The organism is Rothia sp. SD9660Na (assembly GCF_030064065.1).
In the GTDB taxonomy this organism is placed as follows: Bacteria; Actinomycetota; Actinomycetes; order Actinomycetales; family Micrococcaceae; genus Rothia.
In genome coordinates this window covers 1,949,106-2,006,776 of sequence record NZ_CP125946.1, presented here as the reverse complement: position 1 = coordinate 2,006,776, position 57,671 = coordinate 1,949,106, and the positions used below count along the sequence as shown (strand labels likewise).

Here is a 57,671-nt window from a genome sequence, read left to right as displayed (position 1 = left end):
TAAGTCTGCCCGTTCCTTCCTGGCGCGTCCCCTGGCCTACTATTACTCCACCGGACTGGCTTATTTTTCTCATGGAATACTCCAAAGCCTGGGTCCCTCTCGTTATCGGAATAGTTGCTGCAATTCTGGCTGTACGAAATGGGAAAAAATCTAAGCGTAGGAGGGCCGAGCTCGAAACTAACAGCAAAGAAGCCCAGAGATAGCACAGGGAAAACGTAAAACGTAAACACCGCACGAAATATAACCAAGCTGACCATTATCACCGGTAAAGTTATCTAGCACACACTATATGTGCGAAGGATGTGATTCCCTATGTCTCAGCCGCCCGCTGACCCTAAAAAGAAAAATATGGGTCTGATTGTTGGGGGAATGCTGGCTATCGGTATTGCCATAGCTATCTTGTCGGGGCTTTTGATCTTCGGCGGCTAGAGAGCACCTTCTGTAGGTTCTAGAACGTAGTGCGTTGCCCCTTGGCTGCACCGGGGCTCAACACCACCTTGCCGAGTTGGCACCTCCTTGTTGCGGGGTGCCGACTTTTTATGTTCACTTTCAGGCTTTTAAAAGGTGCGGACGCCGCTGCCCGCCTTGCCCTGTAAAGGCGGGGCGGGCGTCCGTCCGCTCCCCACAAGCCTAAACTCTGCTTGCGCAAAAAAGTTGAGTCTTTTTGGCTCAACTCTGTTGACTTCTGCTCAAAACATGGCAAACTAGATACCAAGACAAACGAATTGAGCCTTCAAGACTCAACTTGTTTGAAAGATGTACAGATAACCAAACCATAAGGAGTAAACATGTCACGTGCAGTAGGTATTGACCTCGGTACTACCAACTCAGTTGTATCAGTTCTCGAAGGTGGCGAGCCCACCGTTATCGCCAACGCAGAAGGCGCCCGCACCACCCCCTCCGTCGTAGCTTTCTCAAAGGACGGCGAAGTTCTGGTTGGCGACGTCGCCAAGCGTCAGGCAGTTACCAACGTTGACCGCACCATCGCTTCCGTCAAGCGCCACATGGGCACCAACTGGACCACCGACATCGACGGCAAGAAGTACACCGCCCAGGAAATCTCAGCCCGCACCCTCATGAAGCTCAAGGGCGACGCTGAAGCCTACCTGAACGACAAGGTCACCGACGCCGTCATCACCGTGCCCGCCTACTTCAACGACGCCGAGCGTCAGGCCACCAAGGAAGCCGGCGAAATCGCGGGCCTCAACGTCCTGCGTATCGTCAACGAGCCCACCGCAGCAGCCCTGGCCTACGGCCTCGACAAGGGTAACGAAGACGAACTGATCCTGGTCTTCGACCTCGGCGGCGGTACCTTCGACGTCTCCCTGCTTGAAGTTGGCAAGGACGAAGACGGCTTCTCCACCATCCAGGTACGCGCAACCTCCGGCGACAACCGCCTGGGTGGCGACGACTGGGACCAGCGCATCGTCGACTGGCTGCTGGAGCAGGTCAAATCCAAGACCGGCGCCGACCTCTCTAAGGACAAGATTGCCCTGCAGCGTCTGCGTGAAGCCGCAGAACAGGCCAAGAAGGAACTGTCCTCAGCAACCTCCACCAACATCTCCCTGCAGTACCTGTCCGTTACCCCCGAGGGCCCCATCCACCTGGATGAAAAGCTGACCCGCGCCAAGTTCCAGGACATGACCGCAGACCTGATTGAGCGCACCAAGAAGCCCTTCAACGACGTCATCGCTGAAGCAGGCGTCAAGGTTTCAGACATTGCCCACATCGTGCTGGTCGGTGGCTCAACCCGTATGCCCGCCGTCACCGAGGTCGTCAAGGAACTCTCCGGTGGTCGCGAGCCCAACAAGGGCGTCAACCCCGATGAGGTCGTCGCCATGGGTGCAGCCCTGCAGGCAGGCGTGCTGAAGGGTGAGCGCAAGGACGTCCTGCTCATCGACGTCACCCCCCTCTCCCTCGGTATCGAGACCAAGGGCGGCGTGATGACCAAGCTGATCGAGCGCAACACCGCGATCCCCACCAAGCGTTCCGAAACCTTCACCACCGCTGAAGACAACCAGCCCTCAGTATCGATCCAGGTCTTCCAGGGCGAGCGTGAGTTTACCCGCGACAACAAGAACCTGGGCACCTTCGAACTGACCGGCATCGCACCCGCCCCCCGCGGCGTCCCCCAGATCGAAGTTACCTTCGACATCGACGCCAACGGCATCGTGCACGTCTCAGCTAAGGACAAGGGCACCGGCACTGAGCAGTCCATGACCATCACCGGCGGTACTTCTCTCTCCAAGGAAGACATCGACCGCATGGTCAAGGACGCTGAGGCTCACGCCGAGCAGGACAAGGCCCGCCGCGAGGCAGCCGAGACCCGCAACGCTGCTGAGAACACCGCCTACTCCATCGAGAAGCTCATCAAGGACAACGACGAGAAGCTACCCGAGGACGTCAAGACCGAGGTTCAGGCCGATGTTGACGCCCTGAAGGCTGCCCTTGAAGGTGAAGACGATGACGCCGTCAAGGCCGCTTTCGAGAAGCTGCAGGCATCTCAGACCAAGCTGGGCGAGGCTCTCTACGCCCAGGCTCAGGCAGATGCAGCAGCCGGTGAAGGTGCCAAGGCTGAGGACGACGACGTCGTTGATGCTGAAGTAATCGATGAAGAAGACGAGAAGAAGAACTAATCATGGCTGAGAACACCAACGAGCCCGTAGACGACCAGCCCGAGGGCACCGACCCTCTGGAGGAAGCCTTTGCAGCCCCGGCTGCTGAAGGCCACCCCGAGCCCGAAGGTGTAGCTGCTGAAGCTGCGGCAGATGAGGAATCTGCCGCAGCCGAGGCTGGCGAAAGTGCAGAGGCAGCTGAGAGCGCTGACGCGGCCCTGGCCGCCGAACGTCTTGAAGATCTGCGCCGCCTTCAGGCCGAGTTCACCAACTACAAGAACCGCACCATCAAGGAAAAAGACCAGCTGCGCGACTTCGTCATCGCCGACCTGGTTGCCGCCCTGCTGCCTGTCATCGACGATATCGATGCCGCCCGCAAGCACGGCGACCTTGAAGAAGGCCCCTTCGCCGCGATTGCCAATAAGCTCGAAGAGACCCTGACCAAGCAGGGCCTGGAGCGATTCGGCGAGGTTGGCGAACCCTTCAACCCCCAGGTTCACGAGGCTGTGCTGCAGCAGCCCACCAGCGAGGTTGAGCCCGACTCAGTCTCGATGGTTCTACGCAACGGTTACAAGGTGAAGGACCGCGTGGTCCGCACCGCCCAGGTAGCCGTAGCGGTAGCAGAATAACGGACGCGGGCGGGCACCCGGCCTGATACGTCAGGCTGGGTGCCCGCCCCTTCTATCCCCTAAAAGACACAAGATCTACCTCGGAAGGAGAGGCATATGGCGAGCGAAAACTGGCTCCATCAAGATTTTTATAAGGTACTAGGCGTAGCCGAGGATTCCTCCGAGGCAGATATCAAGAAGGCCTACCGCAAGCTGGCCCGCAAGTACCACCCCGACCAGAACCCCGGCGACGAGGCTGCTGAAAAGAAGTTCAAGGAGGTCTCAGAGGCCTACGACGTGCTCTCAGACCCCAAGCAGAAGGAAGAATACGACCAGATCCGCAAGTACGGTGCTGCCGGCTTCGGCGGTGCTGGCGGCGGCTTCCCTGGTGGGTTCCCCGGCGGCGGCAACTTCAGCTACTCCACCAGCGGTGGCGCTGGCGGCATCAACATTGAAGACCTGCTGGGCGGCATGTTCGGTGGCGGTGCTGGCTTTGGCGGGGCCGGACGCTCCGCCGGGGGGTTCCCTGGCGGTGCGGGTGGCTTCCCCGGCGGTGGCTTCTCAGCTCCCAAGGGTGAGGACGCCACCACCAGCGCCCGCATCACCATCCAGCAGGCCTACGACGGCGCTGAGGTTTCGGTCTTCCGCCCCGGTGGCTCCCAGACCCAGGTTCGCCTGCCGCGCGGCGTCAAGGACGGCCAGAAAATCCGTGCCCGAGGCAAGGGACACCCCGGTGCCGGTGGGGCAGGGGACTTGATCGTCACCGTCCGCGTAGATTCTCACCCCGTCTTTGACCGCGAGGGCGATAACCTGCTCGTGCGCGTGCCCGTCACCCTGGAAGAAGCCGTTAAGGGCGGCGTCATTGAAGCCCCCACCCTCGACGGTGGGAGCGTCAAACTCCGCCTGGCAGCCGGTTCACCGGCCGGGCGTAAGCTGCGTGCTAAGGGTCGCGGCTTCGTAACCAAGAAGGGCACCGGCGATATGCTGGTTATCCCTGAGTTGCAGCTGCCCACCAGCCTCACACCTGAAGCTGAGGCAGCTCTCGACGCCTTCTTCGCGGTTGCGCCCCAGGCCAACCCCCGTGAGGACCTGCTGAGGAAAGCTGGTGACTAAGAATGGCTCTCGAATCTGACCGCCCGGTCTTTGTTATCTCCGTGGCGGCTGAACTGGCAGGTATGCACCCGCAGACCCTGCGCCAGTATGACCGCCTGGGGCTGGTGCAGCCCCAGCGAGCCCCGGGGCGGGCCCGCCGCTACTCCGAACGCGACGTGCAGAAACTCCAGGAGATTCAGGAGCTCTCCCAGTCTGGCGTCTCCCTTGAGGGTATTAAGCGCATCATGCAGCTTGAGAACCAGGTGGAGGCCCTGCGGGCCCGCATGACCGAGCTGCAGGCTGAAAATGAGGCCCTGCGCGATCGTCTGCAGGAGAACTCTCGCATCTTTGCTGCCGGAACCTCAGGTGGGGCTGTGCACCTGGCCCGGGGTAAGCGTCCTGCTGCCCGCCAGACCTCCCAGGCCGTGGTGCTCTACCGGCCGCGCTAACCCCGACCCTAGGTCTTGACTGTAACGATGGTTGCCATCAGCGCGAAAGAGGTTCGCGCAGATGGCAACCATATTTAAAGCACGGGCTAACCACAGCGCCATAAAAAACTTTCGGAATAAAGTAATGTAGGCTGGTGTTGAACCTTGTGTAAACAATCAGCACAGCACCGAAAGGTAAACGCAATGACCGACATTAATACAGCTCCCGACCTACGCCCAGGTCTGCCCAGCGTCGATGACACCGCCTTCCAGATGGGGCTAGACACCTTCGGCGACACCACCGCCGACCTGGCAGGCAACCGCCTGCACCACGCCCAGGTGATTCGCAACGTCCTTGAGCAGGGCCAGCTGGCCGACCGCGTTGGTGTCGACTTCTTCGGCATCGGCGAGCACCACCGTCCTGACTTCGCCGTCAGTGCCCCCGACACCATCCTGGCGGGCCTGGCAACCTCCACTGAGCGCATCCACCTGGGCTCGGCTGTTACCGTCCTCTCCTCCGACGACCCTATCCGCGTCTACCAGCGCTTCGCCACCATCAACGCCCTCAGCAACGGCCGCGCTGAGGCCGTGCTGGGCCGCGGCTCCTTCACCGAGTCCTTCCCCCTCTTCGGCTACAAGCTCGAAGACTACAACTCCCTCTTTTCAGAGAAGTTCGACCTCTTCACCAAAATCATCACCCAGGAGCCCCTCAACTGGAACCCCGGCAACCGCCCGCCCCTGGTCAACCAGGAGATTTACCCCAAGACCGAAGGTATTCTCAAGCACTGGCTGGCCGTTGGTGGCAGCCCTGAATCTGTTGCCCGCGCTGCCCAGTACAAGACTCCGCTGATGCTCGCTATCATTGGCGGCCCGGCTGAACGCTTCAAGCCCTACACCGACCTCTACCGTCGAGCCAACGAACAGCTGGGCAACGGAACCCTGCCCATCGCTGTGCACTCACCCGGCCACATCGCCGAGACGGACGAAGAAGCCCGCAACCAGCTGCGCGAGCACTGGATTGCCGGTCGCAACAAGATCGGTGCTGAACGCGGCTGGGGCCCGGCGGGGGAGCGCGAATTTGAGCACGAAATTGAACACGGCGCCCTGTACGTCGGTTCGCCCGAAACCGTCGCGCAGAAGATTGCTGACACTGCAAAGAAACTGGGGATTAACCGTTTTGATCTCAAGTTCTCTAACGGTGCACTGGCTCATGAGCACTCCATGAACTCGATTGAACTCTACGGTACCAAGGTGCTGCCGCGCGTGCGTGAACTGATGGCAGAGGCACAGTAAGGGCGCCTCCAGTAAGGTGTAGAGAATACCGGCTAGTCAGCAGGTACACAGGGTAAGACGATATAGGTCTTCCTGTCCTTGACTCGCTATAGTTGAATGGCGCCCCACCGCAGTGCACACGCTTGCGGCGGGGCGTCCTTATTCATCACGCAGCTGCGGTGCCCCCTCACCCGCAGCGACCTGTATCAAGGACACCACATGACCTTTCAAGACGTCTTGAGCGCCATCAGCTCCCTCATCTGGGGCCCTTTTGTGCTCATACCGCTGCTTCTTGGCACCGGTATCTACCTGACGGTGCGGCTGGGCTTTATCCAGCTCACCAAACTGCTGGTCGCCAACCGGCTGGCCTTCCTCGAACGTAAGGACGATGGCGCCCCCGGCGGCGACATCTCCCAATTTCAGTCCCTGACCACCGCCCTGGCAGCTACCGTGGGTACCGGTAACATCGTGGGCGTTGCCACTGCGATTTCTATCGGCGGCCCCGGCGCCCTCTTCTGGATGTGGTTTAGCGCCCTCTTCGGTATGGCCTCCAAGTACTCCGAAGCCTTCCTGGGCGTCCGCTACCGCACCACTGACGCCAAGGGTGAAGTGTCTGGCGGCCCCCAGTACTACCTCCAGCGCGGTATTAAAGGCCCCCTAGGTCAGTTCCTAGCCCTCTTCTTCGCGGTAGCTGCCGTGCTAGCGTCCTTCGGTATCGGCAATACCGCCCAGGGTAACTCCATCGCCCACAATCTCGAAGACACCTTCCACCTGCCCACCGGCCTGACCGGCATTGTCCTGGCCATCATCACCCTCTTTGTGCTGATGGGCGGTATTAAGTCCATCGGCAAGGTAACTGCCGGGTTCGTTCCGATTATGATCCTCTTCTATGTGGGCGGGGCCCTCTATATTCTGGGTGTGCACGCCGCTGATCTGCCCGCGGCCTTCGGCCAGATTTTTGCGGACGCCTTTACCGGCTCATCCGCTGTCGGCGGCTTCGTGGGTTCTACCCTCATGTACGCAGTGCAGTACGGCGTGGCCCGCGGTATTTTCTCCAACGAATCAGGCATGGGCTCTGCTGCCATTGCGGCAGCCGCTGCCCAGACCACCCACCCGGTGCGTCAGGGCCTGGTGTCAATGACCCAGACCTTCATCGATACCATGATCGTGGTGAGCTGTACCGGGCTGGTGCTGGTCGTGACAGGCGTATGGCAGGCAACCGACTCCACCGGCGAACAAATATCAGCCTCCGTGATGACCAGCCAAGCTTTCGCCTCTGTGATTGGGCCCGCCGGTAGCTGGATTGTAACTATCGGTCTGGTGCTCTTTGCCTACTCCACCATTCTGGGCTGGGCCTACTACGGCGAACGCAACATCGAAAGGCTTTTTGGTCGCCGCGGTGTTACCCCCTACCGCCTTTTCTTCGCGGTGATTGTCTACTTCGGTTGCACCATGGAACTGACTGCGGCCTGGACCTTCTCAGATATCGCCAACGGGCTCATGGCTATTCCCAACCTGATTGGCCTGCTCCTTATGTCTGGGCTGATTGTTCGAGAGACCAGGTACTACCTGGCCAACGACCCCAAGCTCACCGCATCTAAGGCCGAGATTGACGCCTTTATGCAGGGGCACCCTGGAGCGATTGACTCCTACGAGAAAACGGGGCAGTAAGAAGATCCTCTGCCTATAAAAGAGGCGGGTACCTGCAGCACCTATGTGCGCGGGTACCCGCCTGCTTTATATAGCTAACGGATTATTATCGACGAATGTAGGTCAGGTCGTGGGCCCGGCGGCCCGCCTCGCCTGCCTTGCGCTCGAAACTGGTGACCACGCGTCCGTCCCAGCGGGGCGCCCAGCCGCCCACCGGGTCGTCCTCTGTGGTGTTCTCACCGGCGTGGGCGTTGGTGAAGTCGGGGTGGGCATCGAGCACCTCACGCATGACCAGGGCATATTCCTCCCAGTCGGTGGCTAGACGCCAGATACCACCGGGCTTAAGAACTCGGGCTACCTTATCTGCAAAGGAGGGGGAAACCAGACGACGCTTGTGGTGGCGGGCCTTGTGCCAGGGGTCGGGGAAGAAGACCCAGAGCTCATCAACAGAAGACTCATCGAGCAGGTTATCGAGCAGCTCGGGGGCGTTGGCCTGGGCGACGCGCACATTCTCAACTCCGGCCTGACCCATCTTCAGTAGAAGATCAGCAATACCGGGGGTGTAGACCTCAACGGCCAGGAAGTTAGCCTCGGGTACCTGGGAGGCGCGATTGACGATGGCCTCGCCCAGGCCGGAGCCGATTTCAACAACGAGAGGGGCGTCGGTGCGTCCGTACAGGGCCTGCTGGTCAAAGACCGCGCCCTCAGCGACCGAGGTGTCACCGATGTTACGGGGCAGGTCAAGCACATGGGTAGGGGCGTAGGTATCCCAGGCCTTCTGACGGCGGGCGGTCAGGCGGTCGCCGCGGCGGACGAACGAGTAGGGCTGACGGTGGAACTGCTCGGGGACGGGGGCGGTCAGGTCCTCACCTGCCGCTGCACGCTCGGCCTTAGCCGCCAGGTCCTGCTTCTGTTTATTGGTTTCCATAACTCTCCTTGCGAGGTTGAAACAGATAAACCGGCGCGCACGGAAACGCTAAGTGCCACCGGTAGAGATACACTATTATAAATCTTTACCGTTTGCTAAAAGAATAGTGCAGGGACGTATGCAAAAGTGAGGTACCAGCTGAAGCTGGTACCTCACTTATACGACTAAATCCTATGACTTTAGATTAGAAGTAGATAGCAAAGCCCTTGACTGTCCCCATGAGTTCCATATTGTCGTCATAGTCGCCTTCCATCTCATCCAGCACAGTGACGGCTACAAAGAGTTCGTAGTCAACGTTGGCGAAGGGGTAGGTGACGTAGTAGCGCAGGGGAATTTCTACCGATTCACCGGGCTGCAGGGTACCTGCGTAGGTCCAGGTGTAGGTAGGGCCGTTGGGGGTACCCTGGCCGGTGTAGTTGAAGGTGACCAGCGGGTTGGTTGAGTTAACCTGGGTGCCGATGGCAGCTGCTGAGGCTGTATTGCTTCTTATGTCCTTCATCTGGGTCAGCAGGGTACCGCTGGGGGTAACCGCCGGAACAGAACCGACGTTGGTAATAGTCATGGTCTGGGGCAGGGAACCCTGACCGTAGGCGGTTGTACCAGTGGTTCCTCGATAAATCGAGGTGTCATAGACCGGGGAGAAGGAAGACCAATCAACGTTGGGCTGGCCTAGCTCAATTGCTAGGTCCGTTAGGTTTGAGGTAGAGCTACTTACCGCGTAAGCAGGGATAGCGGTGGTACCCAGGATGGCGGGAGCCGCCCAGGCACCTGCCTTCAGTAGGGTGCGTCGTTTGGGAGTGTGCGTAGTCATTGTGTGTGCTTTCTGTGTTTAGGCGAAACGGCCGGCTGCCAGCAGACGGTCCATGTTGCGTTCTGCGATAGCAGTAATGGTTACGAAGGGGTTAACACCAATCTTGCCAGGAATCAGAGAGCCATCCATAACAAAGAGACCGGGAACACCCTTGACTTCACCGTTGAGGTCGGTGGTTTCGCCGATAACGGCACCGCCGAGGGGGTGGTAGGTGAAGTAGTCGGCGAAGGTCTTGCCGCCCTGGAAGAGGCCGGTGTTGTAGGAGGTGCCGGGGTTGGCTGTGTTGATCTTGTCCATGAAGGCCTTAGCAGCTGCAACACCGGGGGCTGCTTTGGTGGCGTCCCAGTCTAGGTCGATGTTGCGGGTGTTGGGGTTCCAAGTGAATTTGCCGAAGTTGGGGTTGTTGGTGATGGCCAGGTAGAGGCCGATACGGAGGTCTACACCGGCGGGGAAGGGGGCCAGTTCGGCGAAGACGGAGTTGGTGGAGTTATCCCAGTTGGTGATACCCATGGCGGGGATGCCGGACTGGTAGGCGCCGGTGGCGGTGTTCATGTTGCGGGCTACCATGATGTTGCCGTTGGGGCCCCAGGAGCTACCCAGGGTGGAGGGCAGGTTCTTGATGGTGCCGGTGCCCTGGGCGCGGAGGAGTAGGCGGTTGGTGCCGACGGAGCCGGCAGCCATGACTACCCGGTCGTAGGTGCGGGAGGTGACGCTGAGGACCTTGCCGCTGAAGTCGATGGTGCGCAGAATTAGGTTGAAGCTACCGTCGGACCGCTGGGAGATAGAGGTAACCTCAGTCATGGTGGTCAGGTTGACCTTGCCGGTGGCGAAGGCCTTGGCCAGGATGGTCTTGGGCAGGGACTTCTTGCCGTGGTCGTTACCGAAGATGACCTGGCCGCCGAGGGCAGACTTGGCGACTCGCTCGAAGTTTTCCTGGCGCATATAGTTCCAGTCGTAGATGTTGGGGACGAAGCGATGCTGGAAACCGGCTTTCTTGGCCTGGGAGGCCCCTATACGGGAGAAATAGTACCACTTAGAGGTACCAACGATGTCGCTGGGGGGTGCGGCAACACCCAGATTGGTATTGGCTCGGGGGAAGTAGGTGGAGTACATCTCTGCGGCGTCTACCATGGGCATGACCTGCTCAAAGTAGGAGCGCTCGGGGGTGACGGCCATACCGCCGTTGGCTAGGGAGCCACCGCCAACGCCCTTACCGACATAGACCTTCATGTTGGCGAAACGCTCAACACCCAGGACGCCGGCGCCGGGGGTGATGCTGCGGTTGACGAAGTCGAAGCCTGCGATGTTGGATAGAGGCATGTCGGTGCGGTTTTCAAACCACATAGAGCGGCTGGTGGGGGCGGTCATCTGGTCGAAGACGTAGCCGTCGGACTGGGGGGCCATGTCGCCCCAGTCTGCACCCATCTCAATCATATCGACGGTGTAGCCCTTTTCGGTCAGGGCACGGGCGGCAACAGCGCCACCGTAGCCGGAGCCAATGATGGCGATGCGCTTCTGGCCGTTAGCATGGGCGGTGCTGGTGCTTGCGGCGGTCAGGGCGGAGGCAGCAGAAGCGGCTGCGGTCAGCTTTAGGGCTGAGCGACGGTTTGGGGTAAATGACATGGGCGTGTCCTCTTCTAAGTATAGGTGCAAAACCGAGTGGGTGGTCCTCGTAAGCCTTGGGGGAGACCGCGAGAGCTTTGTGGGCTATTTCGTGAGTATTCTGCGGAATATTTTCAGAATGCGAAAATTCCTGTCCCCACTTTAGCGGTATTTTGGGTGCGCTTACGTCGCAGTCTGTGGGATGGGTGGTGTCTTTTGTGCCCTGCTGTGCTGGGAAACCTGCTAAGAGTGGCTGTTGGGGTGTGAGGTTGACTCTTTGGGGAAGGTGCTGCTGGTGAGGGAGGCTCCATCTTTTAGTTGTTGGGACGGAACAATGCTCGATGAATCAAGGGAAATTTAAAAAGACAGTCTTTGGGCGTGCGGCTTTTCGCGCTTATTTTTAAAACCCATCTGTGCTACTTCATGAGCCAAACTTGTGTGATGGATACGAAAAATTATTTTGAGCTGCTGGCCGAGTCATCGATGGCTCGCGGGTCGGTGGGGGTCCCAAAGGTGGGCTTTGCCTGCTGAATGATGGGCATAGACCCGGTTTGTAGGGGGATACTGCCGGTGTTGACCTCTTTGAGGGTGACGTCGTAGACCTGGGGATGGGAGCTCTGGGCTGCCTCATCGGCAATCATTTTTTCGGTAATAACTTTGAGGCTGGTGGTATCGGGGTGTTCTAGAACCGGGTTCTTCTGGGAGAGGTCAACTTCGTGGTCGATTTGGGCGTCCAGGCCGCCGAGGTGGCCGTACATGAAGCTGTCGATGTTGTCGACCGTTGCTTCAAAGTTGGGGTCGTGGGTGAGGTATTTCTTGGTTTCGCGGGCTACAAGACCAGAGAGCAGTAATAGGCCGATGAGGTTGGGGATGGCCATCAGGCCGTTCATGATATCTGAGAAGGTAAAGACCAGGGTAAGCGGGGCAAGAGCGCCTAGGCCGCAGACAAGAGCAAAAATCATGCGATAGCTGACGATAGCCTTGGCTCCCCCGCCGAGTGACTCTAGGGCGCGTTCGCCGTAGTAGGACCAGCCGAGCACAGTGGAGTAGCCCAGAAGCACCAGGCAGAAGGTGACGACGTAGCCGCCCCAATCACCGGGTAGGCCGGTGGCAAAGGCAATCGAGGTTGATGTGGCCGGGTCGTCGCCCCGCCAGGCGCCCGTTGTGAGCAGAATAAAGCCCGTCATTGAAATCACCACGATGGTGTCAACAAAGGTTTGGGTCATGGACGCTAGCCCCTGGCGGACGGGGTGGGAGGTGGTTGCCACCGCTGCGGGGATAGCTGCGGTACCCATACCCGACTCGTTGGAGAATAACGAGCGTTGGGCGCCGACCTGCAGGGCAAAAATCATTCCGGCGCCGACGGCTCCACCTAGGGCACCCTCGCCGGTAAAGGCGCCTCGCATAATCATGGCAAAGACCTCTGGGAGCATGTGGGCGTTGATGGCCACAATATAGGCCCCAAATCCCAGATAGAGCAGAATCATGAGGGGCACGCAAAGGGCTGTGACCTTTGAGACAGTTTTGATGCCGCCGAGTAGGGCTGCCGCTGTTCCTAGTGCAAGGACGCCCGCGGTAAGGTAGGGCGGAATGTTGAAGGAGTGCTCTAAGTTGGCTGAGATGGCGTTTGCCTGGGTCATGTTCCCGATGCCGAAGCAGGCGAAGACGCAGCAGATGGCAAACATGGTGGCAAGGAATTTTCCGAAGCGGTTGGGGATGCCTCGCTGGAGGTAGGCCTGGGGGCCTCCGGTGAGTTCGCCCATCTTGTCTCGGTGACGGAAGCGGACGCCGAGGAAGCATTCGGCGTATTTTGAGGCCATGCCGAAAATGGCGGTAACCCACATCCAGAAGAGAGCTCCGGGGCCGCCGATGCTGAGGGAGAGGGCTACGCCAACGATGTTGCCGGTGCCTACGGTAGCACCGAGGGAGGTGCTCATTGCCTGGAAGGAGGATATTTCGCCCTTGGCTCCTTCTTGTCGGGAGCGCCGCCCGAACTGCAGGCTCATGGCCTTGGTGAAGAGTCTCAGTTGAATGAGGCCTAGCCTGACGGTGAGGAAGATACCGGTGCCAATTAGCAGGGGTAGGAGGAGGAAGGGGCCCCAGATGAAGCTGCTGGCTGTGTCGAGTGCTTCTTGCAGGGGGCCCACGGGTCTATCCTTTTCCTTCTCTGTGGTCTAACTTTCGTTAATTTATCACACAGCTGATAATGAGCTTGCTTCCTGTTGGTTTATTAAGGATAGAAAACCGCCCCGCTCCTGGAAGGAGTGGGGCGGCGAAGTTAATAGAGGAGCTGAGGGCTACTTCTTCTTGTCAGAGAAGAGAAGGGCCAGGCCTGCGCCGAGCAGGACAACGTCCTTTGCCATGGAGGTGCCTTCCTGGGTGGGGCGAATGCCGTCCTTTTCAGTCATGGAGTCAATGCCGAAGTACATGCTTAGTAGGCCACCTGAGAAAGCGGTCAGGCCCAGACCTGCCAGCTTGGGGGAAACGAAAGGGGTCAGCAGGGCTGCACCCAGGGCGGTTTCACTGACGGCAAGGGCCTTGCCGAACTGCTTGTCGGAGAGCTTAGCTACCTGGGGAACGCCGGCTGAAGCCATGCCCTTGAGATGGCCGTAGGTGGCCTCGTCCATGGAGAGCTTGCCGATGCCTGAGTTGAGAATCAGGGCGCCGGTGGTCAGGCGGAGGGCTGCGTTTGAAAGCTTGGGCATGATAAATCCTGTCGATAGGGGCCTCGGAGTCGCACAGCAACCCGAGAAAATTTTGTTTCTGCGTAAACATTCTAGCGCGGTGGTGGCGGTTTGAACAGCGGGAAAGGGCAGACGAGCGGACGCCCGGGGTAACCCTGTGCGGAAAAAACATCCCTGCTAGAAGGACTACACTTGACCTGAACTATAACAAAATACCGGTCTGGAAAGGCGCGCTACCCCTGCTCTCCCTGTAGAAGAGGGGCCGTGTTCGCTCCCGGCAGGTCTTTGACTCTTCTAAGGGGGCGCTCATGGCTACAGTCGAGCACACACCTGAACCGCAGGCAAACGAAGGTCTGCAACGAGGTTTATCAAACCGTCATATCCAGCTGATCGCTATCGGCGGCGCGATCGGCACCGGCCTCTTCATGGGCTCAGGCAAGACCATCTCGCTGGCAGGACCGTCCCTGCTCCTGGTCTATGCAATCATTGGTGCCGTAATCTTCCTGGTGCTTCGGGCTATGGGAGAGCTGCTGCTCTCCAACCTCAAGTACAAGACCTTCAACGATTTCATTACAGATTTGCTCGGACCCAGCGCAGGTTTCCTTATGGGCTGGTCCTACTGGTTTACCTGGGTCGTCATCGGTGTTGCCGATATCATCGCCATCACCAGCTACGTTCATTTCTGGTGGCCCGACCTCCCCGCCTGGGTCCCAGCCCTCTGCCTCATCGGTCTGCTGCTGGCCCTGAATCTGCCCAGCGTGAAGAACTTCGGTGAAATCGAGTTCTGGTTTGCCCTCATCAAGATTGTGGCAATCGTCCTGCTCATCATCGTGGGCCTGGTGATGGTGGTTGCTGGCTTTACCTCACCCAACGGTGACAAGGCATCCGTGGCAAACCTGTGGAACGACGGCGGCTTCTTCCCCATGGGCGCGGGCGGCTTCTTCGCGGCCTTCCAGATCGGCATCTTTGCCTTCCTGGGCGCTGAACTCATCGGCACTACAGCTGCTGAAACCAAAGACCCCACCAAGACCCTGCCCCGGGCCATCAACGCGGTGCCGATGCGTATCATCATCTTCTACGTGCTGACCTTGGCCGTGATTCTCATGGTAACCCCCTGGCGCAACATCGACCCCAGTCAGAGCCCCTTCGTTGAGATGTTCACCCTGGCAGGTTTGGGTTTTGCCGCCCACCTGGTGAACTTCGTGGTGCTTACCAGTGCGACCTCGTCCGCTAATTCGGGCATCTTCTCAACCTCCCGAATGATTTACGGTCTGGCCCACAGTGGCAGCGCCCCCGCCATCTTCGGCAAGCTCTCCAAGAACGGTGTACCCCGAAACGGTCTTTTCCTGACCACCGTATTGCTCTTCTCGGGTCTGATTCTGCTCTACTCGGGTGACTCCCTCATTGCGGCCTTCACCCTGGTAACTACGGTAGCTTCGGTGCTGACTGTCGTTACCTGGTCGCTCATCATGATCGCCTACCTCAAGTACCGCAAAACCCGCCCTGAACTGCACGAGGCCTCTGTCTACAAGCTACCCGGTGGCGTCTTTACCTGCTACGCTGTGCTGGCCTTCTTTGTGGGCGTCATCGTGCTGCTCTTTATGTACGAAGACACCCGCCAGGCCCTCATTGCCATGCCGGTCTGGTATGCCCTGCTGGGAGCAGGTTGGTGGCTGATCTACCGCAAGAACCGCGGCCAGGCCCTCACCACTCGTGCTGACCAGAAGGCTAAGCACCACTATCCCGCAAAAGCTGACCTATAAGCGGGCTGGTCAGGGCAGGTTGCTAGGACGCCCTGCATAGCCCGCTTTTCAGCGCTTGTAACAGTGAGCTGGTAGGCAGATTTGACCGATACCTGCCGTGCCACATACTCGCAACGGTAGCCGGGCTGGGGGAGCCAGGCGTCCGCGCTTTTATCGGACTTCTCAGTGTTGGCCGCCTGCCCCGCAGCCTGTAGGTTAAGAGGGTCGTTAGCGAGCAGGACGCGCTCTTCTGAACTCCACTGCCAGGCCCCCGAAGACCAGGCATTGGATAGGGCCACCACATGGTCAATGGGGACAGCTTCACTGGTCTTAGGCCCGCGCGTAAAGTCAATAGTCTCAGCCGTATAGGGGTCGATAAAACTCCCCGAGAGAACGTAGCAGTTACTTGCAACGTCAAGATTGGTCAGGTCACGGGTGAGAATATCGTTGCGCTGGTCGCAGCCATTGCGGTCAATATCGGCCCAGGGGTTTCCGTAGGCATCTCGTTTGTACCTGGTCTGGGCGTAGGGCTCAGCTACCGTCAGGGTAGCAAGCACCTCACTTGCTGTGGAATAGGTTTGCACCCCGGAGCCAGCAAAACCGGTGCTCACGGCGGTGCCAGCCGGATTGAGTAAATCATCGAGGGCAGCGCGGACGTTCCACTCGTGAGAGCGCAACCAGAGCACACCGCCCACCAGCAAGACCACAACCAACAGAAGGGCTAGCACCCGCCGCAGCCCGCGGGGCAAATCCGCTACACAGCGGACGCCCGCACGGATTTGGCGGTCACTGGGCGCAGAAAGACGGGGAGCGGAACGACGCTTACGGGAGGTACTCATAGGCAACCCATTCTAGCGCTGGGAGCTGGGAGCTGGGTGCTTTCTTCCCTACGAGTCCTTGATTGATGTAAAACCGCTACCGGTGACAGGCACCATGGGAATAGACCCCGTACCGGGGTGGGCGACATTTACCGAAAGGTTACCGGTCGGGTCATCTGACTGGTAGTAATCAGGGTAGTCACAGCCCATCCCCCGGTGCATGGCTTCGATGACGCCTTCTGCGGCGTCCGAAACCGACAGGAAATTTCGAGCCCAGCGGCCACCTGGCGCGGGAGCCGTCCACCCGGCCTTTTCCAGCATCTCCGTATCAAGCTCCACTTCGATGGCCTCAAATTCATCGGGGGACGTGAGCTCACAGAAGTAACCGGCAGGTGAACGGAAAATACTCACAAAGTTAGTGACTTCCTCTGTTTCTACTACCTCAGGAGAGAGGTAGTAGATTCGCAGTGAAAGGGTCCAGGGCAGTTCATCAAGACGCTGCTCGGTGACTGATAGGAGCTGCTGCCAGGCGCGGGCGGTACGCTCGCTCTCGGTCAGTACTTTTGGCTGTACCACGCCGATACCCTGAGCCTGAATCTCTTGAATGTTGAGAGGCTCGGTGGGGTCAACCGGGGGTTGCTTGAGGGAACTGGCAGGTAAAGCAGGTGAACCGCCCAAGGCCATTGCGTCGTTGAGCATCTGGCGGCCAGCCTGTAGGGCCAGATGCCAGGAGCCGTACTTGGCTCGTACCGTACCTAGATGGGGCACGCGTCCGCTCCGGGCAGGGTCCTCAGCCCAGCTTCCGTACAGCAGAACCGAAGGCTTACGGTCGTAGCAAATGCAGTAGTTCAGGAATTCACCCAGGGTATTGCGGAAGGCACGTTCACTGAGGCTATTAGCCTCAAGTTTTATACCTTTCCCCTCGGGATCTGGCGGGCAGGCCCCTACCTTGAGCAGGGCCTTGGTCCAGGAACGGCCTCCCAGACGGTCTTCGATCAGCGCACGGGATGGTGGCCAAGAGAAGTCTCCCCGAGAAATATGGGCGATCTCCTGCGGCAGGTTTGCGAGGAAGTCGTCGTAGGCTTGCTCTTCTAGCTCAGTGTAGGGGTGATCCGCCATGTATTTGAGGGCAGCACCGATACGCCCGACAATTCCGGCAATTGCCTCAGCTGGCACCGCAAAGGACTCAAGCATGCGCGGAAGATCCTGGATGATGGTCGGGTCAAGACCCACCGCAGCGTATTCGTAGTCGGGCTCAAAATCAAAACTGACAGCTACCGCGTACCAGATAGCCGAGGCCATGAGTACGTTTGAGTGGGTCTGCCCCTGGCTGCCGCCAAAGAGCCAGCGGCCGGAATGAACGGCCTGGTCCAGCAGGTCACGATCGATATCGGGGTAGAGTACGGACGCCCGGTGCACGGCTTCGGAGGAGGTCCAGCCCATGCGCGCCAGGCCGCTTAACAGAGAATCGTAGCATTCACAGAACTCTGTATAGGTAAGGTCAGTTGCATCTGGCACGGTGGTTCTCCAAAGCAAGGTTAAATAAGGGCGTGGTAGCGGTACAAGAGACTCGGCGTAGGTCTGGTGATGTCGGTGCCGAAAATATATACCCTGTATGACTACTACTTTATGTGGTGCTACCCCTCTCTGCCCACTGCAAGCGTAACTATTACATACAGGTTGGTGGTACATGCTTTCTCATATGAATCAGGTGACTAGAACACCCTTTGAACCCATACCTCTTACTGAACCCGGTCATAAAACCGGTATGAGAAACTAGAAACTATGACACATGCAGGCGCGCTAGCAGACTCCCCCACCCCTCTTCCTCCTATCGAGGAACGTATCGCTGTAGAACTCGGCGCCCGGGCCGACCAGGTGTGCTCAGCTGTAGCCCTGCTCGATGACGGGGCCACCGTGCCCTTCATCGCCCGCTACCGTAAGGAAGCCACCGGCGGGCTGGACGACGCCCAACTGCGTACCCTGGCTGAACGCCTGCGCTACCTGCGGGAACTCGAGGAGCGCCGGGCAGCCATTATGCAGATTCTCCACGAACGCGCCCTGCTCACCGACGAGCTGGCTGCCGCGCTGGCGTCCGCCCCGACTAAGAGCGAGCTCGAAGCGCTCTACGCCCCCCACAAAACTAAGCGCAAGGCCCTGGCCTTTCTTGCCCGTGAGGCCGGGCTGGAGTCCCTGGTCGAAGACCTGCTTGAAGTTCCCTTCGCCCCCACCGCCGATATCGCTGAAGCCTACGTTGAACCTGAACTGGCCGATGCCGAACCCGGAACCGTTGAGGCTACCGTGGCCTCGGTCGACAATGCCCTCGACGGAGCCCGTGCCATCTTGATTGAGCAGGCCATGACCGACGCCGCTCTGGTCGAAGCCCTCCGCCAGCGCTTTATGCGCCGCGGCGTCGTCACCTCCCGCCTTATTCCCGGCCAGCAGGAGGCCGGGGCAAAGTTCAGCGACTACTTTGAGTTCAACGAAGAAATCCGCCGCATTCCCTCCCACCGGGTGCTAGCCCTGCTCCGTGCCGAAAAAGAAGGGGCCGTTAAGGTCAGTTTCGATGTGGACGTGCTGCCCCCGGCTAAGTCCTCCCTCAAGGGGGCTGCCCGTGAAGCTGCCGAAATTCTGGCCGAAGAATACGACCGGGAACGCAGCTGGTATGAGCGCACCGTGGCCGAAGCCCTCGGCATCGGTGCCCAGGTGCTCAACATGGTCTCCGACGAAACCATGGTGGTTGGCTGGCTGGCCAAGACCGTGCGGACGGCTTGGCGTCAGCGTCTGCTGCCCCATCTAGCTGCAGAAGCCAGAACCTCCCTCTTTGAGCAGGCGGAAAAGGACGCCATCATCGTCTTCGCCTCGAACCTGCGCGATGTGTTGTTGGCAGCACCCGCTGGCTCGCGCACTACCCTGGGGCTCGACCCCGGGCTGCGCACGGGCGTCAAGGTCGCTGTCATCGGGCAGACCGGCCAGGTACTGGCCACCGACGTCATCTACCCCCATGCCCCCCGCAACCAGTGGCAGGCCTCCCTGGACGCCCTCACCCAGCTGGTGCGCACCCACGGTGTAGAACTGGTTGCTATCGGCAACGGAACCGCCAGCCGTGAAACCGACAAACTGGCTAGCGACCTGATCAAAGAGTGCGCAGCTCAGGGTTTACGAGGCCTCGAAAAAGTGGTGGTCTCCGAAGCCGGAGCCTCCGTCTATTCCGCCTCAGAACTGGCCAGCCGCGAACTACCCGGCATGGACGTCTCCCTGCGCGGGGCAGTTTCGATTGCCCGCCGCCTGCAAGATCCCCTGGCTGAACTGGTCAAAATCGAACCCCAATCCATCGGCGTCGGCCAGTACCAGCACGACGTCTCACCGGCAGCCCTCACCCGGGCTCTCGATGGCGTGGTCGAAGACTCCGTCAACGCTGTGGGTGTACTCGTGAACTCCGCCTCACCTGCCCTGCTTGCCCGGGTGGCGGGCTTCAACAAGACCATCGCTGATAACATCGTTGCCTACCGCACCGAGCACGGCCCCTTCACCCGTCGTACCGACCTGCTCAAGGTGCCCCGTCTTGGGCCCAAGGCTTTTGAACAGGCTGCCGGCTTCGTCCGTATCACCGGCGGCTCCGAGCCGCTGGACGCCTCCGGCGTGCACCCCGAATCCTACGACCTGGCTCGCCGCATTGTGGCAGCTGCCGGTGGCTTCACCCAGGGCAAGGTCAGCGCAGAAAGCCTAGCTGCCCTCAACCCGAGCGACTTCACCAGCGGAACTGTTGGTCTGCCCACCGTTACCGACATTATCACCGAACTTTCTGCACCTGGCCGCGACCCCCGCCCCATCTTCCGCACCGCCCGGTTCGAAGAAGGTATTGAAACTATCGCAGATCTTGTTCCTGGCATGATCCTGGAGGGAACCGTCTCCAACGTCGCCGCCTTTGGTGCCTTCGTCGACATCGGTGTGCACCAGGACGGCCTGGTACACGTCTCGCAGATGAGCCGCGAGTTCGTCTCTGACCCCCACACCATCGTCAAATCCGGCGACATTGTGCAAGTCCGAGTGGTCGAAGCCGACCCCGCCCGCAAGCGTATCTCCCTCTCCCTACTTCTCGAAGAGCCAGAACCTCGCGGGCGTAAGACAAATGGACGCCGGCGCCGCTAGATAAGGATTCCACCATGAACTCTCTCACTATGAACGATGGCCGCCCCATACCCCAGCTGGGTTTTGGAACCTGCCGGATTGCCCCCGAGGCTACCGCCGCAGCAGTAGCAACCGCCCTCGAAACCGGCTACCGTCACATCGATACCGCCACCATCTACAAGAATGAAGCGGGAGTGGGGCAGGCTGTGGCCGAATCCGGCCTACCCCGTGCCGACCTCTTCATTACCACCAAGCTCTGGAACACCGACCAGGGCTACGACACCGCCATCGAAGCGGCCGAACGCTCCCTGGAACTGCTGGGCCTGGACTACCTCGACCTCTACCTCATCCACTGGGCCCAGCCCGGTCTTGGTCGCTACCGGGCCTCCTGGGAAGCCCTGGTCGAGCTGCGCGAGCGCGGGTTGGTACGCTCCATCGGCGTCTCCAACTTCACCGACACCCAGCTGGACCAGATTATCAGCGATACCGGCGTCACCCCGGCGGTCAACCAGATTGAACTGCACCCCTACCTGACTCAAACCCGCATGCGGGCAGAGAACTCGGCCCGCGGCGTCCTGACCGAAGCCTGGAGCCCGTTGGGCAACAGGCTGGTGCTTACCGACCCCACCCTGGAAGAGCTGGCAGGGCGCCGCGGTATTGGGGTGGCTGAGCTGGTGCTGGCCTGGCATCTGGCTGTGGGCAACGTCGTGATTCCTAAGACCGAGACTCCGGCTCGTATGGCCTCTAACCTGGCGGTACAGGGGCTGGAACTGACACCGGATGAGGTCGTCGCTATCGAAGCCCTTGACCGTGGCCACCGACTTGGCGGCGACCCCGCCGAAGGGGACCTGGGCGCACCCGAATATAGTGACCGGCCTACGTTCACCCCTACCGAACAGGCTAGGGGCTAAGGGCAAGGAGGACTAGAGTGGGGTGTGACCGTGCATACGCGAAAGGACAAGATATGACTGAGTCACCCCGCCTTACCTTCAACGACGGCAATAGCATTCCCCAGCTGGGCTACGGGGTCTGGCAGGTGGAAAACGATACCGCCGAAAAGGTCGTGGGCCTGGCTCTGGAGGCTGGCTACCGCCACATCGATACCGCCAAGATCTACGGCAATGAAGAGGGCACCGGTAAGGCCATTGCTGCCTCCGGTGTAGCCCGCGAGGACGTATTCCTCACCACTAAGGTCTGGAACGATGACCAGGGCTATGAGCAGGCTCTGGCTGCTACCGAAGCCTCCCTGGAACGCCTGGGCACCGACTACGTTGACCTGCTGCTGATTCACTGGGCTAAGCCCGCCCAGGGCCTCTACGTCGATACTTGGAAGGCTCTCATCGAGCTACAGAAACAGGGTAAGGCCAAGTCCATTGGCGTCTCTAACTTCCCCGAAGAGCAGCTGCGCGAAATCGTCGCAGAAACTGGCGTTGTGCCCGCTATCCACCAGATTGAGCTACACCCCTACTTCGCCCAGGAGAACCTGCGCGAGGTCCACGCAGAACTGGGTATCGTCACCGAAGCGTGGAGTCCCCTGGGCAACCGCTCCGACCTTCTGGATAACCCCGTGATTGGCGAGATCGCCAAGGCTCATGACGCTACCCCCGCCCAGGTTGTGCTGGCCTGGCACCGGGCCCACGGCGTCGTTGCCATCCCCAAGTCGGTAACCCCCGAGCGTATCGTCTCTAACTTCGAGTCCCTCAAGGTGGCCCTGACCGGCGATGAGGTTTCAAAGATTGACGCGCTCTCATCAGCCGAAGGCCGTATCGGCCCCGACCCGGCAGATATCGACTTCTAGTAAGGGCTACCCAAGGGGCAGAGCAGGGTCTGCAGCGAGCGTGACCCTGCGGAGCCCCTGACTGGTGTGACTTCTAGGAGTCAACGATAGGCTGCTGCCGCGTCTCTGGAATGGGCTCGGGCACATAGCGCCAGAGGGCAGGTGCCGCCAGCGTCACTAGGGCGATGGTGACCATGACCAGGGTTCCGCCGATAACCGCAGCTAAGGGGGAGCCAACCAGCTCGGCGGCACCGCCCACGAAGGCCATGCCCAGGTTGGGGCCGCCCGCAACCGTGATGATGAAGAGCCCCTGTAGGCGTCCGCGCAGGGCGTCGGGAGTGGCTACCTGAATAATGGTGGAGCGGTAGACCGACCCCAGGGCGTCTGCCCAGCCCATGAAACCCAGGGCAACAAAAGCCAGACTGAGCGGCAGCAGGTTTTCGGTGATAGAAGCACTGGGAACCCGTCCTTCATAAGCCCAGGCAATGAGCCCGAAGGCGATAAAGCCTAGCCCCCACCCGGTATAGCTGAGGGTGAGGAAGCGCCCCTGGCGGCGGACGTCCTTGAGGAAGCCAGAGAAAGAGACTCCCAGGAGCGCACCCACCGGTCCAGCGGCTAGTAGCAGCCCAGCACCGGCCTCACCGCCGCCGAAGGTCAGGGCGGCAAGGGCTGGAATGAGGGGGCGGGCCTGGGCGAAGAACATGCCGAGAAGATCCACCACGAAGGTCATACCCACTACCGTATTGCGGCGCACAAAGCCTAGCCCCTCACGAATCGAGGTGAGAATGGACGGACGCGCCGCCCCGCTCTGCTCCGGGAGCATGGCTGGGAGCCGGTAGAGGGCCCAGATGCCAACGGTCATGGCAAAGACGTTGATGGAGTAGGTGAGCTGGTAGCCCACTGAGGCCACCAAAAGTCCACCCAAGAGCGGGCCTGCGCTCATGCCCAGGGTCCCGACCGACATCATGAGAGTGTTGGCTGCCGGGAGCAGGCGCGGCTTGATGAGGCGGGGGATAATGGCCCCGCGGGCGGACTGGTTGATGGGCTGGAGCAGGGATTCTGCGGCAATGAGGGCGTAGAGTACCGCTACACTGTGGATGTTGAGCCAGGCATGTAGGGCGATGAGTACGGTGACACCCCACATGCTGAGAGTGGCAGCTAAGGCGACCTTGCGCCGGTCGTAGCGGTCGGCGATCACGCCACCATAGAGCCCGCCAATGACCAGGGGAACTACCGATACTAGACCCACCAGGCCCACGGCCCCGGCAGAGCCTGTGAGCGCGTAAATTTCGAGGGCGATTGCCACGCTGGTGATGGCAAAGCCGATGGTTGAGAAGAGCCCGCCGAGCCAGATGCGTCTGAAATCGGGGGAGTAGGTGAGTGGGGTGAAGTCCATGAGAATCTTGCCCACGGTTACTCTCCTGTCTTCTCTGGGGCGGCGCCCTGCCCGGCGTCCGCTTCTGGGGCAGCCAGCAGGTCACGGATCTGGGCAGCGGTGAGCTGGGAGGCAAAGAAGGCCCCCTCGTCGACCACCGCGTCGAAGAGGGCTGCCTTGGATTCTTTGAGTTCCATGACTTTCTCTTCGATGGTGCCCGCTGAGACCAGGCGGTAGACCATCACGTTCTTGGTTTGCCCGATGCGGTGCACACGGTCAACAGCCTGCTGTTCGGCAGCCGGGTTCCACCAAGGGTCCATGATGAAGCAGTAGTCGGCGCTAGTCAGGTTCAGACCGAAGCCGCCTGCCTTAAGGGAGATCAGGAAGACGGGAGCGGTACCTGACTCGAACTCTTCGAGCAGCTCCCCGCGGTTGCGGGTGGAGCCGTCCAGGTAGAGATAGGGAATGCTCATCTCAGAGAGCCTGCCCGCGACCTTCTTGAGGTAGCCGGTGAACTGGCTGAAAATCAGGGCCCGGTGGCCGTCGTGGATAATTTCGGGCAGGTTCTGCTCCAGGTAGTCCAGCTTTGACGACTCCACCCCGGCGTAGCGCTCGGCATCAATCAGGGTAGCATCGAGCGCCAGACGACGCAGGGTGGTGAGGGACTGGAAGATGGTGAAACGGTTCTTGTCGATATCCTCCAACAGACCCAGGATCTTTTGGCGCTCGCGCTGCAGGTGGGTGTCGTAGGCCTTGCGATGAGCTGGGGCCAGGGGTACGTCGATGCGCATATCGGTCTTCTCGGGCAGATCAGCGGCCACCAGTTCTTTGGTGCGGCGCTTCATGAGCGGACGGATGCGGCGGCGCAGCCTGCCCAGGGCCTTGGTCTCTTCCCCTGATTCGATGGGGGTGGCGTAGACGTCCTTAAAGGCGCGGGCCGAGGGGAAGAGCCCCGGGGCAGCGATTGAGAACATGGACCATAATTCCATGAGGTTGTTTTCCATGGGGGTGCCGGTGACCGCAATCTTGACGCGGGCTGGCAGGTCGCGGGCGGCCTGGTGGGCCTTGGTTTTGGCGTTTTTAACGAACTGGGCCTCATCGAGCACCAGCCCCTCAAAGGGCTGCTGGGTGCCCAGCTCAAAGTAGTGTTCTTCATCGAGCCGGAAGAGGGCGTAGCTGGTCACCATAACATCGGCTCCGGCGACGGTGTCGGCCAGTCGCCGTTTCGACTTTCGCACCGATTCTTCTACCCCCACCACCGTGAGGGAGGGGGCAAAACGCTTGATTTCCCGCACCCAGTTGGGCACTACCGAGGTGGGGGCGACCACCAGGAAGGGGGCGGACGCGTCCGCCCCGCCTTCTGGTGTGCCAGGCTGGTGGGCGGTGTCCTGCTTTTTTTGCTGGGCGTGCAGGAAGAGGGCGATGGTTTGTAGGGTTTTGCCCAGGCCCATGTCATCAGCCAGCACCCCGCCCAGACCGTGTTCCCAGAGGAAGGCCAGCCACTGGTAGCCCTCTACCTGGTAGGGGCGCAGGGTTGCCTGCAGGGTAGTGGGTACATCGGCGGGGGAGTGGTCATCGAGGTTGAGCAGGGCTGAAACCTGCTCATCCCAGGCGGCCACGGTCTGGGTTTCGGCGGCTAACTCTTCGAGTTCTTCCCAGAGGCCTACCTGATGGCGGTTGATTTTGAGCGGGCCGGTCTTGTCGGTGAGCTGAGCAGCTTCGCGCAGCAGCTCTTGTAATTTCATAAACTCGGGCCGGTCGAGCGCAAAGTACTGGCCATTACCGAGCAGCAGGTGGGTTTGGCCCTTAGCCAGGGCGGCAACAACATCGGAGAAGGCCACATGCCAGTCCCCGGCCTTGATAGCAACGCCCAAACCGAACCAGTCGCGGTGGCGGGTGTCATCCACCGTCACGATGATTTCGGGGGCTTCATCGAGCTCGCGGAATTCGGGGCGGGGCCCGGTCACATCAACGCGTACACCCTCAATTTGCTCGTAGTCGGGCAGGTAGGTTTCCAACAGGGTGCGGGTGCCCCAGTTCTCGGTGTAGTGGCGGGTGAAGGGAATGCCCGGGCGGATTCTCTTGACCTCTTTGAGCACCCGGTACTCGTGGGCAGTATCGCGCACATCGGCCCGGTCTTCGCCGGGGTAGCCCAGAGCATCGAGCCTGAGAAAATCGCTGTCATCGCCGGTGGGGTTGACGGGGTACTCCCAGTGCCAGGCGGTGTGGGCGGTGAAGGGCGGGCCCGGCTCGTCAAAGGCAATGCTCAGCACCAGGGTGGGCATACGGACGGCCGGTAGCTCCAGCTCTTCGCTGCTCGTTGAGATGGGCAGCGCCCGGGTGAGGGCGGGGTAGTAGTCGGCAAAAAAGGCGGGGACGTCGGCGGCCGGCACGGTCACCTGTTCCCCGGATATCAGGGATTCGGCAACTGCATCCAGCGGCTTAGCTAGAGGAATGAGCACCAGCTCGGAGTCGGCGGTGAGCCAGGAGGGGCGGTCCGCGGGCGCTACGTCCTCAGCCTGGGCAAGAGCCGAAGGCAGGGTGGAGTCCCAGCGGGCTGCCGCTGCCGCTTTCACGTAGGTCTCCTGGGCCGCCCCACCCAGGGCGATAAAGCCCTGCCGGTTATTGCCCAGCTTATGGGTAAAACTAGCAGGCAGGGTGTACGCTCCCCAGCGGAGCAGGGGAGTCAGGCGCAGGGCATCGGCGGACGCCCCCCGCTCAGGGACCGGTTCAAGGGCCAGCTCAACCTGGGGTGCGCTTGCGATAGTCAGACCGGTTTCTTTGCCGTCCAAGAGGATGGTCAAGCCCACCTCATCGGCAGATTCCAGCAACTGCCAGAGCAGTGAGGAATCCACATTTGAGACAGAAGCCCAATCGCGGTGTGAGGAGTAGATGGACTGGGACCCGCGAATAACCGCATAAAACTCATTGAACCAGGCGGCGTGCTCGGGGAGCAGGCCGGTGCCAGCAGACCCGGCGGCAGAGCCCGAAAACTTCTCCCAGCTCAAACCGCCCTTGATCCACTTGCCGCGGGCCCCCATCATGAGGGGCCGGGCCTCCAACGAGATACGAGGAGCCCCACTATTCTTGGTCCAGCCGTACTTACCGGGAACTACCAGGCGCACATCAAGAGCGCCGGTTACCCGGTGGTTGCGGCTATCGTAGCTGGGGCGGGCAGCAAGAGAATGAGCCAGGGAGCGCTGCCAAGCCGGCAGGGACTGCCCGACCCGGGCACCTGCGTCTGGCTGGCCGTCCTCACCGGTTTGCCCGTTCTTGTACTCCTTCAGCAAATCTGCTGCCCGCTGCAGACCCATGGTGTCGGCCAGCTGCAAGATTTCCTGCACCTTCTCATTAGCGCCACCGGGCTGGTCTGCGCCGGGTGCCGGGCGGTTCTCCCTGGTCTTCCAGGTGCTTGAGGATGCCGTCATGGCCCGCTTGGCCTTGGCCGTGCGGTCGATGGCGGTCAGCATCAGTGCCACCGCGTGCTTACAGTTGTGGGCCACCGGGCAGGAGCAGGTCGAGGAAAAAGCGTAGGAGCCAGCGGCAACCTCGGAGGGGAAAGCCACCCGCGCGGTGTAGGGGGCAGAACCAGAGCCAGCCACCTGCCCTTCCAGCACCCGGGCCTGCTCATCATAGGTGTATCGGATGACGTTGCCTTCCCGCATGTACCTCTGCCCCCGCGTGTAGGCACGAGAGCCCACCTGCCGAATAATGGCGGGGGCTGTCACCGGGATTTCAGGGAAAGAAGTAGACACAGGCGCACCTTCACAACAGAGCAAATACCTAGTCTTCTAGCGTATCGCACCGCCTTACCCACAGCGCCCACGGGCTGGTTCATCACAGTAAGAAAAATTTCTGAGAACGGTGTTTACAGAAGCGCTGAGAGCGGGTTATGCTTTTACCAGCTTCAAGAGATTCAACTGTCAAGCTCCGACTTTGGTTGAACGCCAACCCCATGTTCACGGGTGGCTCGGATGACGAAGCGGTCTGCATCGCGCATTTCGGCGCTGTTTGGTGCAGGCAAGAGCAAGTTTCGAAAGGAATGCGCACTTTACGCGCAACGACGGCATGTCAAACGCTCGACCTCACGCCCACCGTCCTCACATCACCGTTCAGAAGAACATCTCTGCTGCCTCTGTACCCGCCCGCGGCGGCTACACCGCAATGAGCATCCAGGACTACACCCGCATCTCCAACGAGCGCAGCGAATTCCTCAACTTCCTGCTGGCCCCCAACCCCAGCGGTATCCCTGCAACTGAGTACGGTGTTCTGAAAGCTGCATGAGCCAGGTAGGTCTGCTTCTCGATTCCGATGTCCTTGCCGAGATTCGCAAGGCCACCCCGCACCCGCAGGTAGTGAACTGCCTACGCCGCCGCTCCTACCGCACCATGTACATCTCGGTACTCAGCCTTGGTGAACTCAAGGGGCTTTACCCCTACCCAGAAACCGAACGCTGGCTCGCTGAGCTCATGGACCGCTTCGACTCTCACGTGCTAGAAGTCGATGCGAAGGTATCACTGGAGTGGGCCGGACGCCACGCCGAGAAGCATCTTCACCTGGTGGGTGGGCAGCGCCCCGCCCCCCTCGCCACAGCGGCCCTTGAGGGCCTGATGGCTGCCACCGCCACCGTCCATCAGCTTGAGATTATTTCGAGCAAGGCCGAGATTTATAAGTCCTGGGGCGTCCCGGCGGTGGATCCCTGGGAAGACTAGAGCCTGCAATATAGGTTCCACAGGCTCACGCTGGATGGAGCCCAGCAGCTTCGCTGTGAGCCTGCAAAACCTTTAGTAATCTCGCGTTCTCGCTATTGCGGCTGCCACCAGCCGGCGGGGTAGCACCCGTGCGGCTGCGACCGTTAGTTTGTAGGGTAAGGACGGCACACAGATCGGCTTACCTGCCGTGACCGCAGCGATACCTTCGGCAACGACCCGCTGGGGGCTCAGCCATAAAAAGTCCGGTAGGCGGGGCTCGCCCTGGCCCATGGCGTCGTGGAATTCCGACCGGGTTAGGCCCGGGCATAGGGCCGTCACGTGGATACCCCGGCCCGAATACTGCAGGTGGGCCGATTCTGAGGCCACCACCAGGAAACGTTTAACTGCCGAGTAGGTGCCGCCGGGGGTAAAGGCTGCCACCGAGGCAACGTTAATAATGCGGCCCCGCCCGCGCGGCAGCATGGTAAGAATCGCCGTGTGCATGAGCTGGAGCGGGACCCTAGCCAACACGTCGACCTGGTCTAAGTGGCGCTCTACGGGCGCGGCATCAAAGCTCTTGCCAAGCCCGAAACCCGCGTTATTGACCAGTATCTCCACGGGGCGCTCAACCTGCTGTAGGCGCTCAACCAGGCGGGCGACATCCTGCTCCACCAGCAAATCGGCAGGGATTACCTCAACATCTACCGCGAACCTGCTGCGCAGCTGGGCTGCTAGTTCTTCTAGAGCCTCGGCCCGCCGGGCAGTGAGTACCAGGTTGTACCCGGCTGCTGCATACTGGCGGGCAAACTCGGCCCCGATACCTGCTGAAGCGCCGGTAACCATCACATACGAAGTTTCACTGCTCATAGCTCCCATTCTACCGCCGGGGCGAGATGGGCCGGTTATCTTCACCGCACTCTTACCTCGCACGCCAGCGTCATCAGGCACACAACAGAGAAACATGACATGATGAAAGACGATGAATACCACCGCTCACCCCAAACGTTCCCTCCCTATGCCCCTGTGGCTGCAGGGCTCAGTTGAACTTGCCCTCGTGGCGCTGGCCTCTTACCTCACCGTCGTCCTGCTCCTGGTGGCGGTCTGGTACACCAACGGCTTCAGCAGCAGCGGTACCCTAGCCGGTGCTGTCTCTGCGGCCGGGCACCTGTGGTTGCTGGTTCACGGAGTGCCCCTGAACATGAACATTCCCGAGCAGGGGGTCTTCTCAGCGGTGACCGGAACTATGAGCCTGGTGCCTCTGGGTCTCACCCTGATTCCCCTGGCCCTCTGCTATCGCTCCGGCCGCCGCCTGGCCCGCGCTAGCTACGAGGGTCAGTTCTGGCAGCCCCTGGTCGGCGGTCTTCTCGCCTACGCCCTGGTGGGTGCCGGGGTGAGCCTGCTATCCACCAACGACTTCTTCTCCACCTCACCTGTCTTCACGGCTCTGGTACCCCTCTGGGTAGCTGCCCTGGGCATCATCTTGGGCGGGTATGCTGAATCGCGCTCACTGGCAGCCATGATTGGTGTGAATGCGGCCGACTGGGTCAAGAAATTCAGCCAGTATTCCCGCTGGGCAGGCTCCTACGTCTGGGCTCTGCTGCGGGCAGCCCTGGTGGGCGTGCTGGCCTTTGTGGCCGGTGGCGCCCTGTTACTGGTCGTCACCCTCTTCTGGCACTGGGACGACGTCGTCTCTCTTTATCAGACCCTGCACGCTGGTGCCGTCGGCGGCCTAGCCCTGACCCTGCTGCAGCTGGGTTTGCTCGTGAACCTGGTGGTCTACTCCATGGCGTGGAGCTCCGGTGCGGGCTTTGCCCTGGGCGCCGGCACCTCCGTTGACCTGACCGGCACCAACGTTGGGGTCATGCCCTCCCTGCCGGTGCTGGGGGCGCTGCCGCACGCGTCCGAGCCCTGGGGCTACCTGGCCCTTACCGTGCCCCTAGCCGCCGGTGCCCTGGGCGGCTGGTGGTTCTTCCGCGAAGGTGAAAACCACTTTGACGAGTGGCTTTCCCTCAAGATTCGCTTCCGCTGGCTGTCCTGGCCCCTCTCGACCCTGGGGCTTGCCGTCCTGACCCTGCTGCCGACCTTCCTGCTGACCACCCTGCTGGGCTGGGCTGCCAATGGGTCGCTGGGGCTGGGCCGCTTCACGGCTATCGGCCCGCACCCCCTTATCTTTGGGGCCTTCTCTGCCGTGTTGCTGGCGGGCGGCACCATGCTGGGGCTGGGCCTTGCCCACCTGCTGGCGCGCGATACCTCCGGTGAACTGGAGCGATTTGCCCAGGCCAAGCCCACCCGCGAGCAGAAGCGTGCCGCCCGCGCCGAGGCCAAGGCCCAGAAGGCAGCGGCCCGTGCCGAGCGTAAGGCAGAAAAGGCTGGGTCTGATCGGTCGGATGCCGCCCAGCCGGACGCCGCCGAGCAGGTAGACGCAGAACCGGGTGAGCTAGAGAGTCAGGACGCCGCTGGCAAGACTCCCGCTGAGGGCGGGTCGGTTGCGGCCTCGAACGAGAAGGGCGCCGCTGCGCTGGCGCTGGCCCGTATTCTGGCTGACCGCGAGCAGACTCAGCCTGCTGAGAGCGATGAAGCTGCTCCTGAGGCTGAGGAAGTAGCGCCTGAAAACGAAGCTGAAGAACCCGCAGCCAGCGAAGCGGAAGCAGAGACTGTACCCGAGACTGAAGCTGAAGAACCCGCTGTGCCCTTCCGGCCCGTGGTGAAGCGTCCTAAGTCCTTACGTGCCCGCCGCCAAAAACGCCTTGAAGAGCTGGCAGAAGGTACGGGCAAGGAATAATCCCAGCTACTGCCCCATGAGCTGCTGCAGCAGGCCGTCGCTCATTTGCGAGGTGCACTGTTGCTGGCGGCTCAGGGTGACAGCCTGCTGCAGGCACTCGGCGTAGCCAACCGCGGCGTCCACAAAAATTAGCTGGACCAGCGCAGCGAAGCCCAAGAAGAGTGACCACAACATCACCATAACCATGAGCACCACCGAAAAAGCTGGAAACTTAGCTCCCACCATCTTCACCAGGGTCACGGTGGCAAGAGTGAAGGTCAGCACCGCCAGGGCCGCTGTTACCGCGGCAAACCAGCCCGGGTACGAGGTGCTAGCCACCGTAGCAACCATCGCCAAAAACGACAGGCGGGACCACACCTTGATATTCTCAAGCACACGGTCAGAAGGTAGCTGGGCAGAAGGACGCACGGAGTCAGACATACCTACCACCTTACCGCGCCACAGCGCTCACCCCGCACAGCGTAAGACCCCGGCATCTCAGCATAAAAACTCAGCGGTGTGTTAGCGCTCGCATACGATAAACTTTTCTGTATGCGCATTGTGGTGATGGTGTCCGGCTCGGGCACAAATTTGCAGTCCATCCTTGACTCCGTAGCAGCCGGCGACCTTGACGTCACAGTCGTGGCGGTGGGGGCCGACAAGCCCTGCCTGGGGCTTGAACGAGCAGAGGCAGCCGGGATCGATACCTTCCTCGTTGAGCCCAGCAACTACGATACCCGCGAAGCCTGGAACCGCTCTCTCGAAGAAAAAATTGCCAGCTACGGCGCCGACTACATCATCTTTGCTGGCTTCATGCGCATCGTCGATGCCCAGCTCGTTGACCGCTTCGCCAACTGCATCATCAACACCCACCCCGCCCTGCTACCCTCCTTCCCAGGAGCCCACGGCGTGCGCGACGCTCTGGCCCACGGGGTCAAGGTCACCGGCCTGACCGTGCACCTGGTCGACTCCGGCGTCGACACCGGCCCCATCCTGGCCCAAGCTGCCGTCGATGTGCTCGATGACGACACCGAAGAAACCCTGCACGAGCGCATCAAGGTCAAAGAGCGAGTGCTCCTGGTAGAAACCATCGCCCGTCTGGCCCAAGATCTCAAGGGCAATCCCGCCTAACCCGCAAGTTTAGCCCCGCACCACGGGGCTGGGCCTAGGGTCGGGGCCCACATCAAAACGACTCACACCCACGTAACCACCTGCTGACCCGGGCCAACCCCGGCAGCACAAGAAACGGAGTTAATCTGTGAGTCTCATTCAGCTCGACCGCGTACCGCTCAAGCGTGCCCTCGTCTCTGTCTACGACAAGACAGGCCTCGAAGACCTAGCAAAGGGCCTGCATGAAGCCGGTGTCGCTATCGTCTCCACCGGTTCCACCGCCTCCACCATCGCCGCAGCCGGCGTGCCTGTCACCGAAGTCTCCGACATCACCGGCTTCCCCGAATGCCTCGAAGGCCGCGTCAAGACTCTGCACCCCCGCGTCCACGCCGGAATCCTGGCAGACCGCCGCAAGCAGGAACACATCGACACCCTCAAAGACATGGACATCGAGGCCTTCGACCTGGTCGTCGTCAACCTCTACCCCTTCGTTGAGACCGTAGCCTCCGGCGCAGACCAGGACGCCATCATCGAAAAAATCGACATCGGCGGCCCCTCCATGGTTCGCGCAGCAGCTAAGAACCACGACGCCGTAGCCATCGTTGTCGACCCCGCCAAGTACGGCCAGGTCGTTGAAGCCGCCAAGGCAGGGGGCTTTAACCTGGCAGAGCGCCGCCGCCTGGCGTCCGCCGCCTTCGCCCACACCGCCGCCTACGACACCGCCGTCGCCACCTGGACCGCAGCCCAATTCGAGCAGGACGAGGACGCCAACTACTGGCCCCCCTTCGCAGGCCTCGCCTTTGAACGCTCCGAATCCCTGCGCTACGGCGAAAACCCCCACCAGGCAGGCGCCCTCTACATCGACCCCGCCGCAACCCCCGGCATCGCTCAGGCAGAACTGCTCGGCGGCAAGGCCATGAGCTACAACAACTACGTTGACGGCGACGCCGCCCTACGCGCCGCCTACGACTTCGACGAACCCGCCGTCGCCATCATCAAACACAACAACCCCTGCGGCATCGCCGTTGGTGCCGCAGACGCAGCCGACCCCATCGCCGACGCTCACGCCAAGGCCCACGCCTGCGACCCCCTCTCAGCCTACGGCGGCGTCATCGCAGCCAACCGCGAAGTCACCGCAGCCATGGCAGAAACCGTCAAGGGCATCTTCACCGAAGTCATCATCGCCCCCTCCTACGCCCCCGAAGCCCTGGAAATCCTGCAGACCAAAAAGAACCTGCGCATCCTCCAGTTACCCGAAGGCTTCGCCCGCGACACCATCGAATACCGCCAGGTCTCCGGCGGCGCCCTTTTCCAGGACGCTGACCGCCTGCACGCCGACGGTGACAAGGTCGAAAACTGGCGGCTCGTCGCCGGTGACGCCGCCGACGAATCCACCATCGCCGACCTCGAATTTGCCTGGAAGGCCCTACGCGCCGCCAAGTCCAACGCCATCCTGCTCGCCAACGACGGAGCCGCCGTCGGCATCGGCATGGGCCAGGTCAACCGCGTTGACTCCTGCCGCCTCTCAGTCGAACGTGCCAACACCCTCGCAGAAGGTATAGAACGCGCCCGCGGTTCCGTTGCAGCCTCCGACGCTTTCTTCCCTTTCGCCGACGGTCTCCAGGTGCTCCTGGCCGCCGGCGTCCGCGCAGTCGTACAGCCCGGCGGCTCCATCCGCGATGAAGAAGTCATCGCTGCCGCCAAGGAAGCGGGAGTGACCATGTACTTCACCGGAGCTCGTCACTTCTTCCACTAGGCCTTCCAAACGAATTAGGTTAGCTTATTCGTGACGAAGATAGGGCAGGCTCATGCTGGATGGAGCCCAGCAGATTCCGAGCGCGCGAGGACATAAATCTGCGGGCGCAATAGGCGTAAGCCTGACCCTCACGCCCCGCCTTGCGGCGGATTCCGTTCGCTCTTGCGTGCTGACGCACCCGCTCACTTCATCCGAGCCAGCAGCTTCGCTATGAGCCTGCCCTATCTCTTCGGGAACCAAAACGCTTATAAAAGTCCACCCCTCCACGTACGGAGGGGCGGACTTTTATCGTGCTATGTAAAGGACCCTACTGCTGCGTAGCTGCGTCCGAGATGCCGGTGAGGGCTTCAGCGAAGATGCGCTGCACGTCGGTGGGGGAGGAAGCCATATGGGCCTCACCGCCGACGCTCTGGGCGATGGTGGTCAGGGCGTTCATATCTGCGTCCTCAGAGACGCCAATCATGATGATGAAGACCGGGTTAGCCGGGTCCTGCTCCGCCTGAATGGTAGAAATCAGTTCTTCCTGGCTAATGGAATTATCGTCGTGGTTTTCACCGTCGGTCAGCACAATCACAGCGTTCACCGAACCGTAGGCATAGTTTTCCTTAGCCGAACGGAAGGCAGCCAGGGTTGTGTCATAAAGGGCGGTGAAGCCGTTGGGGTCAATGGTCGCGGCAATATCCGAGCCAGCCTCCTGTAGGAGCACCCGCTGGGTCTTCCCGTCTACAGTTTCTTCAAAGCCGCGCACGGGTACCAGCTCCTGGTAGTCAGAAACAGAACCGTCAGGCAGAGTGAGGTCACGGGAGAACTTCCACAGGCCCATAGAATCGCGGGCCGGGAAAAGCTGGGAACCTGCCAGCACAGACTCAACGGTGATATCCATACGGGACTTGTCGGTACCAGCTACCGGCAGCAGCATAGAACCTGACGCGTCGAGCACCACCAGAGCGTTCAGCGGTGCAGACTGCAGGGAGTAAGAAGTCCAGACCTGGGTGAGCATATCTTGGTTGCTGGGAGACAGCGCCGCAATGCTGCCGACGCTGTACTCGCCCTCTAGGTCCTGGCCGTCCGCTGCGCGCAAGCCAGCAGCTGCCAGGGCCTGCTTGCCGTCCTCGCTACCCATGAAGTCGATAATCTGCTGGGCAGCCTCATCGATAGTGGTGTTATTGCTGGAGGACGCCTGGTAGAGGGGGTAGTTGAGAGCAAAGGAGCCGTCGCCGGGCACAGTTGCGGTCAGCCCGGAATCTGAATGGGCTGAGGCATAGGCTGCGTAGTCAGCCTCGGTGACGATTGCGGCGTCCTTGGTGCCGTTATCCACATCGGTCAGCAGCTCGGTGGCGCTCTGGGCAGCCTCGGTTACACCGATGCTCTGGGCACGCAGGGCGGTGCCGCCGGTAAGGTCCTCAATGCTGACGGTACCGGCTGACGCCTCAGAGATACCGCCGAGCAGGGCCGCAAAAGCTCCGGAGTCTTCCTTGGGGTCACCCATGCTGACGGTGTTATCAGCCTTGAGGGCGTCGAGCCAGGTGCCGTAGCTGGTGTTATCTTCTGACACGATGACGCCGGGGGTCTGGGCAAGGGACTCCGCAAGGGGAGTCAGACCGGTGTTAGCTTCGCTCATGGCCAGCTCGGCGCGGGTGGTGGAATCGGGAATCCAGAGGTTGGTGGTTGCAGTACCGCTGGTTGACTCGGCCAGTACATCGCTGGCGGTCTTATCGGTGGTGATGTCGAGGGTGATGCAGGTGTCCTCATCCACGGGCATAGCCTTCAGCGCTGCTGCCATAGGCTCGGTGGTGGCCACGGTAACGGCCTGGGTGGTTGAGCAAGCCGCCGGAACGGTCTGGCCGCTGGTGGTGGAGGGCTGCTTATCGCCGGTGATATTGGTGTACGCAATAGCGCCGCCACAGAGCAAAATCACGGCTGCAGCGCCGGTTGCAATCCACTTGCGGCTGTTCTTCTTCTGCTTTTCAATACGCTCTTGACGGCGTGACTTGGCGTTATTCGCCATGTGACGGTGCCTCTTCCCTAATACTGTGCGGTGGTGTGGGCGAGTGGGGGTTCCCCGTGAACAGGTGCGGCTGCTGGGGCGCTCGCTGGGCGGCTACGGTGGGTGGGGTAGTGCCGCTGGTTCGCCCTTTAGTGTAGCAAGAAAGGGCACCTGTGGCGGGGCTTGCCGGGGCAGGCGGCGGGCCGCTGTGCTTTAAAATGGGAGGGTGCCGAAAGTCAGTGAAGAGTATATGCGTTCCCGTCGTGCCGAGCTTGTTGAGGCTGCCCGTGCTGTGTTTATGCAGAAGGGGTATCAGCAGGCCTCGATGAGCGAGGTGATTGCGGCCTCGGGCTTATCTGCCGGGGCGATTTATAACCACTTCTCGGGGAAAACCGAGATTATGGCTGCGGCTGCCCGGGTAGATCTCTCTCAGTTTGAGGCACGCAGCGATGAGCTGCCCTGGGAGTTTGTGGAGCGCTGTCTAGTGACCCTGCGGGACGACGAGCAGCTCACGCGTTTTTTGGCGATTACCTGGGGTGAGGCCGTGACAGTAGCTGAGGTCGCTGAAGTTGTGGACGAACAACTGGGCCTGCTGCGCTCGTGTGTGGTGGCCAGCTACCGGGCCTGGGCTGAGACTGCACTAGATTTTTCCGCCTCGGAGCTAGAAACCTGGTTGCAGATGCTGGGGTCGGCGGTCCTGTCTGTGCTGACCGGCTTTGTGGTGCAGGCCAGCACCGTGCGCGACTTTGATGCCGAAAGCTACTTCGATTTTGCCCGCACTATTTTGCGGCAGGCTTAGCCTCCCCTTTTCCTGTGCGGACGCCGGTGAGCTGCTCACCGGCGTCCGCGCAGCTTAAAAGCGGGGAGGATAAATACCTGAAAATTGTCTCAAATCTGCCGGGGCAACGGGCTCTCGCTAGCTAGGTCACATACACTTAAAAGTAGAGTGCGCTCACACGCGCTACTCGGTTAAAGCATCACGTGATCTTCTGTGTCCCCTCGTACAGACAGCAGAAGAAACTGATCCACCATACTCAAGGAAGTGGCATGACCAACCTTTCACCCAACGTCACCAACCTGCCCTTGGCTGAGGTAGACCCCGAGGTCGCCGAAGCCATCCAGCACGAGCAGGAACGCCAGCAGAACACCCTCGAAATGATCGCATCCGAGAACTTCGCCCCCCGTGCAGTTCTTGAGGCTCAGGGTTCTGTTTTGACCAACAAGTACGCCGAAGGCTACCCCGGCCGCCGTTACTACGGCGGCTGCGAATTTGTTGACGTGGTAGAGCAGCTGGCAATCGACCGCGCTAAGGCCCTTTTCGGTGCTGACCACGCCAACGTTCAGCCTCACTCCGGTGCCCAGGCCAACAACGCTGTCATGCATGCCCTGCTGACCCCCGGTGATAAAATTATGGGCCTGTCCCTGGCTCACGGTGGCCACCTGACCCACGGGATGAAGCTCAATGTCTCCGGTAAGCTCTACAAAGTCGTTGCCTACGGGGTGGATGAAGAAACCGGCCGTGTGAACATGGACGAGGTCCGTGAGCTGGCCCTGGCTGAGAAGCCCAAGGTCATTATTGCCGGCTGGTCTGCCTACACCCGCCAGCTAGATTTCGCTGCCTTCCGCGAGATTGCCGACGAGATCGGGGCCTATCTCTGGGTTGATATGGCCCACTTCGCTGGCCTGGTCGCAGCTGGCCTGCACCCCAACCCCGTCCCCCACGCCCACGTTGTGTCATCTACTGTCCACAAGACCCTGGCCGGGCCTCGCTCCGGCTTCATCATGTGTGTTGAAGACCTGAAGAAGAAGATTGACTCGGCTGTCTTCCCCGGCCAGCAGGGTGGCCCCCTCATGCACGCTATCGCAGGTAAGGCAACCGCTTTCAAGATTGCTGGCTCCGACCTGTTCAAGGACCGCCAGAAGCGCACTCTAGAAGGCGCCCAGATTCTGGCTGACCGCCTCAACCAGGCTGATATGGCCGAAGCCGGCGTTAAGGTCATCTCCGGTGGTACTGATGTTCACCTGGTCCTGGTTGACCTGCGTGACTCAGACATCAATGGCCGCGAGGCAGAAGACCTGCTACACGAAGCCGGTATCACCGTCAACCGCAACGCAGTGCCTAACGACCCCCGTCCGCCCATGGTCACCTCGGGTCTGCGTATCGGCACCCCTGCCCTGGCTACCCGCGGCTTTGATGCTGAGGCCTTCACCGAGGTCGCCGATATCATCGCCGAAACCCTCAAGCCCGGCGTTGATGTCTCCGCCCAGCGGGCGCGTGTGACCGCCCTGTGCGAGAAGTTCCCCCTCTACTCCGGTATCGAGGAGTGGTAAGCATGCCCCAGATTCTTGACGGGGTGGCAACTGCTGCCCAAATCAAAAAGGAACTGGCTGAGCGCGTCGCTGCCCTCAAAGAGAAGGGGATAACCCCCGGCCTGGCGACCGTACTGGTGGGCGATGATCCGGCCTCCCGCTCTTATGTGGGCGGCAAACACCGCGACTGCGCCGAGGTTGGCATTGCTTCCATCAAGGTGGAGCTGCCCGAGACCATCAGCCAGGAAGAGCTTGAAGCTGAGCTCGAAAAGCTGAACAACGACCCTGCCTGCACCGGCTACATCGTTCAGCTGCCCCTGCCCAAGCACATTGATACCAATCGAGTTCTTGAGAAGATTGCCCCCGAGAAGGACGCCGACGGCCTGCACCCCATGAACCTGGGCCGCCTCGTCCTCAATGTGGGCGAACCCCTGAACTCGCCCCTGCCCTGCACCCCTAACGGGGTCATTGAGCTGGTTGAGCGTCACGGTATTTCCTGGAAGGGCAAGAAGGTTGCTGTGCTGGGGCGCGGTATTACCGTGGGCCGCCCCCTGGGTCTGCTACTGACCCGCAAGGACGTTAACTCCACCGCCACCTTAGTGCACACCGGCACCGAGGACGTCACGGCCGCCCTGGCTGACGCGGACGTTATCGTCGCGGCTGTCGGCGTTGCCCACGCGGTGAAAGAACACCAGGTCAAGGACGGCGCTATCCTACTGGACGTTGGCGTCTCCCGCATCGAGGACCCCGAGACCGGTAAGAAGAAGCTGACCGGCGATATCTCGCCCGAGGCTACCGCTAAGTCGTCCTGGTATTCACCCAACCCTGGCGGCGTTGGCCCCATGACCCGTGCCATGCTACTGGTCAACGTGGTGGAGACCGCTGAGCGTCAGGCTGCCTCAGCCTAAGTGTCCACGAGAATCGCCGAGTGCATACCCACAGCGTATGCACTCGGCGATTCTTGTATGCACTCACGGAAAAGAACTACCTCTTGACCTCTATCTCAAAGTCATAGCGGTCGCCCCGGTAGAGGGTCTGGGTACTTTCAACGGGCAGACCGCGCACAGTATAGCCGACTTTTTCAAGGCGTAAGGCGGCTGCTCCGAGGGGGACACCCAGCTGGGCTGCTTCCGACTGGGTTAGGTTGGTGGCTAGTAACCGCACGGAGGCGGTCTCTACCTGAAAGCCGGACGCCCGCATCTGGGCATCGAGTGAGGCGGACACTTCTGGCTCCACATGGGAGAAGGCCTGGGGTAGGAAATGGGCGGTTTCAAGGGCGATGGGGGAGCCGTCCGCCTGCCGGAGCCGCTGAATCTGAATCACCTTGGCGCCGGCATCCAGGCGTAAATCTCTCTGTACTGCCAGGGGCGCTTCAATCAGGTGGCAGGACAGAGTGAGGGAGTGGGGTCGGTGGCCGCGGGCGGTCATATCTTCGGTGAAGGATTGTAAGGACGGGGCCCTCATGAGGTGTTTGCGCGGAGCAACAAAACTACCTGACCCCTGTACATGGTAGATAAGACCTGCTTCAGCTAGTTCCCGTAGGGCCCGGCGGACGGTGTCGCGTGAGACGGAGAAGATATCCTGCAGCTGCCGTTCTGTGGGCAGGGGCATGTTCTCATCGGCCGGGCAGATATAGCGCTCTTCGATGAGCCTGGCGACCTGCTGGTACTTCGTTTCACGTGATGAGGGCATCATGTACCCCACTTTACGCTTAAGTTGGGCCTGCGATTCAGCGCGGCCTGGCTTCCTTTGACATAATAGAGGTCATGCAGTCGAACGGTTCAGAAAAAACAGCACAAGAGCAGAACACTAAGGTCGTCCTCATGGGGGCGGGCATCGGCATGGCAATTCTCGTTGCCCTGCTGGCCTGGGCCATCGTCCAGTCAGCCCGCGAAGAGTCGGTGCTGGGTTGGATTCTGGCCGGTATTATCGCAGCCTGGCTGGGTATCGCAGCCTATCTCCTGGTGAACGTCAACCGTACCCTGGTTGCCCAGCGCAAGGCCTACGAGGAGCACGCTGTGAAGCGCGCCGAGTACGAGTCTGATGTGCACACCGAGAAGCTCGCCCACTCTTTCCAGATTTGCCTGGTGCAGTCAAAGGTGATTGCCGAGCAGCTTGAGGTCAACGACGAAAACTCCCGCGACATGATTGATCGCGCTATCGACACCATTAACTTCACCGCTAAGAACGGTATGGAACTGGCCCGTGAAGGGGCCTAAACACAGCGAAGGACGCCCCGTGAGCAAGTCACAGCAGACCACCCCCGAAGAAAACATCAAGGCTAAGATTCCCAACGCGGCAACCGGTGCGCCGCGTGCTTTCTCGGGCGCCCAGCCGTCCGCGGATTCCATGCACCTGGGTAATTACATTGGTGCGGTCAATAACTGGGTTGACCTGCAGAAAGACCACGAGTGCCTCTACTTTATTCCCGATATGCACTCGATTACCGTGCCCCAGGACCCTGCGGTTCTGCTGGAGCGCACCCGCAAGACCGCGGCCCAGTACATCGCAGCCGGTATCGACCCCGAGAAGACCCCGCTCTTCGTGCAGTCGCATGTGCCCGAGCACGCCCAGCTGGCCTGGGTGCTCAACTGCATTACCGGCTACGGTGAAGCTGCCCGCATGACCCAGTTCAAGGACAAGGCAGCTAAGCAAGGTACCGATAACGCCTCGGTGGGGCTCTTCACCTACCCCGTCCTTATGGCAGCAGACATCCTGCTCTACCAGGCCGACGTGGTGCCGGTGGGTGAGGACCAGCGCCAGCACCTGGAGCTGACCCGCAACCTGGCCCAGCGCTTCAACTCCCGCTTTGGCGACACCTTCGTGGTGCCTGAGCCGGTCATTCTCAAAGAGACTGCCAAGATTTACGATCTGCAGACTCCGGACTCCAAGATGAGCAAGTCAGCAACCACCGATAAGGGCATTATCTGGTTGCTTGATGACCCCAAGAAGACCGCCAAGAAGATTAAGGGCGCAGTTACCGACGCCGGTAGCGAGATTACCTATGACCGCGAGAACAAGCCCGGTGTTTCTAACCTGCTGTCCATCTACTCGGCTGTGACGGGCAAGGCCATTGACGACATCGTTGCTGAATACGAGGGCAAGATGTACGGCCACCTCAAGGTTGACCTGGCCGAGATTGTGGTTGAGGAACTGTCGCCTATTCGTGAGCGCGCCCTGGAACTCATGGACGACCCGGCGGAGCTAGACCGTCTGCTGGCTATCGGTGCCGGTAAGGCCCGTGAGATTGCCTCTGTGACCGTGAAGAACGTGTATGACGCGGTAGGCTTCCTGCCCGCCCTCTAAGAGTTAGACGACCTAGCCTGGTGGCTTCTTCACCGACCATAGACCCCGACCGCAGGTACCTCAGCATTGTTGCCGAGGTGCCTGCGGTGGTGTCTGCGCGCCTGGTCAGCTGGCGGGTGAGCCAGGGCCTGGTAGGCCCCGTTGCAGAAAGCTGTCACATTACGATTTTGATTAGCGAGGACGCCGGCGGCGACCCCCTGCGCTCCATTGAGCAGGTGGTGGCCGGCATTGGCCCCGTGCAGGTGGGCCTGGGCCCGGCTGCAACCTTTGAGCCGGTTACCCCCGTAACCTACCTCCCCGTTGTCGCCGGGGCAGATAGGCTCACCCTGATTCATGCAGCCTGCCAGGAGGCGGTAGGGGAGTCAGTGTCACCTTTTCCCTACGAGCCGCACCTCACCCTAGCCAACCATGCCCCGGCCCCTGCCCTGGCGGCGTCCTTACGCGACTTTGCTTTTCTGCCCCCTGACCTGGCTTGTTTTACCGTAAATCAGCTGACGGTCTACCGCTATCACTCAGGTAGCTGGCAGCAGCTGGGAACAGTAAATCTATAGCAAAAGGCCCTGCTTCTTCGCATTAAGAGCGAAGAAGCAGGGCCTTTTGGGCGAACTGTGTCTTAGTGGTCAGAGTCCACTTCGGTGGTGGTGACCAGTTCAGCGGTGCGGGAGATGCCGTTGATTTCGTTAGGTACCTCGGGCAGGTCGATGCTGGCAAATACCTCGGCGGTGCCGTCCGCAATCTTCGCCAGAGAAACAACGTGTAGCTTCTTGGTGGCCGGGTCGGTGACGTAGGCGGTTTCACCGTCAACCCAGATGGCGGGGCGGGGGTTCTGCCAAACCTCGGACTCAGTCCAGGAATCCATGATGTCAACGGATCCCAGCTCGGTGCCGTCCTCAGCCCAGAAGCGCAATTTACCGTCGGTGGTCAGCAGCAGGTGGGAGCCTTCGGGGCCGCGGGCTAGCGAGCGGAAGGTGTAGGAGACGCCGTCGGGCAGGGCAATCTTGGTGCGCTCCTTAGTGATGGTGTTAATAAGGGCGAACTGCTCGGGGCGTTCGAGCTCGGCTTCTTTGTCGGTTTTGTAATCCGCAAGGACGATAGCTGAGTCAGCTGAGCCGGCCTGGTTGCCGGAGCGGGAGTAGGGATCTTCGGGGTTGGTGACCTTGGTGAAAGTACCGTCTGCATAGATTAGGGCGCCGTCCTGGCAGCCGACGGTGAAGGTGTCATTAGCGGCGATGGCTTCGCCGTGAATTCCGGGGCAGTCCAGGTTTTCGGTGACTACAGAGCCGTCGGCGTTGATGACGGCGGCGCCGGTGCGAGCGTCCTCAGTGCCTACTGATACCAGGTACTGGTTATTTTCTAGAGGGATGGCTAGGCCATGGTGGGCGTCGGGCAGGGTAATGGTTTCGGTGCTGATGCTGGTAGCGGTGTACTGATCAGCGCCGGTCAGGTCGGCGGGGGAGTAGATCTCAATGGTGCCGGTGTTGTCGGCGAACATGGCTGAGCGACCGTAGTCGGTGATGACGTGACCGGTACCGTCTGCTGCAAAGGATAGGGAGGTGAGAGCGGGGGTTGTGGTGTAGTAGTGGTCGTGGTCGCCGTGGGCCTGGGTCCAGGCGCCCACGTCAAGCATGGTGTAGGAGGAGCCGTCTGCTACAACCAGATGACGGTTGTCGCCAGCGGGCTGCAAGCGTAGGAAGCCTTCTTTTTTAATGGTTTCGATGACTTCAAAGGTCTTGCCGTCTACAATCATGATTCCGCCGTCGTAGGTGAGGGCGATACGGGCTGAAGGGGTGGAGGCTTCGGTGATAGCTGCGCGTTCCGCGGTTGCGGTGGCGCTGGCTGCCTCGGAGGAGCTAGTGGAGGTGGCGGAGGGGGTGGACGCTGCCCCGCAACCTGCCAGGGTTAGGGCAAGGGTGGCGCCGATGAGGGTGAAAAGAGGTCGTGAGGTGTTCTGCATGCCCACCAGTCTAAACTAAACGAGAATCATTTGCATAATGTGAGTGTCAAAAAAGACCCGAACCGAGAAAACGGTGCGGGCCTTTATGTAACTTTGGTGGGCTAGAGCAGGTTGTCCTGGCCCAGTTCTTTCAGGGTGTTGACGGTGTTTTTCACGCTCTGGGCGTCGTCGCGTACGGTAACAAGTAGGGCATCTGCGGTGTCAACGATAACAACGTCCTCAATGCCGATGACGGAAATCTTACGGCCGGTGTTGTTGACGACGATGCCGGTGGATTCTTCGCTAATGACGCTGGACTTATCACCCAGCACGAAGAGGTTATCACCGCTCTTTTCGATGTTGAGGCGGGCTACGGCGTCAAAATCTCCTACGTCATCCCAGCTGAAGCGACCGGGAACCATGGCGACGTCGCCAGCTGCGGCAGCGGGTTCGGCTACTGCATAGTCAATGGCGGTCTTGGGCAGGGTATCCCAAAGACGGTTGATGCAGGCTTCACGTGCGGGGGTGTCCCAGGCGCGGGCAATTTCCATGATGCCGGCGTAGAGCTCCGGTTCGTTAGCTTCAAGGTGCTGCAGCATAAGGGCCGCAGGGGCAACGAACATACCGGCGTTCCAGGTGTAGTCACCGCTGGCGACGTACTCGGTTGCAGTGGCCTCGTTGGGCTTTTCGACGAACTGCTCAACAGCCATGACGCTGGGTGCGTCTTCCAGGCCCAGGTTCTGAGTTGCCTTGATATAGCCGAAGGCTGTAGAAGGCTCGGTGGGTTCGATGCCGATGGTGACGATTTTGCCTGAGGCAGCTGCATGCACAGCTTCGCGCACTACAGCCTGGAATTCCTCGACGGGGCTGATGATGTGGTCAGCGGCGAAGGAACCGATAATAGCCTCAGGATCGCGTTCGTGCAGAATAGCGCAGGCAAGGCCGATGGCCGCCGCAGAGTCACGAGGTGAAGGTTCGAGTACCAGGTCAGACCCGCGCAACTCGGAGAGCTGCTGGGTGACGGCGTTGGCGTGAGCCTGCCCGGTGACGACAAGGACGCCGTCAGCTGCAAGATCAACCAAGCGATCGTAGGTAGCACGGAGGAGGGATGAACCTGTCCCGGTCAGGTCAAGCAGAAATTTAGGTTCTACGGCGCGAGAGAGGGGCCATAGGCGGGACCCTACGCCGCCGGCCGGAATGAGGGGGTAGAACCGTTCAAGTGGTGTTCTCATTGTTTCTACAGTGTACCCAGAATTGAAGTCATAATGATGAAATCTTTTCCTTAAACTGTACGGCGCCGGTCACTTTTGACAGAAAACTTCACGGCGGCTTCCGCATGATAACGCCGATAGCTGGCTTAAGGGCATTAAAACCTTGCCTATTTCCCGGAAATGCGGGGTCAGGAGATGGTGACACGGTGTAAGTAAGTAGCCCTAAAACCTGCTAATCTTGCTGTTGAGTAGAACACACAATACGTATGTTGCGTGGGCGCACAGATGGGCTCAATCTATCGGTGTGTCGCTTCGCATCACACAGGAGGTTATTCAGTGCCGAATACATCCAAGGGCACGCTGTACCGCGGCCGTGAAGGTATGTGGTCGTGGGTTGCCCACCGCATTACCGGTATCGCCATTTTCTTCTTCCTACTGGTTCACGTGCTTGATACCGCCGTTGTCCGCGTCTCTCCCGAGGCCTACAACGCCGTCATGCACATCTACAAGAACCCCATCATGGGTCTGGGTGAAGCTGTTTTGGTAGCAGCTATTGTCTACCACGCCTTTAACGGTATCCGCATTATCCTGGTGGACTTCTGGAAGAACGGCGCCAAGAACCAGAAGGCTATGCTCTGGGGCGTCCTGGTGCTCTGGGCCGTCGTCATGGTTCCCTTCCTCGTCCGTCATCTCATGCTCGTCTTTGGGGGTCACTAAGACATGGCAACTCCTCTGAAAACCAAGATTTCGGTTCCCCGTAGCCGCGACAACACCGTCTCGGGTGTCAAATACAACCGAGCCTCGTCTAAGCGCAATAACTTCGAGATGTTCGCTTGGCTCTACATGCGTGTCTCCGGTGTTCTGCTGGTCATCCTGATTTTCGGTCACCTCTTCGTCAACCTCATGATGGGCGAAGGCGTACACCGCATTGACTTCGGTTTTGTCGGCGGTAAGCTGGCTAACCCCTTCTGGCAGGTCTGGGACCTTCTGCTCCTGTGGCTGGCTATGCTCCACGGCGCTAACGGTATCCGCGTCATCATCGATGATTACGCGGAAAAGGACGGCGTGCGCTTTGCCCTGAAAGTAGCCCTCTTCCTAGCCACCGCTTTCGTGATTCTGCTGGGCACCCTGGTCATCTTCACCTTTGACCCCTGCCCCGCCGGTGCATCCGCAGACCTTCTGCCCTCCTTCTGCACCGCTCCGTAAGCCATTGGCTCTCTAGATTGTAGAAAGAAGCATTCACACAATGCAGGTACATAAGTACGACGTCGTTATCATCGGCGCAGGCGGCGCAGGCATGCGAGCCGCTATCGAAGCTGGCCAGCGCGTCCGCACCGCTGTGCTCACCAAGCTCTACCCCACCCGCTCCCACACCGGTGCTGCCCAGGGCGGCATGTGTGCGGCTCTGGCTAACGTTGAAGAGGATAACTGGGAGTGGCATACCTTTGACACCATCAAGGGTGGCGACTACCTGGTAGACCAGGACTCAGCTGAGGTCATGGCCAAGGAAGCCATTGACGCGGTTCTTGACCTGGAAAAGATGGGCCTTCCCTTCAACCGTACTCCTGAGGGCCGTATTGACCAGCGCCGTTTCGGTGGCCATACCCGCGACCACGGTAAGGCTCCTGTACGCCGCGCCTGCTACGCGGCAGACCGCACCGGCCACATGATTCTGCAGACCCTCTACCAGAACTGCGTCAAGCACAATGTAGAGTTCTACAACGAATACTACGTCCTTGACTTGGTCATGGTTGAGGACGAGGACGGCGTCCGCCGCCCCGCTGGCGTAGTCTCCTACGACCTGGCCACCGGCGACGTCCACGTCTTCCAGGCCAAGAGCGTTATTTTCGCCTCCGGTGGCTGTGGCAAGATCTTCAAGACCACCTCCAACGCCCACACCCTGACCGGTGACGGTATGGCCATTGCCCTGCGCAACGGTATTCCCCTGGAAGACATGGAGTTCGTGCAGTTCCACCCCACCGGTCTTGCTGGTCTGGGCATTCTGGTCTCTGAGGCCGCCCGCGGTGAAGGCGGCATTCTGCGTAACTCCGACGGCGAACGCTTCATGGAGCGCTACGCCCCCACCATTAAGGACCTGGCTCCCCGCGATATTGTGGCCCGTTCCATGGCGAACGAGGTACGTGAGGGCCGAGGTTGCGGCCCCAACAAGGACTACGTCCTGCTGGATCTGACTCACCTTGAGCCCTCCCATATCGACGAGAAGCTCCCGGATATTACCGAGTTCGCTCGTACCTACCTAGGCGTTGAACCCTACACCGAGCCCGTCCCGGTCTTCCCCACCGCCCACTACGCCATGGGCGGTATTCCCACCAACATCAAGGCAGAGGTCCACTCCAACTCTGAGGACATCATCCCCGGCCTTTACGCTGCCGGTGAGGTCGCCTGTGTATCGGTCCACGGCTCCAACCGCCTGGGCACCAACTCCCTGCTCGACATCAACGTCTTCGGTAAGCGCGCCGGTATCTACGCGGCAGAATACGCAGCCTCAGCTGATTTCCTGCCCGTCCCCGACGATGCCGCCGATGCCACCCTGGAACTGCTCAACCAGATCCGCAAGGGCGAAGGCACCGAAAAGGTAGGCCAGCTGCGTAAAGAACTGCAGGACGTCATGGACGCCGACATGCAGGTGTTCCGCACCGAGGCAACCATCCACAACGCCGTCAACAAGATTGTTGAGCTTGAAGAGCGCTACAAGAACATCCAAATTCAGGACAAGGGCAAGCGCTTCAACCTCGACCTGCTTGAAGCGGTCGAGCTGGGCTTCCTGCTAGAACTGGCCAAGGTTATGTCTGTGGCTGCCCTGCACCGCAAGGAGTCCCGCGGCGGTCACTTCCGCGAGGACTACCCCGACCGCGACGACGCCAACTTCATGAAGCACTCAATGGTTTACCTCGATGAGAACGCCGAGATGGAGGGTATCAAGGGTCTGCGTTTTGATACCAAGCCCGTGACCTTCACCCGCTACGAACCGATGGAGCGTAAGTACTAAAATGGCTGATTTTGAAGCACGTGAACCCGAATCCAAGGTTGAGCTGAAGTCTGAGTCAGGCGAAGCGGGTGCTATTCCCACCTTCGACGTGACTGTGCAGGTTCGCCGTTACAACCCCGAAGAGTCAGCAGAGGCCCACTGGGACGAATTCAAGCTGACCATGTATGGCACTGACCGTGTGCTCGATGCCCTGCACAAGATCAAGTGGGAGATCGATGGCTCGCTGTCCTTCCGTCGCTCCTGTGCCCACGGCATCTGCGGCTCCGATGCTATGCGCATCAACGGCCGTAACCGTCTGGCCTGCAAGACCCTGCTCAAGGATCTTGATCTGTCCAAGCCGATTACCGTTGAGCCCATCAAGGGTCTGCCCTGCGAGAAGGACCTTATCGTAGATATGGAACCCTTCTTCCAGGCCTACCGTGAGATTATGCCCTTCTTAGTCAACGATACCCACGAGCCGGAGCGCGAGCGCTACCAGTCCCAGGAGGACCGCGCCCGCTTTGACGACACCACCAAGTGTATCCTTTGCGCTGCGTGTACCTCGTCCTGCCCCGTCTTCTGGACTGACGGCCAGTACTTTGGCCCGGCAGCTATCGTTAATGCCCACCGCTTCATCTTCGACTCTCGCGATGATGCTGGCGATATGCGTCTTGAGATTCTCAACGATAAGGAAGGCGTCTGGCGTTGCCGCACCACCTTCAACTGCACCGAGGCCTGCCCTCGCGGTATTGAAATTACCAAGGCAATTGCCGAGGTTAAGCAGGCTATCCTAGCCCGCTCCCTCTAAAGGCCGGCAGAAAGTCGCGTTCCACGTCCGCTGTGGAGCGCGACTTTTTTGTGCGAGGGGCTACTCTATATACATGACGTCCTCAACCGCAGCCGCGCACACCCTGAACCTGGGCACCCCTATCTTTGCCCAGCGCATTCGCTCTCTCCTGCCTGAACTCATTAAGTTCCGCAGGGACGTCCACCAGAACCCTGAGCTTTCCTACTTAGAGAACAAGACGACCGAGCGTATTTTTCGTACCCTCACCGAAGCGGGGCTGGCCCCCAAACACTTGAAAGGTACCGGCTGTTATGTGGATGTAGGTTCTGGCTCGATGGCTGCAGCCCTACGAGCCGATATTGATGCCCTGCCGATTCAGGAGGAAACCGACCTGCCCTACGCATCGCAGGTCGATGGCGTCATGCACGCCTGCGGCCACGATATTCACCAGACCGTCATGCTGGGCGTAGCTATTGCCCTGCACCGGCTACATAGCGAAACTCCACTGGGCGGCACCATCCGCATTATCTTCCAGCCCGCTGAAGAGCAGTTGCCCGGCGGGGCGGTGGACGTCATTGCCCAGGGTATCCTTGAGGGGGTGCCCCGCGCCTTTGCCCTGCACTGCGAACCCAAGGTTGACGTGGGTAAAATTGGAACCCGCATCGGTGCTATTACCAGTGCCTCCGATACCATCAAAATCACTCTCAAAGGCCGCGGTGGGCACACCTCCCGCCCCCACCTGACCGAAGACGTTATTTACGCGCTCTCTCAAATTGCTATTAACGTGCCGGCGGTGCTTTCTCGCAAGACGGACGTGCGCTCCGGCGTGCTGGTTGCCTGGGGGCAGATTGAGGCGGGGGTGGCTCCCAATGCTATTCCGTCTACCGCTTTTTTGGCGGGTACCATGCGCTGTCTGGATGCGGATGTCTGGAAGCAGGCCGGCGCCATGCTTGATGAAGTGGTCGACCAGATTGCTGCCCCCTACAACGTAGAAGTTGAACTGGAGCATTTCCGGGGAGTGCCGCCGTCCGTCAATACCGAAGATGAGGTGGCCATGATTGAGGCGGCCTCCCGCGTGGAGCTGGGGGAGGACTCTGTGGTTCTGGTGGAGCAGTCCATGGGCGGGGAAGACTTTGCCTGGATGCTCCAGGAAGTGCCCGGCGCCCTGATTCGTTTGGGCACCCGTGTACCCGGCGGAGTAACATACGACCTGCACCGGGGTGACTATGCGCCGGACGAGCGCGCCATCGAGTACGGGGTGCAGGTGATGGCTGCAACCGCGCTGCGGGCTATCCGCTCGGAGCTACCTCGCAGTTAACGTCCGGCAAGTTACTGGCCAGTAAGTTTTTTCAGAAAATTTTTTGCGAGGGTAGGACGCTGGCCCCCGCTGCCTGGGGTAGCCTCCTGCCCTGTGTGATTAGTTCAAACGCTCCACGGTGTGATTAAACAGCAGTGGCCTGTTATGCGGTTCACGTTCTTTAAGGTGAATCGGAGGTGAACGGGAAGCTAAATCACACTAAGATGTGTTGTGTTACGCAAAATTTTCTCTGAAAGCACCACTCACACACAGGTGGCGTACACTATGCGCCGCCAGCTTTCAGGGCCGTACGAAAAGGACCTTCATGGCTTTCTCACGTAAGCACGTTGCTTCCACCGGTTCCATTCTGGGCATCTCAGCCCTGCTTCTGTCAGCTTGCGGCGCTGCCCCCGAAGAATCATCATCAGCTTCCGGCGAAGCAGCCGACTACAAGGGTTGCGTCGTTTCTGACTTCGGTGGCTTCCAGGATAAGTCCTTCAACCAGAACTCCTACAAGGGCCTGCAGGACGCCGTATCTGAGCTTGGCATCGACATGGCAGAAGCACAGTCTTCATCAGATACCGACTACGCTCCTAACGTTAACGGTATGATCCAGCAGGGCTGCAACATCACTGTTACTGTTGGCTTCGCTCTGTCAGACACCACTAAGGAAGTCGCAGAGGCAAACCCTGAATCACACTTTGCAATCGTTGACGATAACGCCATCGACCTGCCCAATGTTCGTCCCATCATCTTCGATACCGCCCAGGCTGCCTTCCAGGCAGGCTACCTTGCAGCTGCTCAGACCAAGACCGGTAAGGTAGCAACCTACGGTGGTGCCCAGTACCCCACCGTCACCATCTTCATGGATGGCTTTGCTCAGGGCGTTGCCTACTATAATGAGCAGAAGGACGCCAACGTTGAACTCCTGGGTTGGAATGTAGAGAGCCAGTCAGGTACCTTCACTGGTGACTTCGAAGACGCTGCTAAGGGCAAGACCAACACCCAGACCTTCTTGGATCAGGGCGCTGACATCATCCTGCCCGTTGCAGGCCCCGTAGGTTCCGGTACCCTCGAAGCCGTCAAGGAGTATAACGCCACTAACCCTGAGAACCCCGCATCGGTTGTTTGGGTTGACTCAGACGGCGTTGAAACCAACCCCAACTTCTCAGACATTATCCTGACCTCCATCATGAAGAAGATGGACGCAGCTGTCACCGAAACCATCAAGTCTGACTTCGAAGGTAACTTCACCGCTGAACCCTACGTCGGCACCCTTGAGAATGACGGTGTTGGCCTGTCACCCTTCCACGACTTTGACTCAGCAGTCTCAGACGAAACCAAGGCTGAACTCGACAAGATCAAGGAAGACATCATCGCCGGTACCATCACCATCGAATCAGAGGCTTCACCCAAGTAGTCTCTCCCGGCGCTGAAAGCCTCCTTTCAGTCACCCAACAGCGGCTCACCCCCTTGCACTCGAGGGGAGTGAGCCGTTTGTCTGGTAAAAGCCTCTGGCCCATAGCCCTGAGCCACGAACAGTCTTTAGGGTAAGCGACTAACCCGCTAAACTAGGCACAAGCACTCCTTCACTCTGCAGCCCCCGGGGTCGCAGTGTGCGTCCGGTTCTCAGACAGAAAGCCACCCCATGAAACTCGAATTGCGCAAGGTCACCAAACGTTTCGGTGACTTTACCGCGAACGACAGCATCGACCTTGTGGTCCGCCCCGGCACAGTACACTGCCTGCTGGGTGAAAACGGCGCGGGTAAGTCCACCCTCATGAACGTTATCTTCGGTCTCTACCAGCCCACCGAAGGTCAGCTCTTCATCGATGATCAGCCGGTCGATTTTTCGGGCCCATCGGATGCTATGGCGGCAGGTATAGGCATGGTGCACCAGCACTTCATGCTGGTACCCGTTTTCACCGTTGCCGAAAATGTGGCCTTGGGCTCAGAATCAGTCAAGGGCGGAACCCTTGACCTTGAGACTACCCGCCGTAAGATTCGTGAAATCTCTGACCGCTACGGCTTTGCAGTCGATCCCGACGCTATTGTTGAAAACCTACCCGTTGGTGTGCAGCAGCGTGTTGAAATCATCAAGGCTCTGGTGCGTGATGCTGAGACCCTCATCCTTGATGAACCCACCGCTGTGCTCACTCCCGCTGAAACCGACCAGCTACTGGGCATCATGAACCAGCTCCGCAAAGACGGGAAGTCCCTGCTCTTCATCTCCCACAAGCTTCGCGAAGTTCGTGAAATTTCTGATGACATCACCGTCATCCGCCGCGGCAAGGTAGTTGGCCACGCTGACCCCTCCATGTCGACCACTGAGCTGGCCTCTCTCATGGTGGGTAAGGCCGTTCAGCTAACCGTCGAAAAGTCCCAGGCTCAGACCAACCAACAGACCTTTGCTGTTGAAGACCTCACCTTAGTAGCCGATAACGGCGTCCCCCTACTCAAGGATGTCAGCTTTACCGTGCACGGCGGCGAGATTCTCGCCGTTGCCGGTGTGCAGGGTAACGGCCAGACCGAGCTGGCCGAATCTATCATCGGCCTGCACCCCAAGGCCACCGGCTCTATGAAACTCAACGGTCATGAGCTTCTTGGGAAAACCACTAAGCAGGTGCTGCGCTCCGGAGTTGGTTTCGTGCCCGAAGACCGTAGCAAGGACGGTCTGGTCGGCTCCTTCTCCATCTCAGAGAACCTGATTCTCGACCTCTTTGACACCAAAGACTTCTCCTCAGTAGGCACCCTGAACCGCACCAAGATTTCTGAAAATGCCGACCGGGCGGGAGCCGAGTTCGACATCCGCATGGGCTCCAAGGAACACGCAGCCTCCACTCTCTCCGGCGGTAACCAGCAGAAAATCGTTGTTGCCCGCGAGCTCTCCCGCCCCCTAAAACTCTTTGTTGCATCCCAGCCCACCCGCGGCGTCGATGTTGGTTCTATCGAATTCATCCACAAGCGCATCGTCGAAGAACGCGATAAGGGCGTGCCCGTCATCATCGTCTCTACCGAACTCGACGAAGTTTACGGTCTAGCAGACCGCATCGCCGTCTTCTTCCACGGGGAGCTCATGGGAATCGTTCCGCCCAGCACCCCGCGCTCCGTTCTTGGCCAGATGATGGCAGGAAGCACCTATGAGGAAGCCCTCGCAGCTTCCGCAGAACACGAAGAAGAAGCCCCCAGCACTTCCCACGCCAAGCACCTGGCGGGCCCCAATACTGAGACCCCCTGGGCAGAAGGAGAAGAGAATGAGCGAGCATAAGCCCGCAACCCCGCAGGTAGACCCTGCCCTCGCTGCCGATACGGTAGTTAAAACCCCGCCCCAGGACGTCCCCTCCCCGCTGGTAGCTACCGAGAAGCCCTCCACCTTCGCTCGTATCGCAGGTGGGAATATTGGGCTCTCCATCGGTGCAGCTCTTGCCGCCTTTATCGTGGGTGGCATTCTCATCGCTTTCACCGACCCGGCAACCCAAAAAGCGGCAGGCTACTTCTTTGCTCGACCTATGGATGCCATCAGCGCCGGGTGGTCTGCAGCCACTGACGCCTACATGGCCCTGCTCCAGGGGTCTATCTACAACCCCAACGGCAAAACCTTTGCCCAGCAGATTCGACCCATTACCGAAACTCTGACCATGGCAACCCCCCTCATTTTCGCGGGTCTAGCTATCGCGCTCTCCTTCCGAGCTGGTCTCTTCAACATCGGTGCCCAGGGCCAGATTATCCTCGGTGCTATCGTCTCCGGCTGGGTAGCCCTCAATGCTGGGCTTCCCCTGCCCCTTATGATTCCCCTTGTCCTCATCGGTGGTCTGATCGGTGGTGCTATTTGGGGCGGCATCATCGGCGTTCTCAAGGCTAAGACAGGCGCCCACGAAGTCATCCTGTCCATCATGATGAACTACATCGCCGCTAACCTCCTGACCTACCTGCTTAAAACCCCCGTGCTGCAGCGCGAAGGGAGTGCAAACCCCATCTCAGATCAGGTCGGCGCTAACGCGATTTTCCCTCTGATTCTTGGCCCCTCCTTCCGCTTGCATCTGGGCTTCATCGTCGCTGTTCTAGCAGTTATCTTTGTGAGCTGGATCCTGAACCGCTCTACTATCGGCTTCCGCCTCCGAGCGGTCGGTGCAAACCCTAATGCTGCACGCACCGCAGGTATCTCTGTCGCCTCCGGGTACATCATCGTGATGGCTCTCTCCGGCGCCCTCGCAGGTCTTGCTGGTACCGCCCAGGTTTCCGGTACCGAAAAGGTTCTTAGCACCGGTGTTGCAGGCTCACTTGGCTTTGACGCTATCACCGTAGCCCTGCTCGGACGCTCTACCCCCTGGGGCACCTTCTTCGCGGCCCTGCTCTTCGGTGCCTTCCGTGCAGGTGGTGTCTCCATGCAGATCTCAACCGGAACCGACATCGACATCGTTCTGGTTCTTCAGGCTCTGATCGTTCTTTTCATCGCGGCGCCCCCGCTGGTTCGATCCCTGTTCCGCCTGCCTGACCCCACCGGCAAGCCCAAGAAAAAGAAGTCAGCTAAGAAGAAGGCCGTGGAGGCATAACCATGAGCGTCATCGCAACTCCTGAAACCACTGCCAGCACTTCAGATGAAAGGCTGGTCGTCAAAAACTGGAAGAACCCCATCATCTACGGGGTACTTGCAGTACTCGGAACCCTGCTCATTGCCCTGCGCGCCCCCAAGAGCACCATCAGCCTGGGCATCTCGGACGGCGTCAGCTGGTTCTCCGCCGAACCCCTCCAAATCAACCCCCAGGTCTACGGCTGGGTAGCCTCCATCGCCATGCTCGCTGTAGCAGGCTATGCTCTGGTCACCACCAACGCCGGCAAAACTATCGGCCGCTGGGTAGCGCCCCTCTTCTGGATTGCCTTTGCCAGCGGCCTGGTGGTTTGGGCCATCGGGTCCACCGAACGAGCCTCACTCTCCCTAGTTTCCCTGCTCACTGGTGCAGTGGCCCTCTCTATCCCCATGATCTTTGGTTCCATGGGCGGTCTGCTCTGTGAGCGTTCTGGCATCGTCAACATCGCCATCGAAGGCCAGCTCCTGCTGGGAGCCTTCTCAGCAGTCATCGTCGGCTCCATGACTGGCAGCCCCTGGGCAGGTCTCATCGCAGCCATGGTCGGTGGCATGCTCGTCTCAGCCCTGCTGGCCCTCTTCTCTATCAAGTACCTGGTCGACCAGGTCATCGTGGGTGTCGTGGTCAACGTTCTGGTCTCAGGCCTCACCGGCTTCCTCTTCGCACGTGTTCTTGAGCCCAACGCGTCCACCCTCAACTCCGCGCCCAAGCTGCCGGCCTTCGCCGTCCCCGGCCTCTCCGAGATCCCTGTTCTGGGCCCCGTCCTCTTCAACCAGAACGTACTGGTCTACCTCATGTACATCGTGGTAGCCGTCATCTGGTTTGCCCTTAATAAGACCCGCTGGGGCCTGCGTACCCGCGCCGTCGGTGAGCATCCCAAGGCGGCCGATACCCTGGGCGTTAACGTCAACCGCCTGCGTGCCACCAACGTCCTGCTCGCAGGTGCTGTAGCCGGTATGGGCGGAGCCTTCTTCACCCTGGTTTCCGTATCCTCCTTCAACTCCGATATGACCGCCGGTCAGGGCTACATCGCCCTCGCCGCCCTCATCTTCGGTCGCTGGACCCCTATCGGAGCCCTCTCCGCCGCCCTCCTCTTCGGCTTCTCCCTCAACCTACAGTTCGTCCTCTCCATCCTGGGCACCAGCGTGCCCACCGAACTGCTCGCCATGCTGCCCTACCTGGTCACCATCTTCGCGGTAGCCGGTCTGGTCGGGCGCTCCCGCGGCCCCGCCGCAGTGGGCAAGCCCTACATCAAGGAGTAGGTCCGGACGGACGCAGGGGAGAGCAGCGCCTTTTGGGTATGCCGCCGCCGCGCAACCATTCTTTCTCTTCGCGCGGGGCGCTCGTCGAAATTCATCGCCAGGCCCGATTCACGCGCTGGCAGGCGGCATACCCTTCAGGCGCTTGAGCTCCATCTCACCTGAGCCATGTGGCCGCTATCTTCATGTGGGGTAGCGGCCATAGCTGTCTTAATGTTCTTGAGGCTGGGCTAGGGTGGAGGCAGACGCCCCGGCAGCCGACTGGCTGGGATGAGTACGGGGTTTCCGCGAAGCGAAACAGAAATCCCTGCGAATTAGCCGAGCCTGCGAGGCTACATGAATCGCGTGCGAGCTCTGCGAGCCTGCGAGAAGGTTAGTCGGCAAAGGGGCGTCCGCCTCTGCCTCAACATCCCCGTACCTATAGAAAAACAAAGGAAGATACCAATGACTGCACAAGACATTGACTGGGATCAGCTCACCGCTGCCGCCACCACAGCCCTAGCGAACTCCTACTCGCCCTACTCCAACTTCGCGGTGGGGGCCGCGGCCCTAACCACCGACGGGCGCCTGATTACCGGCGCTAACATCGAAAACGCCTCCTACGGGATTACTCTCTGCGCCGAATGCTCGCTGATCTCTGAGCTCTTCCGCACCGGCGGCGGCAAGCTCGCAGCTTTCGCCTGTGTCGATAAGGACGGCAACGCCCTGATGCCTTGCGGCCGCTGCCGCCAGCTACTCTACGAACACAGCGCCCCCGGCATGCTCCTGCGCTCCACCAGTGGAGTGCTCACCATCGAGCAGATGCTGCCCGATGCCTTCGGCCCCGACCGCCTAGCTGCCCCCTAACGTCCTTATCTTTCCCGTTCACTGACGGCTTTGCTCAGGCCAAGCCCCGGCGCAAACTGGCATACTGGAAGAGACGCCCGAACAACACGACACAACAGGGCAGGGGAGCGAAGCTGCACCCTGCCGGGAAGGTGAGCGCTTGAGCACTGAAGCTTTCGACGCCGTAGACATTATCCGCACCAAACGCGACCACGGAACCCTCACCAACAATCAAATCGACTGGGTCATCGACGCCTACACCCGCGGCGTCGTAGCCGACGAGCAGATGAGCGCCCTGGCCATGGCTATCTTCCTCAACGGCATGAACCGCGAAGAAACCGCCCGCTGGACCGATGCCATGATCCGCTCCGGCGAACGTATGGACTTCTCACCCATCATCGGCCCCGGTAAAAAACTCGCCACCGCAGATAAGCACTCCACCGGCGGCGTCGGCGACAAAATCACCCTGCCCCTGGCCCCGCTGGTTGCCGTCTATAACGTGGCCGTACCCCAGCTCTCAGGCCGCGGCCTGGGCCATACTGGCGGCACCCTCGACAAGCTCGAAGCCATCTCCGGCTGGCAGGCCAATATCTCTAATGAAAAGACTCTCGACATTCTCGGTACCGTTGGCGCTGTTATCTCAGCGGCAGGCGCGGGTCTCGCCCCCGCCGACAAGAAGCTTTATGCTCTGCGCGACACCACCTCCACTGTCGAGGCAATCCCGCTCATTGCATCGTCCATTATGAGCAAGAAAATTGCCGAGGGCACCGACTCCCTGGTGCTCGACGTCAAGGTCGGCTCCGGTGCCTTTATGAAGGACGCCGTGCGCGCCCGTGAGCTGGCAGAGGTCATGGTTGAGCTGGGTCAGGGAGCCGGTGTAAAAACCAGTGCCCTGCTGACCAACATGGATACCCCGCTGGGGCTGGCCGTTGGCAACGCCAATGAAGTAGCTGAATCTGTTGAGGTTCTCGCCGGTGGCGGACCTGCCGATATCGTTGAACTGACCGTCGAACTGGCCCGCGTCATGCTCAAAAACTCCGGTATCGACGCCGACCCGGCCAAGGCCCTTGCGGACGGTCGCGCTATGGATAAGTGGCGCGAGATGATTTCCGCCCAGGGCGGTGACCCCGATGCAGCCCTGCCCGAAGCCCGCGAGACCCACACCGTCTACGCTGATGCCAGCGGCACCCTAACCCGCCTGGACGCTCTGGCAGTGGGCGTGGCCTCCTGGCGTCTGGGCGCAGGACGAGCCCGTAAAGAAGACGACGTGCAGCTAGCAGCGGGCATTAACCTGCACGCCAAGCCCGGCGATGCCGTCACCGCAGGTCAG

At 60.2% G+C, this 57,671-nt stretch carries 48 protein-coding genes and 1 riboswitch (2 of these 49 cut by a window edge); of the genes, 33 read left to right on the top strand and 15 right to left on the bottom strand.

What is annotated here, in order from left to right; all coding sequences use genetic code 11:
• From QM007_RS09405 to QM007_RS09375, 7 genes are all read left to right on the top strand, one after another.
• On the top strand, positions 1 to 203 hold the final stretch of the coding sequence (locus QM007_RS09405; protein ID WP_283489721.1) for a hypothetical protein. It extends 658 nt beyond the left edge of the window; 203 of the gene's 861 nt are visible here — the last part of the coding sequence; its start codon lies off the left edge, out of view; the stop codon is at positions 201 to 203.
• Positions 204 to 788: 585 nt separating this feature from the next.
• Positions 789 to 2,636, top strand: a complete 1,848-nt coding sequence (gene dnaK, locus QM007_RS09400; protein WP_237197043.1) for a molecular chaperone DnaK — start codon at positions 789 to 791, stop codon at positions 2,634 to 2,636.
• A 2-nt stretch (positions 2,637 to 2,638) separates the two neighbouring features.
• Positions 2,639 to 3,244: a nucleotide exchange factor GrpE gene (locus tag QM007_RS09395; protein WP_283489720.1), complete on the top strand. Its 606-nt coding sequence runs from the start codon at positions 2,639 to 2,641 to the stop codon at positions 3,242 to 3,244.
• Positions 3,245 to 3,340: 96 nt separating this feature from the next.
• Positions 3,341 to 4,336 carry a DnaJ C-terminal domain-containing protein gene (locus tag QM007_RS09390; RefSeq protein ID WP_283489719.1) on the top strand — a complete coding sequence of 332 codons (996 nt, stop codon included), beginning with the start codon at positions 3,341 to 3,343 and terminating at the stop codon, positions 4,334 to 4,336.
• Positions 4,337 to 4,338: 2 nt separating this feature from the next.
• Entirely contained in the window at positions 4,339 to 4,764 is a 426-nt protein-coding gene (locus tag QM007_RS09385; RefSeq protein ID WP_283489718.1) for a heat shock protein transcriptional repressor HspR, read from the top strand.
• A 183-nt stretch (positions 4,765 to 4,947) separates the two neighbouring features.
• Positions 4,948 to 6,036, top strand: a complete 1,089-nt coding sequence (locus tag QM007_RS09380; RefSeq protein WP_502949055.1) for an LLM class flavin-dependent oxidoreductase — start codon at positions 4,948 to 4,950, stop codon at positions 6,034 to 6,036.
• Between the two features lie 198 nt (positions 6,037 to 6,234).
• Complete coding sequence (locus QM007_RS09375; RefSeq protein WP_283489717.1) at positions 6,235 to 7,686, top strand: alanine/glycine:cation symporter family protein; 1,452 nt, start codon at positions 6,235 to 6,237, stop codon at positions 7,684 to 7,686.
• An 85-nt stretch (positions 7,687 to 7,771) separates the two neighbouring features.
• On the opposite strand, the gene trmB is transcribed toward QM007_RS09375, so the two are convergent.
• From trmB to QM007_RS09350, 5 genes are all read right to left on the bottom strand, one after another.
• Positions 7,772 to 8,593: a tRNA (guanosine(46)-N7)-methyltransferase TrmB gene (trmB, locus tag QM007_RS09370; protein ID WP_283489716.1), complete on the bottom strand. Its 822-nt coding sequence runs from the start codon at positions 8,591 to 8,593 to the stop codon at positions 7,772 to 7,774.
• A 184-nt stretch (positions 8,594 to 8,777) separates the two neighbouring features.
• The gene (locus tag QM007_RS09365) at positions 8,778 to 9,404 is read right to left on the bottom strand and encodes a hypothetical protein (protein WP_283489715.1); all 627 of its coding nucleotides are present in this window, start codon (positions 9,402 to 9,404) and stop codon (positions 8,778 to 8,780) included.
• An 18-nt stretch (positions 9,405 to 9,422) separates the two neighbouring features.
• Positions 9,423 to 11,027 (bottom strand): GMC oxidoreductase, encoded by a 1,605-nt coding sequence (locus tag QM007_RS09360; RefSeq protein ID WP_283489714.1) that lies wholly within the window; start codon positions 11,025 to 11,027, stop codon positions 9,423 to 9,425.
• Positions 11,028 to 11,461: 434 nt separating this feature from the next.
• On the bottom strand, positions 11,462 to 13,153 hold the full coding sequence (locus tag QM007_RS09355; protein WP_283489713.1) for an alanine/glycine:cation symporter family protein: 1,692 nt from the start codon (positions 13,151 to 13,153) through the stop codon (positions 11,462 to 11,464).
• Between the two features lie 150 nt (positions 13,154 to 13,303).
• Positions 13,304 to 13,711, bottom strand: a complete 408-nt coding sequence (locus QM007_RS09350) for a hypothetical protein (protein ID WP_283489712.1) — start codon at positions 13,709 to 13,711, stop codon at positions 13,304 to 13,306.
• A gap of 287 nt (positions 13,712 to 13,998) precedes the next feature.
• Here QM007_RS09350 and QM007_RS09345 point away from each other — a divergent pair, with 287 nt between their 5' ends.
• The gene (locus tag QM007_RS09345) at positions 13,999 to 15,453 is read left to right on the top strand and encodes an amino acid permease (protein ID WP_283489711.1); all 1,455 of its coding nucleotides are present in this window, start codon (positions 13,999 to 14,001) and stop codon (positions 15,451 to 15,453) included.
• Here the strand turns inward: QM007_RS09345 and QM007_RS09340 are convergent.
• On the bottom strand, positions 15,429 to 16,271 hold the full coding sequence (locus QM007_RS09340) for an HNH endonuclease family protein (RefSeq protein ID WP_283489710.1): 843 nt from the start codon (positions 16,269 to 16,271) through the stop codon (positions 15,429 to 15,431). The genes QM007_RS09345 and QM007_RS09340 overlap by 25 nt on opposite strands.
• Before the next feature lie 48 nt (positions 16,272 to 16,319).
• Positions 16,320 to 17,768, bottom strand: coding sequence for a hypothetical protein (locus tag QM007_RS09335; RefSeq protein WP_283489709.1), 1,449 nt, complete (start codon positions 17,766 to 17,768; stop codon positions 16,320 to 16,322).
• A gap of 267 nt (positions 17,769 to 18,035) precedes the next feature.
• On the opposite strand from QM007_RS09335, the gene QM007_RS09330 reads away from it, so the two are divergent.
• Genes QM007_RS09330 through QM007_RS09320 form a run of 3 tightly spaced genes read left to right on the top strand, consistent with a single transcriptional unit; the run spans position 18,036 to position 22,179 of the window.
• Entirely contained in the window at positions 18,036 to 20,402 is a 2,367-nt protein-coding gene (locus QM007_RS09330; RefSeq protein ID WP_283489708.1) for a Tex family protein, read from the top strand.
• A gap of 14 nt (positions 20,403 to 20,416) precedes the next feature.
• Entirely contained in the window at positions 20,417 to 21,292 is an 876-nt protein-coding gene (locus tag QM007_RS09325; RefSeq protein WP_283489707.1) for an aldo/keto reductase, read from the top strand.
• A 53-nt stretch (positions 21,293 to 21,345) separates the two neighbouring features.
• Positions 21,346 to 22,179 (top strand): aldo/keto reductase, encoded by an 834-nt coding sequence (locus tag QM007_RS09320; RefSeq protein ID WP_283489706.1) that lies wholly within the window; start codon positions 21,346 to 21,348, stop codon positions 22,177 to 22,179.
• Positions 22,180 to 22,252: 73 nt separating this feature from the next.
• On the opposite strand, the gene QM007_RS09315 is transcribed toward QM007_RS09320, so the two are convergent.
• Together QM007_RS09315 and QM007_RS09310 are read right to left on the bottom strand one after the other, a co-directional pair.
• Positions 22,253 to 23,569 carry an MFS transporter gene (locus tag QM007_RS09315; protein ID WP_283489705.1) on the bottom strand — a complete coding sequence of 439 codons (1,317 nt, stop codon included), beginning with the start codon at positions 23,567 to 23,569 and terminating at the stop codon, positions 22,253 to 22,255.
• A gap of 2 nt (positions 23,570 to 23,571) precedes the next feature.
• The gene (locus QM007_RS09310; RefSeq protein ID WP_283489704.1) at positions 23,572 to 27,288 is read right to left on the bottom strand and encodes a DEAD/DEAH box helicase; all 3,717 of its coding nucleotides are present in this window, start codon (positions 27,286 to 27,288) and stop codon (positions 23,572 to 23,574) included.
• Positions 27,289 to 27,438: 150 nt separating this feature from the next.
• Positions 27,439 to 27,566, top strand: a riboswitch (SAM riboswitch).
• Positions 27,567 to 27,601: 35 nt separating this feature from the next.
• On the opposite strand from QM007_RS09310, the gene QM007_RS09305 reads away from it, so the two are divergent.
• A complete protein-coding gene (locus tag QM007_RS09305) occupies positions 27,602 to 27,817 on the top strand; it encodes a nuclease PIN (protein WP_083091505.1) in 216 nt (71 codons plus the stop codon).
• The gene (locus QM007_RS09300; RefSeq protein ID WP_237207544.1) at positions 27,814 to 28,245 is read left to right on the top strand and encodes a PIN domain-containing protein; all 432 of its coding nucleotides are present in this window, start codon (positions 27,814 to 27,816) and stop codon (positions 28,243 to 28,245) included. The genes QM007_RS09305 and QM007_RS09300 overlap by 4 nt, the downstream gene beginning before the upstream one ends.
• Before the next feature lie 72 nt (positions 28,246 to 28,317).
• On the opposite strand, the gene QM007_RS09295 is transcribed toward QM007_RS09300, so the two are convergent.
• A complete protein-coding gene (locus QM007_RS09295) occupies positions 28,318 to 29,091 on the bottom strand; it encodes an SDR family NAD(P)-dependent oxidoreductase (RefSeq protein ID WP_283489703.1) in 774 nt (257 codons plus the stop codon).
• Between the two features lie 112 nt (positions 29,092 to 29,203).
• Here QM007_RS09295 and QM007_RS09290 point away from each other — a divergent pair, with 112 nt between their 5' ends.
• On the top strand, positions 29,204 to 31,006 hold the full coding sequence (locus QM007_RS09290; RefSeq protein WP_283489702.1) for a cell division protein PerM: 1,803 nt from the start codon (positions 29,204 to 29,206) through the stop codon (positions 31,004 to 31,006).
• Between the two features lie 6 nt (positions 31,007 to 31,012).
• Here QM007_RS09290 and QM007_RS09285 read toward each other — a convergent pair whose 3' ends face one another.
• Positions 31,013 to 31,426: a hypothetical protein gene (locus tag QM007_RS09285; protein WP_283489701.1), complete on the bottom strand. Its 414-nt coding sequence runs from the start codon at positions 31,424 to 31,426 to the stop codon at positions 31,013 to 31,015.
• 111 nt (positions 31,427 to 31,537) lie between these two features.
• On the opposite strand from QM007_RS09285, the gene purN reads away from it, so the two are divergent.
• Positions 31,538 to 32,116, top strand: a complete 579-nt coding sequence (purN, locus tag QM007_RS09280; RefSeq protein WP_283489700.1) for a phosphoribosylglycinamide formyltransferase — start codon at positions 31,538 to 31,540, stop codon at positions 32,114 to 32,116.
• A gap of 127 nt (positions 32,117 to 32,243) precedes the next feature.
• A complete protein-coding gene (gene purH, locus QM007_RS09275; RefSeq protein ID WP_283489699.1) occupies positions 32,244 to 33,851 on the top strand; it encodes a bifunctional phosphoribosylaminoimidazolecarboxamide formyltransferase/IMP cyclohydrolase in 1,608 nt (535 codons plus the stop codon).
• A 307-nt stretch (positions 33,852 to 34,158) separates the two neighbouring features.
• Here the strand turns inward: purH and QM007_RS09270 are convergent, their stop codons facing one another.
• Positions 34,159 to 35,859: a substrate-binding domain-containing protein gene (locus QM007_RS09270; RefSeq protein ID WP_283489698.1), complete on the bottom strand. Its 1,701-nt coding sequence runs from the start codon at positions 35,857 to 35,859 to the stop codon at positions 34,159 to 34,161.
• Positions 35,860 to 36,088: 229 nt separating this feature from the next.
• Between QM007_RS09270 and QM007_RS09265 the strand changes: the two genes are divergently transcribed.
• The 3 genes from QM007_RS09265 (at position 36,089) to QM007_RS09255 (ending at position 39,056) form a co-directional block, all read left to right on the top strand.
• Entirely contained in the window at positions 36,089 to 36,637 is a 549-nt protein-coding gene (locus tag QM007_RS09265) for a TetR/AcrR family transcriptional regulator (RefSeq protein ID WP_283489697.1), read from the top strand.
• Positions 36,638 to 36,885: 248 nt separating this feature from the next.
• Entirely contained in the window at positions 36,886 to 38,169 is a 1,284-nt protein-coding gene (gene glyA, locus QM007_RS09260) for a serine hydroxymethyltransferase (protein WP_283489696.1), read from the top strand.
• Positions 38,170 to 38,171: 2 nt separating this feature from the next.
• Entirely contained in the window at positions 38,172 to 39,056 is an 885-nt protein-coding gene (locus tag QM007_RS09255; RefSeq protein WP_283489695.1) for a bifunctional methylenetetrahydrofolate dehydrogenase/methenyltetrahydrofolate cyclohydrolase, read from the top strand.
• A 76-nt stretch (positions 39,057 to 39,132) separates the two neighbouring features.
• On the opposite strand, the gene QM007_RS09250 is transcribed toward QM007_RS09255, so the two are convergent.
• Complete coding sequence (locus QM007_RS09250) at positions 39,133 to 39,843, bottom strand: GntR family transcriptional regulator (RefSeq protein WP_283489694.1); 711 nt, start codon at positions 39,841 to 39,843, stop codon at positions 39,133 to 39,135.
• Between the two features lie 71 nt (positions 39,844 to 39,914).
• On the opposite strand from QM007_RS09250, the gene QM007_RS09245 reads away from it, so the two are divergent.
• The 3 genes from QM007_RS09245 to QM007_RS09235 are packed head-to-tail and all read left to right on the top strand — an operon-like array spanning position 39,915 to position 42,005.
• Positions 39,915 to 40,367, top strand: a complete 453-nt coding sequence (locus QM007_RS09245; protein ID WP_237187252.1) for a hypothetical protein — start codon at positions 39,915 to 39,917, stop codon at positions 40,365 to 40,367.
• A gap of 19 nt (positions 40,368 to 40,386) precedes the next feature.
• Positions 40,387 to 41,454 carry a tryptophan--tRNA ligase gene (gene trpS / locus QM007_RS09240; RefSeq protein ID WP_377126000.1) on the top strand — a complete coding sequence of 356 codons (1,068 nt, stop codon included), beginning with the start codon at positions 40,387 to 40,389 and terminating at the stop codon, positions 41,452 to 41,454.
• Between the two features lie 20 nt (positions 41,455 to 41,474).
• Positions 41,475 to 42,005, top strand: coding sequence for a 2'-5' RNA ligase family protein (locus tag QM007_RS09235; protein ID WP_283489693.1), 531 nt, complete (start codon positions 41,475 to 41,477; stop codon positions 42,003 to 42,005).
• Between the two features lie 62 nt (positions 42,006 to 42,067).
• Here QM007_RS09235 and QM007_RS09230 read toward each other — a convergent pair whose 3' ends face one another.
• Positions 42,068 to 43,408, bottom strand: a complete 1,341-nt coding sequence (locus QM007_RS09230; protein WP_283489692.1) for a hypothetical protein — start codon at positions 43,406 to 43,408, stop codon at positions 42,068 to 42,070.
• A 101-nt stretch (positions 43,409 to 43,509) separates the two neighbouring features.
• A complete protein-coding gene (locus QM007_RS09225; protein ID WP_283489691.1) occupies positions 43,510 to 44,619 on the bottom strand; it encodes a mannose-1-phosphate guanylyltransferase in 1,110 nt (369 codons plus the stop codon).
• 315 nt (positions 44,620 to 44,934) lie between these two features.
• Between QM007_RS09225 and sdhC the strand changes: the two genes are divergently transcribed.
• The 11 genes from sdhC to QM007_RS09170 form a co-directional block, all read left to right on the top strand.
• Positions 44,935 to 45,315, top strand: coding sequence for a succinate dehydrogenase, cytochrome b556 subunit (gene sdhC / locus QM007_RS09220; RefSeq protein ID WP_237187242.1), 381 nt, complete (start codon positions 44,935 to 44,937; stop codon positions 45,313 to 45,315).
• A 3-nt stretch (positions 45,316 to 45,318) separates the two neighbouring features.
• Positions 45,319 to 45,804, top strand: a complete 486-nt coding sequence (locus tag QM007_RS09215) for a succinate dehydrogenase hydrophobic membrane anchor subunit (RefSeq protein WP_283489690.1) — start codon at positions 45,319 to 45,321, stop codon at positions 45,802 to 45,804.
• A gap of 40 nt (positions 45,805 to 45,844) precedes the next feature.
• Positions 45,845 to 47,608 (top strand): succinate dehydrogenase flavoprotein subunit, encoded by a 1,764-nt coding sequence (gene sdhA, locus QM007_RS09210; RefSeq protein WP_283489689.1) that lies wholly within the window; start codon positions 45,845 to 45,847, stop codon positions 47,606 to 47,608.
• Position 47,609: 1 nt separating this feature from the next.
• Positions 47,610 to 48,395: a succinate dehydrogenase iron-sulfur subunit gene (locus QM007_RS09205; RefSeq protein WP_135011168.1), complete on the top strand. Its 786-nt coding sequence runs from the start codon at positions 47,610 to 47,612 to the stop codon at positions 48,393 to 48,395.
• 73 nt (positions 48,396 to 48,468) lie between these two features.
• The gene (locus QM007_RS09200; protein WP_283489688.1) at positions 48,469 to 49,692 is read left to right on the top strand and encodes an amidohydrolase; all 1,224 of its coding nucleotides are present in this window, start codon (positions 48,469 to 48,471) and stop codon (positions 49,690 to 49,692) included.
• Between the two features lie 304 nt (positions 49,693 to 49,996).
• Positions 49,997 to 51,091 (top strand): BMP family lipoprotein, encoded by a 1,095-nt coding sequence (locus QM007_RS09195; protein WP_283489687.1) that lies wholly within the window; start codon positions 49,997 to 49,999, stop codon positions 51,089 to 51,091.
• A gap of 228 nt (positions 51,092 to 51,319) precedes the next feature.
• Entirely contained in the window at positions 51,320 to 52,939 is a 1,620-nt protein-coding gene (locus QM007_RS09190) for an ABC transporter ATP-binding protein (RefSeq protein ID WP_283489686.1), read from the top strand.
• Positions 52,926 to 54,224, top strand: a complete 1,299-nt coding sequence (locus QM007_RS09185) for an ABC transporter permease (protein WP_283489685.1) — start codon at positions 52,926 to 52,928, stop codon at positions 54,222 to 54,224. Before QM007_RS09190 ends, QM007_RS09185 begins: the two co-directional genes overlap by 14 nt.
• 2 nt (positions 54,225 to 54,226) lie before the next feature.
• Entirely contained in the window at positions 54,227 to 55,519 is a 1,293-nt protein-coding gene (locus QM007_RS09180) for an ABC transporter permease (RefSeq protein ID WP_283489684.1), read from the top strand.
• 441 nt (positions 55,520 to 55,960) lie between these two features.
• A complete protein-coding gene (locus tag QM007_RS09175; protein ID WP_283489683.1) occupies positions 55,961 to 56,362 on the top strand; it encodes a cytidine deaminase in 402 nt (133 codons plus the stop codon).
• 139 nt (positions 56,363 to 56,501) lie between these two features.
• A protein-coding gene (locus QM007_RS09170; RefSeq protein WP_283489682.1) for a thymidine phosphorylase crosses the window boundary here: on the top strand, positions 56,502 to 57,671 show its 5' portion. Its footprint extends 129 nt past the window's final position; 1,170 of the gene's 1,299 nt are visible here — the first part of the coding sequence; it begins with the start codon at positions 56,502 to 56,504; its stop codon lies beyond the right edge, outside the window.

What these genes read in the sequence shown, in the direction of transcription:
- QM007_RS09215 (WP_283489690.1), top strand. Translation starts at nt 45,319, where the DNA reads ATGGCAACTCCTCTGAAAACCAAGATTTCGGTTCCCCGTAGCCGCGAC.
- QM007_RS09250 (WP_283489694.1), bottom strand. Translation starts at nt 39,843, where the DNA reads ATGATGCCCTCATCACGTGAAACGAAGTACCAGCAGGTCGCCAGGCTC.
- QM007_RS09385 (WP_283489718.1), top strand. Translation starts at nt 4,339, where the DNA reads ATGGCTCTCGAATCTGACCGCCCGGTCTTTGTTATCTCCGTGGCGGCT.
- QM007_RS09365 (WP_283489715.1), bottom strand. Translation starts at nt 9,404, where the DNA reads ATGACTACGCACACTCCCAAACGACGCACCCTACTGAAGGCAGGTGCC.
- QM007_RS09285 (WP_283489701.1), bottom strand. Translation starts at nt 31,426, where the DNA reads ATGTCTGACTCCGTGCGTCCTTCTGCCCAGCTACCTTCTGACCGTGTG.
- QM007_RS09305 (WP_083091505.1), top strand. Translation starts at nt 27,602, where the DNA reads ATGTCAAACGCTCGACCTCACGCCCACCGTCCTCACATCACCGTTCAG.
- QM007_RS09185 (WP_283489685.1), top strand. Translation starts at nt 52,926, where the DNA reads ATGAGCGAGCATAAGCCCGCAACCCCGCAGGTAGACCCTGCCCTCGCT.
- QM007_RS09190 (WP_283489686.1), top strand. Translation starts at nt 51,320, where the DNA reads ATGAAACTCGAATTGCGCAAGGTCACCAAACGTTTCGGTGACTTTACC.
- QM007_RS09390 (WP_283489719.1), top strand. Translation starts at nt 3,341, where the DNA reads ATGGCGAGCGAAAACTGGCTCCATCAAGATTTTTATAAGGTACTAGGC.
- QM007_RS09265 (WP_283489697.1), top strand. Translation starts at nt 36,089, where the DNA reads ATGCGTTCCCGTCGTGCCGAGCTTGTTGAGGCTGCCCGTGCTGTGTTT.
- QM007_RS09350 (WP_283489712.1), bottom strand. Translation starts at nt 13,711, where the DNA reads ATGCCCAAGCTTTCAAACGCAGCCCTCCGCCTGACCACCGGCGCCCTG.
- QM007_RS09290 (WP_283489702.1), top strand. Translation starts at nt 29,204, where the DNA reads ATGAATACCACCGCTCACCCCAAACGTTCCCTCCCTATGCCCCTGTGG.
- QM007_RS09175 (WP_283489683.1), top strand. Translation starts at nt 55,961, where the DNA reads ATGACTGCACAAGACATTGACTGGGATCAGCTCACCGCTGCCGCCACC.
- purN (WP_283489700.1), top strand. Translation starts at nt 31,538, where the DNA reads ATGCGCATTGTGGTGATGGTGTCCGGCTCGGGCACAAATTTGCAGTCC.
- QM007_RS09395 (WP_283489720.1), top strand. Translation starts at nt 2,639, where the DNA reads ATGGCTGAGAACACCAACGAGCCCGTAGACGACCAGCCCGAGGGCACC.
- QM007_RS09255 (WP_283489695.1), top strand. Translation starts at nt 38,172, where the DNA reads ATGCCCCAGATTCTTGACGGGGTGGCAACTGCTGCCCAAATCAAAAAG.
- QM007_RS09295 (WP_283489703.1), bottom strand. Translation starts at nt 29,091, where the DNA reads ATGAGCAGTGAAACTTCGTATGTGATGGTTACCGGCGCTTCAGCAGGT.
- glyA (WP_283489696.1), top strand. Translation starts at nt 36,886, where the DNA reads ATGACCAACCTTTCACCCAACGTCACCAACCTGCCCTTGGCTGAGGTA.
- QM007_RS09300 (WP_237207544.1), top strand. Translation starts at nt 27,814, where the DNA reads ATGAGCCAGGTAGGTCTGCTTCTCGATTCCGATGTCCTTGCCGAGATT.
- QM007_RS09380 (WP_502949055.1), top strand. Translation starts at nt 4,948, where the DNA reads ATGACCGACATTAATACAGCTCCCGACCTACGCCCAGGTCTGCCCAGC.
- QM007_RS09245 (WP_237187252.1), top strand. Translation starts at nt 39,915, where the DNA reads ATGCAGTCGAACGGTTCAGAAAAAACAGCACAAGAGCAGAACACTAAG.
- QM007_RS09340 (WP_283489710.1), bottom strand. Translation starts at nt 16,271, where the DNA reads ATGAGTACCTCCCGTAAGCGTCGTTCCGCTCCCCGTCTTTCTGCGCCC.
- QM007_RS09195 (WP_283489687.1), top strand. Translation starts at nt 49,997, where the DNA reads ATGGCTTTCTCACGTAAGCACGTTGCTTCCACCGGTTCCATTCTGGGC.
- QM007_RS09205 (WP_135011168.1), top strand. Translation starts at nt 47,610, where the DNA reads ATGGCTGATTTTGAAGCACGTGAACCCGAATCCAAGGTTGAGCTGAAG.
- QM007_RS09225 (WP_283489691.1), bottom strand. Translation starts at nt 44,619, where the DNA reads ATGAGAACACCACTTGAACGGTTCTACCCCCTCATTCCGGCCGGCGGC.
- QM007_RS09345 (WP_283489711.1), top strand. Translation starts at nt 13,999, where the DNA reads ATGGCTACAGTCGAGCACACACCTGAACCGCAGGCAAACGAAGGTCTG.
- QM007_RS09330 (WP_283489708.1), top strand. Translation starts at nt 18,036, where the DNA reads ATGACACATGCAGGCGCGCTAGCAGACTCCCCCACCCCTCTTCCTCCT.
- QM007_RS09360 (WP_283489714.1), bottom strand. Translation starts at nt 11,027, where the DNA reads ATGTCATTTACCCCAAACCGTCGCTCAGCCCTAAAGCTGACCGCAGCC.
- QM007_RS09270 (WP_283489698.1), bottom strand. Translation starts at nt 35,859, where the DNA reads ATGGCGAATAACGCCAAGTCACGCCGTCAAGAGCGTATTGAAAAGCAG.
- QM007_RS09375 (WP_283489717.1), top strand. Translation starts at nt 6,235, where the DNA reads ATGACCTTTCAAGACGTCTTGAGCGCCATCAGCTCCCTCATCTGGGGC.
- QM007_RS09200 (WP_283489688.1), top strand. Translation starts at nt 48,469, where the DNA reads ATGACGTCCTCAACCGCAGCCGCGCACACCCTGAACCTGGGCACCCCT.
- QM007_RS09320 (WP_283489706.1), top strand. Translation starts at nt 21,346, where the DNA reads ATGACTGAGTCACCCCGCCTTACCTTCAACGACGGCAATAGCATTCCC.
- QM007_RS09230 (WP_283489692.1), bottom strand. Translation starts at nt 43,408, where the DNA reads ATGCAGAACACCTCACGACCTCTTTTCACCCTCATCGGCGCCACCCTT.
- sdhA (WP_283489689.1), top strand. Translation starts at nt 45,845, where the DNA reads ATGCAGGTACATAAGTACGACGTCGTTATCATCGGCGCAGGCGGCGCA.
- dnaK (WP_237197043.1), top strand. Translation starts at nt 789, where the DNA reads ATGTCACGTGCAGTAGGTATTGACCTCGGTACTACCAACTCAGTTGTA.
- QM007_RS09180 (WP_283489684.1), top strand. Translation starts at nt 54,227, where the DNA reads ATGAGCGTCATCGCAACTCCTGAAACCACTGCCAGCACTTCAGATGAA.
- trmB (WP_283489716.1), bottom strand. Translation starts at nt 8,593, where the DNA reads ATGGAAACCAATAAACAGAAGCAGGACCTGGCGGCTAAGGCCGAGCGT.
- QM007_RS09325 (WP_283489707.1), top strand. Translation starts at nt 20,417, where the DNA reads ATGAACTCTCTCACTATGAACGATGGCCGCCCCATACCCCAGCTGGGT.